General features: G+C 58.7%; 46 protein-coding genes and 1 pseudogene (1 of these 47 only partly in view). 29 read left to right on the forward strand and 18 right to left on the reverse strand.

Features of this window, described 5'->3' with window-relative positions; all coding sequences use genetic code 11:
* Nucleotides 1-214, reverse strand: partial view of a 1,4-alpha-glucan branching protein GlgB gene (gene glgB, locus HMPREF3153_RS06825; protein ID WP_070420410.1) — the 5' portion only. Its footprint begins 1,907 nt before the window's first position; only the first 214 of its 2,121 coding nucleotides appear in the window; it begins with the start codon at nucleotides 212-214; the stop codon falls past the left edge of the window.
* Nucleotides 215-265: 51 nt separating this feature from the next.
* On the reverse strand, nucleotides 266-2,272 hold the full coding sequence (locus tag HMPREF3153_RS06830; protein ID WP_070420411.1) for a maltotransferase domain-containing protein: 2,007 nt from the start codon (nucleotides 2,270-2,272) through the stop codon (nucleotides 266-268).
* A gap of 94 nt (nucleotides 2,273-2,366) precedes the next feature.
* On the opposite strand from HMPREF3153_RS06830, the gene HMPREF3153_RS06835 reads away from it, so the two are divergent.
* The 8 genes from HMPREF3153_RS06835 (at nucleotide 2,367) to HMPREF3153_RS06870 (ending at nucleotide 11,662) form a co-directional block, all read left to right on the forward strand.
* Nucleotides 2,367-3,182, forward strand: coding sequence for an ABC transporter ATP-binding protein (locus HMPREF3153_RS06835; protein WP_110301916.1), 816 nt, complete (start codon nucleotides 2,367-2,369; stop codon nucleotides 3,180-3,182).
* 12 nt (nucleotides 3,183-3,194) lie between these two features.
* The gene (locus tag HMPREF3153_RS06840; protein ID WP_046645549.1) at nucleotides 3,195-4,022 is read left to right on the forward strand and encodes an NUDIX hydrolase; all 828 of its coding nucleotides are present in this window, start codon (nucleotides 3,195-3,197) and stop codon (nucleotides 4,020-4,022) included.
* Nucleotides 4,019-5,221, forward strand: coding sequence for a THUMP-like domain-containing protein (locus tag HMPREF3153_RS06845; RefSeq protein ID WP_070420412.1), 1,203 nt, complete (start codon nucleotides 4,019-4,021; stop codon nucleotides 5,219-5,221). Before HMPREF3153_RS06840 ends, HMPREF3153_RS06845 begins: the two co-directional genes overlap by 4 nt.
* Nucleotides 5,222-5,245: 24 nt before the next feature.
* Nucleotides 5,246-6,022, forward strand: a complete 777-nt coding sequence (locus tag HMPREF3153_RS06850; RefSeq protein WP_070420413.1) for an electron transfer flavoprotein subunit beta/FixA family protein — start codon at nucleotides 5,246-5,248, stop codon at nucleotides 6,020-6,022.
* Between the two features lie 8 nt (nucleotides 6,023-6,030).
* Entirely contained in the window at nucleotides 6,031-6,972 is a 942-nt protein-coding gene (locus HMPREF3153_RS06855) for an electron transfer flavoprotein subunit alpha/FixB family protein (RefSeq protein ID WP_070420414.1), read from the forward strand.
* Complete coding sequence (locus tag HMPREF3153_RS06860) at nucleotides 6,972-8,081, forward strand: cysteine desulfurase family protein (protein WP_046645553.1); 1,110 nt, start codon at nucleotides 6,972-6,974, stop codon at nucleotides 8,079-8,081. Before HMPREF3153_RS06855 ends, HMPREF3153_RS06860 begins: the two co-directional genes overlap by 1 nt.
* 70 nt (nucleotides 8,082-8,151) lie before the next feature.
* Nucleotides 8,152-9,360, forward strand: a complete 1,209-nt coding sequence (locus HMPREF3153_RS06865; RefSeq protein ID WP_070420415.1) for an alpha/beta hydrolase — start codon at nucleotides 8,152-8,154, stop codon at nucleotides 9,358-9,360.
* Complete coding sequence (locus tag HMPREF3153_RS06870; RefSeq protein ID WP_070420416.1) at nucleotides 9,347-11,662, forward strand: bifunctional lysylphosphatidylglycerol flippase/synthetase MprF; 2,316 nt, start codon at nucleotides 9,347-9,349, stop codon at nucleotides 11,660-11,662. The genes HMPREF3153_RS06865 and HMPREF3153_RS06870 overlap by 14 nt, the downstream gene beginning before the upstream one ends.
* On the opposite strand, the gene HMPREF3153_RS06875 is transcribed toward HMPREF3153_RS06870, so the two are convergent.
* A complete protein-coding gene (locus tag HMPREF3153_RS06875) occupies nucleotides 11,634-12,818 on the reverse strand; it encodes an HNH endonuclease signature motif containing protein (protein WP_070420417.1) in 1,185 nt (394 codons plus the stop codon). The genes HMPREF3153_RS06870 and HMPREF3153_RS06875 overlap by 29 nt on opposite strands.
* Before the next feature lie 193 nt (nucleotides 12,819-13,011).
* Here HMPREF3153_RS06875 and HMPREF3153_RS06880 point away from each other — a divergent pair, with 193 nt between their 5' ends.
* Entirely contained in the window at nucleotides 13,012-14,112 is a 1,101-nt protein-coding gene (locus tag HMPREF3153_RS06880; RefSeq protein WP_046645556.1) for a glycoside hydrolase family 25 protein, read from the forward strand.
* On the opposite strand, the gene HMPREF3153_RS06885 is transcribed toward HMPREF3153_RS06880, so the two are convergent.
* Nucleotides 14,093-14,914, reverse strand: coding sequence for a spermidine synthase (locus tag HMPREF3153_RS06885; protein ID WP_070420418.1), 822 nt, complete (start codon nucleotides 14,912-14,914; stop codon nucleotides 14,093-14,095). The genes HMPREF3153_RS06880 and HMPREF3153_RS06885 overlap by 20 nt on opposite strands.
* A gap of 93 nt (nucleotides 14,915-15,007) precedes the next feature.
* Here HMPREF3153_RS06885 and mnmA point away from each other — a divergent pair, with 93 nt between their 5' ends.
* Nucleotides 15,008-16,093: a tRNA 2-thiouridine(34) synthase MnmA gene (gene mnmA / locus HMPREF3153_RS06890; RefSeq protein ID WP_070420419.1), complete on the forward strand. Its 1,086-nt coding sequence runs from the start codon at nucleotides 15,008-15,010 to the stop codon at nucleotides 16,091-16,093.
* Nucleotides 16,093-17,004 carry a uroporphyrinogen decarboxylase/cobalamine-independent methonine synthase family protein gene (locus HMPREF3153_RS06895; RefSeq protein WP_070420420.1) on the forward strand — a complete coding sequence of 304 codons (912 nt, stop codon included), beginning with the start codon at nucleotides 16,093-16,095 and terminating at the stop codon, nucleotides 17,002-17,004. Before mnmA ends, HMPREF3153_RS06895 begins: the two co-directional genes overlap by 1 nt.
* Here HMPREF3153_RS06895 and HMPREF3153_RS06900 read toward each other — a convergent pair whose 3' ends face one another.
* The 5 genes from HMPREF3153_RS06900 to HMPREF3153_RS06920 form a co-directional block, all read right to left on the reverse strand.
* Entirely contained in the window at nucleotides 17,005-18,042 is a 1,038-nt protein-coding gene (locus tag HMPREF3153_RS06900) for an AAA family ATPase (RefSeq protein ID WP_070420421.1), read from the reverse strand.
* A 278-nt stretch (nucleotides 18,043-18,320) separates the two neighbouring features.
* Nucleotides 18,321-18,632: a hypothetical protein gene (locus HMPREF3153_RS06905; RefSeq protein WP_049063734.1), complete on the reverse strand. Its 312-nt coding sequence runs from the start codon at nucleotides 18,630-18,632 to the stop codon at nucleotides 18,321-18,323.
* Nucleotides 18,629-19,639: a serine hydrolase domain-containing protein gene (locus tag HMPREF3153_RS06910; protein ID WP_188311450.1), complete on the reverse strand. Its 1,011-nt coding sequence runs from the start codon at nucleotides 19,637-19,639 to the stop codon at nucleotides 18,629-18,631. Before HMPREF3153_RS06910 ends, HMPREF3153_RS06905 begins: the two co-directional genes overlap by 4 nt.
* A complete protein-coding gene (locus HMPREF3153_RS06915) occupies nucleotides 19,639-20,160 on the reverse strand; it encodes an ArsR/SmtB family transcription factor (protein WP_046645559.1) in 522 nt (173 codons plus the stop codon). The genes HMPREF3153_RS06910 and HMPREF3153_RS06915 overlap by 1 nt, the downstream gene beginning before the upstream one ends.
* 38 nt (nucleotides 20,161-20,198) lie before the next feature.
* Nucleotides 20,199-20,870 carry a 3'-5' exonuclease gene (locus HMPREF3153_RS06920; protein ID WP_046645560.1) on the reverse strand — a complete coding sequence of 224 codons (672 nt, stop codon included), beginning with the start codon at nucleotides 20,868-20,870 and terminating at the stop codon, nucleotides 20,199-20,201.
* Nucleotides 20,871-20,946: 76 nt separating this feature from the next.
* On the opposite strand from HMPREF3153_RS06920, the gene ligA reads away from it, so the two are divergent.
* Nucleotides 20,947-22,983 carry an NAD-dependent DNA ligase LigA gene (ligA, locus tag HMPREF3153_RS06925; RefSeq protein WP_165033284.1) on the forward strand — a complete coding sequence of 679 codons (2,037 nt, stop codon included), beginning with the start codon at nucleotides 20,947-20,949 and terminating at the stop codon, nucleotides 22,981-22,983.
* A 3-nt stretch (nucleotides 22,984-22,986) separates the two neighbouring features.
* A complete protein-coding gene (locus tag HMPREF3153_RS06930; RefSeq protein WP_049063727.1) occupies nucleotides 22,987-23,748 on the forward strand; it encodes an HAD family hydrolase in 762 nt (253 codons plus the stop codon).
* Between the two features lie 17 nt (nucleotides 23,749-23,765).
* Here the strand turns inward: HMPREF3153_RS06930 and HMPREF3153_RS06935 are convergent, their stop codons facing one another.
* Complete coding sequence (locus tag HMPREF3153_RS06935) at nucleotides 23,766-24,425, reverse strand: ACT domain-containing protein (protein ID WP_046645562.1); 660 nt, start codon at nucleotides 24,423-24,425, stop codon at nucleotides 23,766-23,768.
* Between the two features lie 198 nt (nucleotides 24,426-24,623).
* Here HMPREF3153_RS06935 and gatC point away from each other — a divergent pair, with 198 nt between their 5' ends.
* Genes gatC through HMPREF3153_RS06950 form a run of 3 tightly spaced genes read left to right on the forward strand, consistent with a single transcriptional unit; the run spans nucleotide 24,624 to nucleotide 27,225 of the window.
* The gene (gene gatC / locus HMPREF3153_RS06940; RefSeq protein WP_005532113.1) at nucleotides 24,624-24,926 is read left to right on the forward strand and encodes an Asp-tRNA(Asn)/Glu-tRNA(Gln) amidotransferase subunit GatC; all 303 of its coding nucleotides are present in this window, start codon (nucleotides 24,624-24,626) and stop codon (nucleotides 24,924-24,926) included.
* On the forward strand, nucleotides 24,926-26,410 hold the full coding sequence (gene gatA / locus HMPREF3153_RS06945; RefSeq protein WP_070420422.1) for an Asp-tRNA(Asn)/Glu-tRNA(Gln) amidotransferase subunit GatA: 1,485 nt from the start codon (nucleotides 24,926-24,928) through the stop codon (nucleotides 26,408-26,410). The genes gatC and gatA overlap by 1 nt, the downstream gene beginning before the upstream one ends.
* A gap of 5 nt (nucleotides 26,411-26,415) precedes the next feature.
* Nucleotides 26,416-27,225, forward strand: a complete 810-nt coding sequence (locus HMPREF3153_RS06950) for a siderophore-interacting protein (protein ID WP_070420423.1) — start codon at nucleotides 26,416-26,418, stop codon at nucleotides 27,223-27,225.
* Between the two features lie 144 nt (nucleotides 27,226-27,369).
* On the opposite strand, the gene HMPREF3153_RS06955 is transcribed toward HMPREF3153_RS06950, so the two are convergent.
* Complete coding sequence (locus tag HMPREF3153_RS06955) at nucleotides 27,370-27,693, reverse strand: hypothetical protein (protein ID WP_005532119.1); 324 nt, start codon at nucleotides 27,691-27,693, stop codon at nucleotides 27,370-27,372.
* Between the two features lie 47 nt (nucleotides 27,694-27,740).
* On the opposite strand from HMPREF3153_RS06955, the gene HMPREF3153_RS06960 reads away from it, so the two are divergent.
* The 5 genes from HMPREF3153_RS06960 (at nucleotide 27,741) to HMPREF3153_RS06980 (ending at nucleotide 34,554) form a co-directional block, all read left to right on the forward strand.
* Nucleotides 27,741-29,141, forward strand: a complete 1,401-nt coding sequence (locus HMPREF3153_RS06960; RefSeq protein ID WP_049063761.1) for a DHA2 family efflux MFS transporter permease subunit — start codon at nucleotides 27,741-27,743, stop codon at nucleotides 29,139-29,141.
* Nucleotides 29,142-29,151: 10 nt separating this feature from the next.
* Nucleotides 29,152-30,183, forward strand: a complete 1,032-nt coding sequence (locus HMPREF3153_RS06965; protein WP_034657607.1) for an ATP-dependent 6-phosphofructokinase — start codon at nucleotides 29,152-29,154, stop codon at nucleotides 30,181-30,183.
* Between the two features lie 144 nt (nucleotides 30,184-30,327).
* Nucleotides 30,328-31,833 carry an Asp-tRNA(Asn)/Glu-tRNA(Gln) amidotransferase subunit GatB gene (gene gatB / locus HMPREF3153_RS06970; RefSeq protein ID WP_070420424.1) on the forward strand — a complete coding sequence of 502 codons (1,506 nt, stop codon included), beginning with the start codon at nucleotides 30,328-30,330 and terminating at the stop codon, nucleotides 31,831-31,833.
* An 84-nt stretch (nucleotides 31,834-31,917) separates the two neighbouring features.
* The gene (locus tag HMPREF3153_RS06975) at nucleotides 31,918-32,970 is read left to right on the forward strand and encodes an NAD(P)-dependent alcohol dehydrogenase (RefSeq protein ID WP_070420425.1); all 1,053 of its coding nucleotides are present in this window, start codon (nucleotides 31,918-31,920) and stop codon (nucleotides 32,968-32,970) included.
* Between the two features lie 153 nt (nucleotides 32,971-33,123).
* A complete protein-coding gene (locus tag HMPREF3153_RS06980) occupies nucleotides 33,124-34,554 on the forward strand; it encodes a YkvI family membrane protein (protein ID WP_070420426.1) in 1,431 nt (476 codons plus the stop codon).
* A 5-nt stretch (nucleotides 34,555-34,559) separates the two neighbouring features.
* On the opposite strand, the gene HMPREF3153_RS06985 is transcribed toward HMPREF3153_RS06980, so the two are convergent.
* Both HMPREF3153_RS06985 and HMPREF3153_RS06990 read right to left on the reverse strand, forming a co-directional pair.
* Nucleotides 34,560-35,834, reverse strand: a complete 1,275-nt coding sequence (locus tag HMPREF3153_RS06985) for an Nramp family divalent metal transporter (protein WP_070420427.1) — start codon at nucleotides 35,832-35,834, stop codon at nucleotides 34,560-34,562.
* A 151-nt stretch (nucleotides 35,835-35,985) separates the two neighbouring features.
* Nucleotides 35,986-36,654, reverse strand: coding sequence for a LysE/ArgO family amino acid transporter (locus HMPREF3153_RS06990; RefSeq protein WP_049160196.1), 669 nt, complete (start codon nucleotides 36,652-36,654; stop codon nucleotides 35,986-35,988).
* Between the two features lie 69 nt (nucleotides 36,655-36,723).
* Here HMPREF3153_RS06990 and HMPREF3153_RS06995 point away from each other — a divergent pair, with 69 nt between their 5' ends.
* Complete coding sequence (locus tag HMPREF3153_RS06995) at nucleotides 36,724-37,584, forward strand: LysR family transcriptional regulator ArgP (protein ID WP_005532133.1); 861 nt, start codon at nucleotides 36,724-36,726, stop codon at nucleotides 37,582-37,584.
* A gap of 13 nt (nucleotides 37,585-37,597) precedes the next feature.
* Here the strand turns inward: HMPREF3153_RS06995 and HMPREF3153_RS07000 are convergent, their stop codons facing one another.
* Entirely contained in the window at nucleotides 37,598-38,689 is a 1,092-nt protein-coding gene (locus HMPREF3153_RS07000; RefSeq protein ID WP_070420428.1) for a glutathione S-transferase C-terminal domain-containing protein, read from the reverse strand.
* A 238-nt stretch (nucleotides 38,690-38,927) separates the two neighbouring features.
* On the opposite strand from HMPREF3153_RS07000, the gene HMPREF3153_RS07005 reads away from it, so the two are divergent.
* The 3 genes from HMPREF3153_RS07005 (at nucleotide 38,928) to HMPREF3153_RS07015 (ending at nucleotide 41,024) form a co-directional block, all read left to right on the forward strand.
* Nucleotides 38,928-40,136 carry a DoxX family protein gene (locus tag HMPREF3153_RS07005; RefSeq protein WP_070420429.1) on the forward strand — a complete coding sequence of 403 codons (1,209 nt, stop codon included), beginning with the start codon at nucleotides 38,928-38,930 and terminating at the stop codon, nucleotides 40,134-40,136.
* Nucleotides 40,137-40,258: 122 nt separating this feature from the next.
* Nucleotides 40,259-40,699: a hypothetical protein gene (locus HMPREF3153_RS07010; RefSeq protein ID WP_070420430.1), complete on the forward strand. Its 441-nt coding sequence runs from the start codon at nucleotides 40,259-40,261 to the stop codon at nucleotides 40,697-40,699.
* The gene (locus HMPREF3153_RS07015) at nucleotides 40,692-41,024 is read left to right on the forward strand and encodes a transcriptional regulator (protein ID WP_049192183.1); all 333 of its coding nucleotides are present in this window, start codon (nucleotides 40,692-40,694) and stop codon (nucleotides 41,022-41,024) included. Before HMPREF3153_RS07010 ends, HMPREF3153_RS07015 begins: the two co-directional genes overlap by 8 nt.
* Here HMPREF3153_RS07015 and HMPREF3153_RS07020 read toward each other — a convergent pair.
* From HMPREF3153_RS07020 to HMPREF3153_RS07030, 3 genes are all read right to left on the reverse strand, one after another.
* Nucleotides 40,979-42,235, reverse strand: a complete 1,257-nt coding sequence (locus tag HMPREF3153_RS07020) for a glycosyltransferase family 87 protein (protein ID WP_049192185.1) — start codon at nucleotides 42,233-42,235, stop codon at nucleotides 40,979-40,981. The two genes, HMPREF3153_RS07015 and HMPREF3153_RS07020, sit on opposite strands and share 46 nt — an antisense overlap.
* Before the next feature lie 87 nt (nucleotides 42,236-42,322).
* Nucleotides 42,323-44,176, reverse strand: coding sequence for a dihydroxy-acid dehydratase (gene ilvD / locus HMPREF3153_RS07025; protein ID WP_070420431.1), 1,854 nt, complete (start codon nucleotides 44,174-44,176; stop codon nucleotides 42,323-42,325).
* Between the two features lie 64 nt (nucleotides 44,177-44,240).
* A complete protein-coding gene (locus HMPREF3153_RS07030) occupies nucleotides 44,241-44,804 on the reverse strand; it encodes a PH domain-containing protein (RefSeq protein WP_005532144.1) in 564 nt (187 codons plus the stop codon).
* 398 nt (nucleotides 44,805-45,202) lie between these two features.
* Between HMPREF3153_RS07030 and HMPREF3153_RS07035 the strand changes: the two genes are divergently transcribed.
* The 4 genes from HMPREF3153_RS07035 (at nucleotide 45,203) to HMPREF3153_RS12625 (ending at nucleotide 49,898) form a co-directional block, all read left to right on the forward strand.
* Nucleotides 45,203-47,050: an acetolactate synthase large subunit gene (locus HMPREF3153_RS07035; protein ID WP_046645576.1), complete on the forward strand. Its 1,848-nt coding sequence runs from the start codon at nucleotides 45,203-45,205 to the stop codon at nucleotides 47,048-47,050.
* A gap of 5 nt (nucleotides 47,051-47,055) precedes the next feature.
* Nucleotides 47,056-47,571 (forward strand): acetolactate synthase small subunit, encoded by a 516-nt coding sequence (gene ilvN / locus HMPREF3153_RS07040; RefSeq protein WP_070420432.1) that lies wholly within the window; start codon nucleotides 47,056-47,058, stop codon nucleotides 47,569-47,571.
* An 89-nt stretch (nucleotides 47,572-47,660) separates the two neighbouring features.
* Nucleotides 47,661-48,674 (forward strand): ketol-acid reductoisomerase, encoded by a 1,014-nt coding sequence (ilvC, locus tag HMPREF3153_RS07045; RefSeq protein ID WP_005532148.1) that lies wholly within the window; start codon nucleotides 47,661-47,663, stop codon nucleotides 48,672-48,674.
* A gap of 597 nt (nucleotides 48,675-49,271) precedes the next feature.
* A complete protein-coding gene (locus tag HMPREF3153_RS12625) occupies nucleotides 49,272-49,898 on the forward strand; it encodes a DUF2335 domain-containing protein (RefSeq protein ID WP_052953141.1) in 627 nt (208 codons plus the stop codon).
* A gap of 89 nt (nucleotides 49,899-49,987) precedes the next feature.
* Here HMPREF3153_RS12625 and HMPREF3153_RS12450 read toward each other — a convergent pair.
* Nucleotides 49,988-50,760 (reverse strand): annotated as a pseudogene (locus tag HMPREF3153_RS12450) (IS256 family transposase); the annotation flags it as partial.

The following is a 50,760-nucleotide window of genomic DNA, read 5'->3' on the forward strand; positions in this document are numbered from 1 at the left end:
GCAGGCGGTAGTCCTGTTCCTGAGGCAGGGTTGCCTCCCACAAGTCGTGGCCCACCGGGGACATGTCTACAGCGCCAGCCGCGGTAACCAACTGGACTGCCTCAGCGCCAGGGCGGCGGGTGCGGACGAGACCTTCATGCCAGCCATAAAAGGCATGCGGCGCGTGGTGACGGCAATTATTAAGGCGGGAAAGGTCTGGTTCCGGAATGGTCATGTGTCCAAGTTACCTAACTGTGTGCGGGTGCGGGGCTGGTTATGAAAGGCGTTATGCGCGGTAATCGTCAACGTCACGCCAGGCAAGGCGGTTCAACGAATGGGAGTCTGCCTGTGGAAGGACGAACACGTGGGCCACATCGCGCATCGGTTCGAGGCGCACGAAGTTGCGGTTGGACCAGTTATAAGCCGCGCCAGTGATCGCATCGTGCACGGTGTAGACGTCGCCGTCTGCGCGGCCGATGGCCTCCATGTCCACGGTCACGGTGGCCTCCTGGGCATTGCGCGGGTCTAGGTTCACCACGGCGAGAACCACGTTGCCGGTGGCTGGGTCCGCCTTTGAGTAGGCGATGATGTTCTCGTTATCCGCATTGTGGAACTTGAGGTTGCGCAGCTGCTGCAGGGCCGGGTTCTCGCGGCGAATCAGATTCAGCAGGCGGATGTAAGCCTCAAGCGACGCCCCCTTCTTCAGCGCTGCCTGGAAGTCGCGCGGGCGCAGCTCGTACTTTTCGGAATCCAAGTACTCTTCACTACCCGGCGCAACAGCCTCGTGCTCGTAGAGCTCATAGCCGGAGTAGACGCCCCACAGCGGCGACAAGGTGGCCGCGAGAACCGCGCGGATGGCGAACATTGCGCGGCCGCCGGTCTGTAGGGACTCGTGCAGGATGTCCGGGGTATTCACGAACAAGTTCGGGCGGCAGATATCAGCCTGTTCGACGTGCATCTTGGCAAACTCCGTCAACTCGTACTTGGAGGTCTGCCAGGTGAAGTAGGTATAAGACTGGGTAAAGCCCGCCTTGGCCAGCCCAAACAGGCGCGGTGCGCGGGTGAAGGCCTCAGCCAAGAAGATGACCTCAGGATGGGTTACGTGGACCTTGGAGATGAGCCAGTTCCAGAAGTTTGCTGGCTTCGTGTGCGGGTTATCTACGCGGAAGGTGGTCACACCCGCATCGACCCACAGCATGATCACGCGGAAAATCTCGTTGTAGATGCCGTCAGGATCATTATCGAAGTTGAGTGGGTAGATGTCCTGGTACTTCTTTGGCGGGTTTTCCGCGTAGGCGATGGTGCCGTCCGGCAGCACCGTGAAAAACTCTGGATTGGTTTGCGCCCATGGGTGATCCGGCGAAGCCTGAAGGGCCAAGTCCAAGGCCACCTCGAGACCCAGCTCCTTTGCGCGGGCCACCAGCTCCTTGAAGTCTTCCATCGTGCCCAGTTGCGGGTGCGTGGCGGAGTGGTCTTGAATAGCCCACGGGGAGCCGACGTCGTCTGGCTCTGCTACCACGGAGTTGTTCTTGCCCTTGCGGTGTACCTCGCCAATCGGGTGAATCGGCGGGAAGTAGACGGTATCGAAGCCCATATCCGCGACGCGTTCCAAAGCCTTCTGCGTGGTTTTGAACGTGCCATGCACCGGCTGGCCGTTCTCGTCCCAACCGCCCGTGGAGCGAGGGAACAACTCGTACCAAGAGTTGAATAACGCTTCGCGACGCTCAACTAATACCTCGTGGATTTCGCCCTCTACGAGGAGATCACGCAGCGGGTGGGTGTGCAAAAGCTTCGTAGTCTCTTCAGACAGCGCCAGTTGCACTCGCTCGGCGGGGTCCAAGGATTCGTCGCTCAGCGCACGGGCGGCGTCGATAAGCAGCGCTGCCTTATCCGTTGGGGACTGAAGGGATGCACGCTCGAAGAGCTCCGTGCCGTGGAGCAAGTCATTGGACAGTTCCTGCGCTGACTGGCCGGCCTCCATCTTCTTGGTAATGGCGTTACGCCACGTCGCCATCGGATCTGACCACGCGTCCACACGGAAGAACCAGCGGCCGGGGGTCGCCGGAGTAAACACGCCATGCACTCGGTCGGGATTGACGGCATCGAAGTCCATCGTCACGGAAGAAACCGCGGGGGAGTCCGAGTTCCACACCGACAACGTTGCGGCGACTGCGTCGTGGCCCTCCCGCCACACCAGCGCAGTTACTGGAATTACCTCGTCCACCACTGCTTTAGAAGGGACAGAACCGGACAAGCTTGGGCGAACGTCATCGATAGCAAGGCGTGTAGTCATGCCCTTAAGATTAATGCAGCTGTGTCACTTTCACCGGCCAACAGAAATATCCGCCACAATAGAACCTGTGAATCAAACAAACCCAGTGAATCCAATGAACCCAGCTCCCCAGCCAGAGACTGACGAAGACTGGCTCATCGACTTCCGCGGCGTCGAACTTCGACGTGGCGGCCAGACCCTGGTGGGCCCAGTTGACTGGCAAGTAGAACTCGACGAGCGATGGGTCATCATCGGCCCCAACGGCGCCGGCAAGACCAGCCTCGTGCGCATGGCCTCCGCGGAAGAGTTCCCCTCCAGCGGTACCGCCTTCCTCATGGGCGAGCGCATTGGCAAGACCGACATGCGCGATCTCCGCGCCGCCATCGGCATCTCCTCAGCTGCCGTGCAACATCGCATCCCCGATAACGAGCGCGTCGATGACCTCGTTATCTCCGCAGGCTACGCAGTGCTCGGCCGCTGGCGCGAGGAATATCAAGACATGGACTTCTCTCGCGCTTATGAAATTCTCGAACAAGTGGGCGCTAGCCGCCTTGCGGAGCGCACTTGGGGCACCCTGTCGGAAGGGGAGAAGAAACGCGTCATCTTGGCGCGTGCCTTGATGTCGAACCCCGAATTACTCATCCTCGACGAGCCCTCCGCAGGCATGGACTTAGGAGGTCGGGAAGACCTAGTGGGATATCTGGGAGGCTTAGCTCTCGACCCTGATGCGCCTGCAATCGTCATGATTACTCACCACGTAGAAGAAATCCCTTTCGGATTTACGCATGCGATGATCCTCGATGAGGGTAAGGTCGTGGCCAAGGGCCTCATTAACTCGGTCCTCACCTCCGCGAACCTCACGCAGGCATTCCACCAGCCGATCCAAGTGGATCGCATCGGTGATCGGTACTTCGCCCGCCGCCTACGCTAAACGGAAAGATGCATGACCCAGCCCATCCATGACCGCCTTGACGCGATCGACCATAACGAAACCACCGGGTTCAATGGTGGACGCTTGGCGGCGACTGTCTTGCTTCTTAGAGACGGCGGAGAAGGGCTCGAGGTATGGATTCAGGAGCGCGTGTCCACCATGCGCAACTATCCAGGGCACGCGGTGTTCCCGGGCGGGGGAGTCGACCCACGTGACTTCCCGCCCCGTATGTGGGACTCAGGCGATCTGTGGACAGGCCGCTCCGTTATCTCCCTGGCACGGCGCATGGGAGTAACCAAGTACAAAGCACATGCCTTGGTGTTTGCAGCGATCCGCGAACTGTTCGAGGAATCCGGCACGCTGCTCGCCATTCGCGACGACGGCATTGTCTCCGACGCATCGCGTTATCACCGCGAGCGCGTCCTCCTCGAATCCCATGACATCTCTTTTACCGAGTTTCTCAGCAACAACGGCATGCGCGCCGATTCCGACATGCTCCGCCCGTGGTCCCGTTGGGCAGGCGAAGACGGGGGACAGTGGTTCGACACCTTCTTTTTCATTGGGGTACTGCCCGAGGGCCAGGAGCCGGACGGTCACACCATGGAGGCCGACGACGCCGGTTGGTTTCCACCGCAGCTCGTCCTCGACGGTTGGCGCGCCGGGCTGGTGCGCCTTGCGCTGCCCACGTGGGCACAGATGCTGCGGCTATCCAGCTATTCCACGGTGCAAGAAGCGCTTGACGACGCCTCCTTCTCCGACCTTCGCCCCATCATCGGCGATCCCAAAGACGACCCGCGCTACCGCGAGTACTTTACGACTTTCCCAGTAGACAGAATATGAGTTATACCCTCGCTGAGGTCGATTTCCTCACCCAGTATCTGCCCGAAATCGCGGGCCTAAACCTTGAGTTCAGCAAAGCCTCGCAGCTGAGCGACGTCGCCAAGCTCCAGCAGCTCTACGGTGAGAACTATCGCTGCGTGGCCGAACTGATCAAAGCCCGGCGCAGCGGCAAGCTACCAGCCGACTGGCTCATGGATTCCGACTCTGCGCAGCAGGCCACGCCTTTGGTGCTGGCGCAGTACCGACGCCGCTTTCTGCAAGGCCTGGGCGTGGAACTTGTCCACGATGTCACCTGTTCCATCGGCACCGAAGGGCACGCCTGGAACAAGGGCACCTACATCGGCTCCGACCTGGACGCTTCCCGCATCAAAATGGCCCAGCACAACGTGGCCCACCCCTTCTTCCGCGCCGATGCGCTGACCCAAACCTCCACTGCACGGGTACTCATCGCTGACCCCGCGCGCCGCAAGGACGGCAAGCGGATCACCGATCCCGCCAAGCTTTTGCCGCCTCTGCCGGACCTAGTTGCTGCGCACAGTGCTGACAGTTCGCGCATTGCGCACAGTGCCGAGCTGGCCGTGAAGTGCGCGCCCGGCCTCGACTTCTCGCAGTGGCCGGGACTGGTCTCTGTGGCCAGCGTGAACGGCAACGTCAAGGAAGCGTGTCTCTATACCCCGGGCTTGGCCACCGGCCGCCAGGCTGTGTTGCTCAAAGACGGCACGGAAGACACTGAAGGCGCTGAAGGTACTGAAGGCGCCGCAGACATCCTCGACAGCAACGACTTTGACGAGGACAACCTGCCCGAGGCCGGCGACATCGGCAGCTACATCATCGACCCCGATGGCGCCGTGGTCCGCGCGGGTCTGGTGCGCCACTACGCGGCCCGGGAGGGCCTGCACCAGCTCGATCCGCGTATCGCGTACCTCACCGGGGAACGCATCCCGGCAGGCACGTCCGGATTTCCATTCATTGAGGCCGTGCCCGTCAAGCGGCTTAAGGCTGCGCTGCAGGCACACGGCGCGGGCTCGCTCGAAATACTGGTCCGCGGTCTAAACGTCGATCCGGATCAGCTGCGCAAGAAGCTCAAGCTCAAGGGCAAACGTTCCATGGCGATTGTGATGACACGCATTGGCACGCAGGGAATCGCGTTGCTGTGCGGAGCGCGAGTAGTATCGTCCGAGGATAATTACGCAACATAAATCTATCGGAAAGGGAAGTGTCCAATGCCCGCAATCGTGGCTCTGGTCAAACACGTACCGGATACCTGGTCCACCAAGTCCCTCGAGGAAGACCACACCCTCGACCGCACCAGCGTCGACAACGTCATCGACGAGATTAACGAGTACTCCGTTGAGCAGGCCCTGCGCCTGAAGGAGGCTAACCCCGAGTTCAAGGTCGTAGCACTAACCATGGGTCCAGCCGCCGCCGATGAGGCGCTGCGCAAGGCTCTTGCCATGGGCGCGGACGAGGCAGTGCACGTGCTTGATGACGCCCTCTCCGGCGCCGACGCGCTGTCCACCGCATGGACCCTGAACGCGGCCATCAACACTATTGAGGACGTGCAGGTTATTACCCTCGGCAACTCCTCTTCGGACGCATCCACCGGCCTGCTCGCAGGTCTGCTCGCCGAGTACCGCCAGCTGCCTGCGCTTACCGATCTGAAGTCCCTGAGCCTAGATGGCGGCGTCCTGCGCGGCGTCCGCGAGGACGCCCACGGTCACTGGAAGCTCGAGGCGCCTGTGCCTGCGATCGTCTCCTTCACCGACAAGGCCGACAAACCGCGTTTCCCCAACTTCAAGGGCCTCATGGCCGCGAAGAAGGCAGAGGTTAGCACCCTCGACGTCGCCAAGCTCGGCATCGATGCCGTGGCTCCGACCACCACCGTTACGGCCTCTGCTCAGCGCCCAGCCCGTACCGCCGGCGAGGTCATTACCGAGCCGAACCCACAAGAAGCCGCCAAGCAGATCGCTGACTTCCTCGCCGCGAAGAACCTTATCTAGGAGAATAAATGTCTCACGTATACGTACTTGTAGAACACGAAGATAACGTCCTGAGCCCTGTCACCGGCGAGCTCATTACCGCCGCTCGTGCCCTGGGCACCGTTTCTGCGGTCGTCGTCGGCAAGCAAGCCGATGCCTTCGATTCCGAGCTCGCAGCACTGGGTGCCGCCCAGATCGTCCAGGCGACCGCCGAGGACTACGACAAGCGCATCATTCTGCCCGAGGTCGATGCCCTGCACGCCCTCGCCGCCGCGAACCCAGCCCCAATCGTGCTGGCAGCCACCCCGACCAACAACGAGATCGCCGGCCGCCTTTCTGCGCGTTTGGCGTCTGGCGCCTTGGTCAACGTCGACGGCATCAACGCCGATGGTTCCGCACACCTGACCATCTTCGGCGGCTCCTACGAGACCACCGCCACCGCAGCCGGGGCCACCCCGATTTACACTCTGCGCCCAGGCGCCGTGACCGTTGATCCGCAGCCGGCTGCCGTCGCTCCCGCACCGATGCCGCTGTCCGCCGCCACCGCGAAGGACGTCACCGTTGCTTCCTTCACCCCGCACGAGAAGTCGGCTCGCCCAGAGCTGACCGCAGCGAAGGTTGTCGTCTCCGGCGGCCGCGGCGTTGAAGACAACTTCTCCACCATCGTGGAGCCGCTGGCTGACGCCCTCGGCGGCGCCGTCGGCGCCACCCGCGATGCAGTTGACCAGGGCTTCTACGACCCAGCACACCAAGTGGGCCAGACTGGCGTCACCGTGTCACCCGATCTCTACATCGCCCTCGGAATCTCCGGCGCCATCCAGCACACTTCCGGTATGCAGACCTCCGGCACCATCGTCGTGGTCAACCAGGACCAGGACGAGCCCTTTTTCCAGATCGCCGACCTCGGCGTCGTGGGCGACGTGCACGAGATCGCCCCGGCACTCGTTGCTGAGTTGGAGTCCCGCAAGTAATGTCTCGCTACTTCGACTATGCGGCCACCCAACCCATGCGCCAGGTGGCCATCGATGCTTGGGTTGCCGCCTCCGGGGCCGTTAACTCGGGAGCCCAGTATGCCTCTGGCAGGCGCGCTCGCTCCGTGCTTGACGACGCCCGCGAGAAAGTCGCCGAGCTCCTTGGCTGCGAACCCATCGAAGTGATCTTCACTTCTTCTGGAACTGAAGCAGACAACATCGCTATCCAGGGCCTTTACAAGGCTGGCAACACAAACCGCGTCATTTCGACGCCCATCGAGCATCCCGCTGTCCGCGACACCGTCGCACAGTTGAAGGGCGCGCAGGTGGATCTGCTGCCTGTCGACAGACACTCCCACGTCAGCGACCTCTCGCTCCTCGATACCCCGGCCGACGTCGCCACCTGCATGTGGGCCAACAACGAGACCGGTGCTATCCAGCCCATCGCCGAGTTCGCGGCGCGCGCGCAAGCTGCCGGTACGCCCGTTCACGTGGATGCGGTCCAGGTAGCAGGTAAGTTGCCCATTAACTTTCACGAGCTGGGGCTGACCACTCTGGCTGCGAGCGCCCACAAGTTCGGCGGCCCGCGCGGCATCGGACTCCTGCTGGCCAAGCGCAGCCCGGCACCGCAGCCCATCGCCTATGGCGGCGGCCAGGAACGTGGAATCCGCCCTGGCACAGTCGACGTCGCCAGTGCCTCGGCTCTAGCCGCAGCTCTCGAGGAGTCCATCGCCGAGATTCCTTCCGAGTCCCAGCGCGTGGGCCAGCTTCGCGACGCCCTCCGCGCAGGCATCGTATCCAGCATTGACAACGTGGTGCTCAACTCCTCCGAGCCGATGCTTCCTTCGCACCTGCACGTTTCTTTCCCCGGAACTGATGGCGACAGCCTCATCATGCTGCTCGACTCGTTGGGCATCGAGGCGTCGACAGGCAGTGCATGCCATTCCGGCGTGAATCGCATGTCACACGTGCTGGAAGCAATGAATGTTTCCGAGGCCGATGGAATTGGTTCGCTACGCTTTACCCTCGGACGCAACACCACCCAAGAGGACGTTGACTTCGTGCTCCAGGAGCTGCCCGCAGTGGTAGCGCGTGCCCGCAGCGTTTAGGTAGCGATTCAGTACCAACCTCGCAGCCTTCTCACAGCGTATTCAGCCAGCGCAGGACTAGTGTTTAGGAGTGAATTTCTTCCTAGACCTTCCGCTGGCTGATCCTGTTAATGGCATCATTTACGTGGTCATCCTCGTGGGCGCAGTTGGCTTGATTGCATGGACCCGCAAGATAAAGCCGGTCTTGTTCGCCGTTGCTGCCGCGATCATCGCGTGGCTTTTCCTTCGGCACTGGGACGTTCCCGTCTACATTCTGATCGCGGGTGCCATTGCTATCGCTGCGTTGCTTCGCAAACCTAAGACTTCGACCGTGATCGCTGGGCTGTTGTCCTTGATCGCACTGGCCGGTTTGGTGAATTTGGAGTACCAAACGTACCCGACCGTCGGTTCCCTCGACCCTAGGCCCGTGGCCCAAGAGATCTCACCTTGGCAGTTGCCTACCTACAAGGGCCAAGGTGCTGCGACGGTGCACTTGAACCTGCAAGGGGAGAAGTCAGGCTTTCAGGCGCGGGAGGCCATCGCTTACCTGCCACCTGCTTATTTCCGCGGACAACGACTGCCAGTGATGGTGCTCCTCCACGGCAACCCGGGTGGACCTGAACAATGGTTTGGTTCGGGCGGCGCCGCGCAGACCGCGGACCAGTTCCAAGCAGCAAACGGAGGAGTCTCGCCAATCGTTATCGCGGTGGATGCGACTGGCTCGGAAACTGGAAATCCCGTATGCGCCGACTCTGCCCGTGCCAAGGTCATGACCTATCTCTCGCAGGACGTGCCCGCTGCAATCAAAAAGCAGCTGCGCGTAGACGAGGATCAGTCGCACTGGTCACTTGCAGGCTTGTCCTATGGCGGTACGTGTTCGCTGCAAGTGGCCACGAACCATCCCGCAAGTTACGGCAGTTACATGGACTTTTCCGGTCAAGCTGAGCCCACCCTGGGCAATCACTCGGACACCGTGACGAAGCTCTTCGAAGGCGACGAGCGCGCCTTCCAAGCACAAAATCCTGCGCACCTGCTTCAGAACAAGAAATATCCCAATCTTGCAGTGGCGTTCATTTCCGGCGATAAGGATAAAGATGCCCAGAGCGCGCAGAACGATCTCGCCGGGATGCTTCGGCAGGCAGGCGCGAAGAGCTACGTTGCCACGCTTCCCGGCGGCCATTCCTTCGGGGTTTGGCGGCCCGCGCTTAGACAAACCTTCGCGTGGGCTGCAGCCCGCGGAGGAATCCAAGTAGAACGAGACCCATTCGACGGAATTAAGGAATCCGATGTCCACGCTTAAGAAGCTCAAGTTCTTCCCAGTTACCGCAGCTCTTATCGCGGTGATGTGGGCTTTGCATCTGCTTGACTACGAATGGGTCGTCACCTCTGGGTTGAGTACCGTCACCATTGGTGGCTCGATAGTCGTGACCTTCTTTGCGCTCGTCTTTGGCATCCCCACAGAAAAGGTTTTGGGCAGCAAGAAATACTTCGTCGTTGGCCTTCTGGCACAAATGGTTTCGGCACCGCTCGCTCTTGTTATTGCCCGCGGAATTGAGATCACCGGCTTGAATCGATGGGGCGACGACTTGCTCCACAACTTCTTGTTTACGCCGGTTGGCTGGATCTTTGGCGCAGCCATGTATGCCTCAGCGATTATGCCCCGCCTGTGGAAGCGCCGCTTCCGAGTACTTATCATGGTGCTGGCCTTGACCAACGTCTTTTACGCCGGCTCTCTTGCAGATGTGCTTGGCCTTACCGCGGCCCTGCTTGGTCTTTTCTTGGGCATGTGGAGGCATCCTCAATCGCGTGCGACGCCCTCACTTCGCGAGCGGCGCGTCCTCGTTGCCCTGATTTTGGGCGCGGTTGCCATCAGCCCCGTTCTCGTGGCAATCAATCCCATCGCCGAAGGGCCTTTTTCTGACCTCACCCGACTCATGTGGGGGCCTGTGCTTTCCGACGTCTCCGTCGAAGTTCTGTGCACACTCGATTCCACGTCCGATGCGTGCATCTCGGCAGCTGACATTGCTCGCATGCATGGCTTTGGGCCCATGTTGGCCAACCTGATGCCGCTTCTTCTTCAGCTTGTATTGTGCTTTGGCTTGGTGCGCGGCCGGCGTGTTGCTTGGTCTCTTTCCTTGGTCGTTCAGCTCGCTTCCTTGGGCTTCCTCCTGATTCAGCTTTGGGATCTTGACCAAGATGGCTTCTTTTTGTATGGGGTTAATCTGTTTGAAGCGCTGCTTCCTTGGCTGTTCTGCATTGCTGTGTTGCTCTACTCGCACAAGCTTTTTAGCGTTCACGAATCCCCGCGCATGCTTAAGAAATACGCGGGCATCCTGGCCATTGTGGCTGCTTCCTGCTCGGCTGCGTGGCTGCTCGGAACGCTGCTGGTTAAGTCGGCGTTTGTAGGCGGGGCGTCGTTAAGCACTGCTCTTGCTGAGTGGCCGTTGCGGTTCCTTCCTGCAGTGATCACACTGGTCGCTCCACATGAGCTGATCCCGGCCAACGGTTTTGGCTGGTTCTTTTATGAATGGGTGGGCAACGTATGGTGGCTCGCAGTGATTTGGGCCTTGTGGCGCTGTTTTGCCGCCCCTTCGGATCCTCATCAGGAGGCCGACCGTGTCAAGGCGCGCGAAATCCTGGAACGACGTTCTGGCGACCACCTCTCTTTCATGACTTTGTGGCAGGGCAACCGATATTTCTTCGAGCGAGATTCCTACGTGGCCTACCGTGCTTCCAACGGAATTGCCCTGACTCTGGGCGGACCGGTCGGCGACGATATTTCGCGTGAGTTTGAAGACTTTGTCAGGACCGAAGGCATGACACCGGCGTGGTATTCCGTGAATGCTGACTTTGCTAATAACCACCCAGATTTTAAGCGTCTCGAGGTCGCCGAGGAAGCGGTGCTGAGCTGTGAGAACACCGAATTTAAGGGTAAGAAATTCCAGAACATCCGCACCGCGCGTAACAAGGCGGCGAAGGAAGGCGTCACAACTGTCTGGACCACTTGGGACGAACTCGACGTCGGTGTGGCATCCGCCCTCGTGGCACTGAGTGAGGAATGGGTGAGCGAGAAGGCGCTCCCAGAGATGGGGTTCACCTTGGGTGGTATCGAAGAAATGAAGGTGGCTGGCACGCGGCTCCTCCTAGCAATTGGTGATGATGGCATGATTCATGGCATGACCAGCTGGATGCCGGTCAGCCGTGATGGGCAACTTGTGGGGTATACGCTCGACGTGATGCGCCGCAATGATCAAGGTTTTAAGGGCGTGATGGAACTGCTCATCTCGGAGGCGCTTGTGATTGCGGCTGGAGAAGGCTGCGAGTGGATTTCGCTTTCTGGTGCGCCGTTGGCAGGAGCAGCCCAGAATCCATCCACACTTGATACTTTGCTCGCCAAAATAGGAGAGCAGATGGAACCTCTCTATGGATTCCGTTCGCTGGCTGCCAGCAAGAGGAAGTTTCAGCCTGAAGAGCACAAGTGGTTCCTTTGCTACGAGGACGAGCTATCGCTTCCTTCGATCGGTCTGGCAGTTGTTCACGCATACCTACCCAACTTGAAAGCATCCGAGGCGCTTAACGCTCTTCGTCTTTCAAACAGTTAGCTCGGGCCTCCCTTCTTCTTGCTGCCACGGCCTCCATGAAAGTTCGCAACCAGTTGCGCTTCTTCGGAGCGAGGGGGCCTTCGGCTCGGGAGAATTCGTAGTGGCCATCGTCGAAGAGCCAGATGATGTCATTGGTTTCTTCGTCCATGATGTACCAGACGCGGCCGTCGGTCTTGAGGTTGTGGTGAGGCTGGCATAGGCTCACCAAATTCGATGCTGTGGTTTGGCCTCCGTCTGCGAAGTTTATGCGGTGGTCCATCTGGCATTCCCAGGCTGGGCGGTCACAACCAGGGATGCGGCAGGTGAGGTCGCGCCCTTCGACGTACGCACGGATCGTGGCCGGTGTGGTGTAACTGCTGCTCACCGCGGTCTCGGCCTTTTCCATGTCACGAACGACAGTGGGTTCCAGTGTGTCCGCTACCTCAGCGGATACCCAGCCGACGTCTTGAATGAACGCAGGCGCATCCTTGAGGTCGCTAGCGCGGTACATGTTGAGGATGACTGTGGCTTGGGAATTAGCTTCTCCGCGAATGAGTTTTTCGAGGGCCGCGGCCGGAGTGATCTCTAGCTTTTCGGCGGTGTCTTTGATGTGTTTGTCTAGTTCGAATGCTGTGGCGGCGTCGTATTCGGCGCTGATGGCCTCTCGGCCGCCCGGTACTGGGTAGGTGGAGTAGGAATCATTTCGCTTTTCCTCTTCCTTTGATTCTGGCTCGATGTTGTCATCAAGCAGGCGGAGGAGGTCGTAGATGAATTTGGTGATGGCGCGGTTGGATGGAAGAACCTGCCGCGGCTTAGTGGGAGTGAAAAACTCGCACAACGCCGCGTCAATTTGCTCGAGAGCTTCCGGTGAAGGCGCGCCGAGTTTGTTGAGAGCGAGGTCGATGGCAGTGAGCCTGGATATGTCGAGGAAGTATGACTCATGTTGCAACGCAAGCAATTGAGGCAATTCGTGGATGCGGTATAGAGCGAAGAGAATCTTCTTTGTTTGGTAGGTACCGCGGCCTGTTGCGGTGGCTAGATTTTGGATAACTAGTTCGATATCTGCGTCGTGCTCTGGAATGCATTCGGCCCAGAGCTCGAACTCAAGCTTTCTTACTTCCCTGGCGGCAGTGGCTACAGGGCATGAGGTGTCATTGACCAGGTAGTATCCGTTCATTCCCCCAGGCCCCCGCCGTTAGAATATCTGTTTGTATGTTCATGCCCCTCATTCTAAACATGCACGGAGTTAAACTCAAGGGAAAATCGAAAATATGTACGAGAGAAATGAAAGAGGTAAAAGTGGAAAATATTATAAAAGATACGCGTGTTACTAAAGGGATAATTGGGTTTGTCTCGGTACAGTTACGCGCATGACTTCAAATAAGGGAATGCGCAAGGCCATCGTTGCTGTTGTTGGATCCGTTGCTCTAGCTATCGCAGGAACGATGACCGCCGGCGCTTGGACCTCGAGTGCCCCTTCGGGAATTGACATCGCAGCACACCAGCATCCAGGTGGAGCGCTGATTAATTGGAGTGACGTCAAGACTGACGGTCAGTCCTTCGCCTTCGTCAAGGCAAGTGAGGGCAGCGACTGGACAAACTCTTATTTTGTTGCTGATGCCAACGCAGCCTCTGCTGCGGGCCTCAAGGTTGGTGCCTATCACTACGCGCGCCCGGCGTCGTCAGCTTCAGCGCAGGCTGCCCACTTTGCGGCGCAGCTGGCGCTCGTGCCAGGTCAGACCCTGCCTCCTGTTCTTGACATTGAGGTAGACGAGGGCTTGTCACCGGTGCAACTAGCCAATTGGATTCGCCAATTCACCACCGAACTGCGCGCGCTTACCGGCCGTACCCCGATGATCTACACCTACAAGTACTTCTGGATGGGGCAGATGGGTAACACCAAGGAATTCTCCGATATGCCGCTCTGGCTCGCCGCATACCAGGATAAGGCCCCGGAACCAGTGGGTGGCTGGGACAAGATCTCCTTCTGGCAACGTTCCGGCTCCGGCCGCGTTAACGGCATTACCGGTCCGGTGGACATGAACCTGTTTAACGGTAGCGAGGGGCAGCTCGAGTCCTTCAGCAACGGCAACTACCTCGACATCGGCGGAATCCTTGAGGGCCTTGTGCTCGGCGACGACGCAGCAGACCTCAGCTCCAACAGTGGTCCGCTGATCGGAGCCATCCTCGCGTTGGCGGCAGGCATTATCGCGACGCCGCAGCTTGTCGACGCCGCCGAGCAGGCAGGTCTTGGCGGGAACGCTGCGGGCGTGTTCACGGACTTCGTCAAGCAGCTCACCCAGAATGGAACGCTGCCTATCGATGACCTCGTAGAAATGGCAACTGGCGACTTCACAGTCGGCGACTTGGCCATCCTTCTGGACAACGCGGGCCATATCGCTACGAAAAACGGCGTCAACCCAGACCAAGTAGAGCAGGCACAGGAAGCAGTTAATCAGCTCGCGCAGTAGCGCCCTGCATGTGCTTTTTGGTCCACTTCTCGTCTTTGTAATGGGCGGGGACAGCGCCACCTAACAGCAACTTTGACAGTTGTGCGGCTTCAACAGAGCCCGCAGCTGGCATTTCGCGATCAGAGCCCAAGAGGATGATGTTGCCGTAACGCCTGCCTTTGAGCATTGGTGGATCGGCAATAACGGAGATGTGTTCAAAGACCTGCGACATTCCCTGCAGCTCAGCTTTGGCGATAGACAAGTCGTGGTGATCACCGCAGTTAGCTACGTAGAGGCCTCCGGGAGCGAGGGCGTCGTGAGCCGCACGGAAGAATTCAACCGTGGTGAGGAGATATGGCGTCGTATCGCCTGCAAAGACGTCGCGAATGATGACGTCGCGGCTGGCAGGGACGAAACTGTCTGTAACCGCGCGGGCCTCGCCGGCGCGAATCTTGACGGTGGGCGAGCGGGGGACGTCGAAAAGCGTACGCACAAGCTCGCCCAGCTTTGCATCGAGCTCGACCACTGTGTGCCGTGATTTGGGCCAGATACTGGCGAAATAGCGGGGAAGGGAGCAGCCCGCGCCGCCCAAGTGGGTCATGCGCAGCGAAGCTGGATCGACTGGCAGAAGCGTTTCTACCGCCGCGGCAATCCACCGCATGTACTCGAATTCGAGGACTTCCGGGGAACCAATCACGATGTGGCTCGATGGCACACCATTGACCATGAGGATGTAACCATTGTCGTGATATTCGTCTGCGAGTACCTCAGCCGTGCCTGTGGAAATCTCGTAAGTGCCAACCAACTCATCCGTTTTGCGCATGTCTTTAAGCCTAGGGAATGTAGGAGCTGCGATTGTCGTTGGGCCTAAAAGGAGAAAAAGAGTAACGTATTCGGCCGAAGTAAAGGAGTATGTGTGCGAGTTCTCGTTGCGATGTCAGGTGGCGTCGATTCCTCGGTGGCTGCAGCCCGAGCGGTGGAGGCAGGCCACGACGTCGTGGGCGTGCACTTGGCCCTACATAAGGATGCTCAGCAGACCCGTGAGAAGGCGCGAGGCTGCTGCTCCTTGGAGGACTCTGCAGACGCGCGTCGCATCTGTGACAAGCTGGGCATTCCTTTCTACGTGTGGGATTTTTCCGAGCAGTTTAAAGAGGAGGTCATCGGGGACTTCGTGGATTCTTATGCCCGCGGCGAGACGCCGAATCCTTGTCTGCGGTGCAACGAGAAGATCAAGTTCCGGGCGCTGCTCCAAAAGGGCATGGCGCTCGGCTTCGATGCCGTAGCCACGGGCCATTACGCCACGCTTGACGACGCCGGCTACATGCGCCGTTCCAAGGACGAGAACAAGGATCAGTCCTATGTTCTCGGCGTGATTTCCGCAGAAGAGCTCGAGCATTGCTACTTCCCGATTGGTGATACCCCAAAGCCGCAGATTCGCGAGGAAGCGGCGCGGCATGGCTTTTCCACAGCGAAGAAGCCCGATTCCTACGACATTTGCTTTATTCCGGATGGCAATACGCAGGTATTTTTGGGCTCCCGAATCGGTTTGCGTCCGGGCATGATCGTGGACCAGGAGGGCCAGGAGCTCAAGCAACATGATGGTGCGTGGAACTACACCATCGGTCAGCGCAAGGGCCTTGACATTAAGGAGCCCACGGCGGACGGGCGCCCGCGCTATGTCACGGATATCGACGCTGCAACAGGAACGGTGACGGTAGGCGCGCGCGAGGATTTGGCGGTTTCAACGATTCAGGCAGATCGCCTGAAGTATCTGCACCCGGCCATGGACGGCGAGCTGGAGTGCGAGGTTCAGGTTCGCGCGCACGGGTCGGTTGTGCCTTGCAAGGCATACGTGGATCGTGAAGGCGACAAGATGACGCTGGAGCTGAAGCAACCCCTCTCGGGTGTCGCACGCGGCCAAGCTGCAGTGCTGTACCTGCCAAGCCCCGATGAGCTGGGCGACATCGTCTTGGGTTCCGGAACCATCTGCGGGACGGCATAGTGACGGGCTTTTCGTTGGGTCCGATGCGTGGGGTTTCCATGACGGAGGCTGCCGACATCGTGATGGGCGAGTCTGGGCATCTGCCGGCGATTCCGCAGCTTCCCGAGCGCGGGCTTGGTGCGGATGCCGTGGGCTCTACGGCCGCGCTTTTAGAAGCGGTCAACGTTGACCGCGGCCCACGCGCGTGGCAGATGACCCAGTGCCCACAGCTGATGATGCGACGCACCTGGGATCTGTGGGAGCGTGATTTGGACGCCATCCAAGAGGTATGGGGCGAGTCTGTTCCCGCTTTAAAGATGCAGGTTATGGGGCCGTGGAGCTTAGCAGCGGCGGTAGAACTTGCGAATGGACACCGTGTGCTTTCCGACGCCGGTGCTACCCGCGATCTGCATGAAGCCCTGCAGATGGGCATCGCCGATCACGTGGCTAAGTTGCAGCGGCGTTTTCACGGTCAGGTGCGGGTGCAGGTGGATGAGCCATTAATTGGCGACGTCCTTACTGGAAAGGTCCCCGGTACCACCGACTTTGACGAGATTCGCGCGATCCCAGCGGAAGTTGCTCGGGAGAAGCTCAAGGAGTTGGGTGCGGACTATCTCGTTTCGGGGACGCATTGGGAAATCGTCGATGCCGCGGAAACATTCGTGACTGACTTCGTTGGGCTCGACACGGCAAAGAACATCGATGGCCTTGGCGAGTTCTTAAGCGAAGGCAAGCGAATCGGTTTCGCAATCGCGGGTGTCGATGCGCGGGCAGAAGCAGTGGCTGTGGCCCGGCACTTTGACCGCATGGGTATGCCACGGCAGCTGCTGGTGGATGCGGTGGACGTGGTGCCAAGGGAGGCGTCGGCAAGCACGCTGCGCTCGGTCGTGGAGACGGCGGGCATGTTGGTGCGCGACGCCGGTGATCTCTAGCTAGTCGACCCTGCCGAGTTTGTCGGTGGAGTTGAAGAAGCGCTCCATGTAGGGGATGACGAATTGCAGCTCGCCGTGGGCGGCGGGCTCGATGAGGTCGGCGTCGATAAGCCTTTGGCGCGTTGCCGAAAGCGAGCGGACCGTGCGGCCTTGGCTTTCTGCAATCTCCGTAATCGTGGCGATGCCATCAACGGAAGCACTAGACATCGAGTCAAGGAACTGGCGCTGAGCAGGAGGCAGCGAAGACGCGGCGGGCAAGTGCACTTGAGTGCACAGGATGGAAATGGCTTCGTCGGCAATGCTGTCTACGTCTGAAGCTTCAATCTGGGTCTCGTCGCGGGCGTATGCGCGCTCCCAAGCCAAGGAACCCACCAGCTGAACGAGGTATGGGTAGCCCTTCGACAGCTCGACGGCCTTGCTGATTGCCTCCGATGAGAAATTAAGGCCCGAGTCAGCTGCGGTGGCAGTAAAGGCTTCGGAGGCGTTGCCTGCAGAAAGCGGACCCAGAACGAATCTTTGGGCGCGGCGTAAGAAAGTAACGCCTGGGAGATCGAGCAGGCGGTTGACGCCTTGCGGCAATCCGGCGGCGACAAAGGAAATGTCGAGCTCATCGCGCAGGAGATCCTGGTAGGCCACTGCGATAGAAGTGAGGTCTTCTACTGAGGCGTCTTGAACTTCGTCGATGCTGAGCAGAATTCCGACCCCGCCGATTCCGATGCGGTTGATTTTCCGCTTATCTCGGGACGCGAGTTGCTCGATCAACCGCGGAATGGTGGTCTCGACGAGCTCCTCGACCATGTTGGTGCGCCCAGAAGCTCGAATGCATATCCAGCCTTGTGCTTTCGCAGAATCCTCCAGTTCATTGAGCAGAACTGTCTTTCCGATACCGCGCGCACCGCTGACGATCATCGTGCGAGCGGAGACGCCGGCTGGGGACTGCAGGGCATTGCGGAATGCATCGAGCACAGCAGTGCGGCCCACCCAATAAAGAGGCGGGACTCCGAAGGTGGGGCGGAAAGGATTACTGCGGGTGCCCATAGACGGCAAGGCTACCTCAAGATGGGAGATTCTGGAGATTTGGGAGACTTCTCGAGGGTCGGAGATTTGGGAGACTTTCTGTGAAAGGCCACTTTCCAGCATAAAGTGCCGTCATGACTACCAACCGGCTGAAGTGGCCTTCGATACGCTCGAATCTTTTGGTGCTGACTATCTCCACGCTGAACCTTTGTGGGAGATGGCAGCCGCGGCAGGTACTTTCATCACCTTGTTCAAGGGGTTGGAGACTGGGCAGAACATCGACGGCTTGGGCGAACATCTCAGCGAGGGACGCCGCATTGGTTTTGCGATTGCTGGTGAAGATGCTCGTGCGCGACGCGGGGGATCTGTAGGCGTAGCGCGACTGCGCCCGCATAAAGCGCGGTCAGCGCCACGAGCGCATACCACCACCAGATGCTCAGCGAGCTGTTCCAGCCGAGTACACCTCCGAGAAAAGCGACGACGAGCCAGGTTATCACGGCATCGAAAATGCGGTAGCTCGTGATTTTCGGAGCGGTCCAGGACTTCCATATGGACCAGACGATGTTGCAGAGGAAAAATGCGGTGACCAGCAGGGGTAAATAGTCCATCATGGCAGCTCCTTGAAGATGGTTCGCGTGATGTTTTCGGTCCCGGCAGGGGAATCGTTGTTGACGAAGGCTGCGTGGCGAGTGCGTGGGTCAATGATGAGCATCGAGGAATAGCCGTAGGTGCCGCCGTTGTGCCAGAAGCCGCCGCCGTCCTCGACTGGGTTTTCTTGCCAGCCATGGGTGAAGTCGCCGTACGCGAGCATCCACTCGGCAAACTTAGTCATGTCGTGTGCAGTCGAACGGATAGCGCCGGCTGGACCTGTGCCGGGCATCTCCCAGGGTTCGGCGCTTCTGCCGCGATTGGTCAGCCCGCGCGAGGCGTTGTCAGGCACTGCCCCTAGGCTCATGAGGTAAGTCTCCTCCATGCCGGCGGGCTCGAGGATGTTGGATCGTAGGAGCTGCTCGTAGGATTTGCCGGAGGACTCTTCTAGCACCAAGCCCAACAAGGCGTATCCGAGGTTGGAATAGGACTCGGTGCCGCGGCCCGTTAATTTCGCGTCCTTGGCGGCGGAGAGGATGTCTGCCTTGGTCTCGTTGGCGTAGGGATTCTTGCCGCTAAAAGCCGAGGTTAAGCTAAGAAAGCTGGTGCCTTGGGCGAGGCGGGGAAGTCCCGAGGTGTGCTCGGTGAGCTCGGTGAGGGTGACGTCGCTAATGGGGGAGTCGCCGGTGTCGAGGACCTCGCCCACCTTGGTTTCGTAGGTCAGATGCTGGCTCTCAACCTCCTGGCGCAGCAGTTCAGCGGTGAACATCTTGGTTACGGAGCCGATTTCGACCTCGGTATGTTCGTCGGCGCCAAGGCCTGCGAAGGAGACCTTGCCGTTCGACAGCGTAAAGGCCGTCAGATTGTGGTGTCCGCGCTGTGCATTGTCACGCAGCTTCTGGGCTAGGTCGGTCGAGCCAGTGGCCTCGGTTGCCAGGGCGATGCGGTGAGGGCCTACCAGGACAAGGCCGGCTGCTACGAGAGCAGCGACCAGGAATCCGATTGCGAGTTTGCCAATGGAAAAGTTCATTAGTGTGCCTCCACCGCCGTGATGATTGTCATGAGGGGGATGACGCGGGCCGGCCGGATTTCGAAGGCGCCGGACTTGGATTTGGCGATCCACCCGGCGCTGCTGAGTTCGTTGAGGTGGTGATATGCGGTTCCTGTCGAGCTAGCCAGCCCCTCCTGCACAAGGTCGCTGACGCTGGCGGGCGCACACAGGAGGCGACGCAGGATCTCCGCGCGGGTGGGATGTGCGATGGCGCTAAGACGCTTGATGCTTTCTTCCCAAGACTCGTCGGTGACGAATTGGGTGGGGCGCTGCCATTGGTATTTGTACTCGCGATTGCCGATGGTGACGTCGCCGCCAAAGATGACGGAGCCGTCGGGAATGTCGGGCCCTTCTTCGAGGGCCTCGACGAGCCAGTAGCGGGAATCGGAGGTGGGTGCTGGGGGCGGAGTGACCGAGTGCTGCCCTTCGAGAGCCTCGACACGGGCCTCGAGGGCGGCGAGGCGGGCTTCGAGTTGAGGTGCGGAAGTTCTGGAATTCATATTTATAGAATTCCAGAATTTTAAAAATGTCGCAATATTTAGCCAATCATTGGCCAAGCGGTGGAGATGTCGCTTGCGTCCTTACCTTGGCCTTCCAAGTACTTCTTGAAGGACTCGCGGTCCTTGTACCACTCGACGGCCTGGTACTCCATGAGCTCGGTGGTGTCCATTTGGGCCAGTTCTGGGAAGTGCTGACGCACCTGCATCCAGGCGATGCGAGCTGCGGCGAGTGCGTCCGAGGTTGCTTCGTGAGCGTTTTCGAGGGTGACGCCGTAGTGTGCAGAAACGTCGCCAAGCGTGCGCTTGCCCTTGCGCCACTTGTCCTTGACTCGGTCGATGACGAAGGGATCGAAAACCGGACCGTCAACCGTGAAATCGCCCGTGAGTGCGCGCAAAACGGAGAGGTCATAGGCGGCGTTGTAGACGATGAGCGTCAGACCGTCGTCCCACGCCTGACGGATGGAGCGGAGCGTCTCGGCTAGGACTTCGTCGTGTGGCTGGCCCTCCGCGCGTGCCTTTTCAGTGGTGATGCCATGGATCTTGGCGGCTGCCTCGGGGATTTCCACGCCGGGGTCTGCGAGCATTTCGCGTTTGTCGACGTCGCGTCCATCAATGCGCACCAACGCAGAGGTGACGATGCGCGCTTCTTTGGGGTTGACGGAGGTGGTTTCGAGGTCGAAGGAGAGCATGCGGGTGGCGTCGAAGTTCATGTGAAACACTCTAGCGCTTGGATCGGACACGGACTGTGGCACTCGGTGTCGGAGGTGATGACTAGACTGGTTGACCGTGACTAACTCTGCAGAAAACTCCGTAGATATCCAACGAAAGTGGTCCGAGCTTGCGCAAGAAGTGCGTAAGCACCGCGAGCTCTATTACAACGGTGAGCCTTCGATCCCTGATGCTGACTTTGACGAACTGTTTCAGCGCCTGCTCAAGCTTGAGGCAGAGCATCCTGAGTTGGCTGTTCCTGATTCGCCCACCCAACAGGTTGGCGCGGCGCCGGAGGGCGCTGCGGATATTGAGCACTTGGAGCGCCTCTACAGCTTGGACAATGTATTCAATGAATCGGAGATGCAGGATTGGCTCGACCGAACGCCGGCGCAGACGTACCTGACTGAGCTGAAGATTGATGGCCTGTCCATCGACTTGGTCTATCGGGATGGCAAGCTGACCACGGCGGCAACCCGTGGCGACGGCCGCGTGGGAGAGGACATAACCGCCAATGCCAAGGTGATTACGGATATCCCGCACGAGCTAAGCGGCACCGATGAGTATCCTGTGCCGGCGCTGATTGAGGTTCGCGGCGAGGTCTACATGCGCCCTGACGAGTTTGCGGAGATCAACGCGGCGCGCCGCGAGGATGGCAAGCCGACGTTTGCCAACCCGCGTAATGCTGCGGCAGGTGGCCTGCGCATGAAGGACCCCAACGAGGTGAAGAAGCGCCGCCTACACATGGTGTGCCACGGTATTGGCGCACGTGATGGCTTCCAACCAAGCTCCCAACATGATGCCTACCAGGCCTTGGAGGCCTGGGGATTCCCAGTCTCGCCGTACACCAAGCAGGTTAAATCAGCGGCCGCAGTGCAAAAGGAAATCAATCACTGGGCGGAACACCGCCATGACGCCTATTTTGAAATGGACGGCCTCGTGGTCAAGGTCGACGACTTGGCTTCGCAGCGTGCGTTGGGTGCGACGTCCCGCGCGCCGCGTTGGGCCATCGCTTATAAATACCCGCCTGAGGAGGTGACCACCAAGCTGCTGGACATTGAGGTAGGAGTGGGTCGCACGGGCAGGATCACGCCATTCGCGGTGATGGAGCCGGTGTTTGTCTCAGGCTCCACGGTGTCGAAGGCGACCCTCCACAATCAGTTCGAGGTAAAGAACAAGGGCGTGATGATTGGCGATACCATTGTCATCCGCAAGGCCGGCGAGATTATCCCTGAGGTGCTGGGACCGGTTCTGGAGCTGCGGGATGACTCCGTGCACGAGTGGGTATTTCCGGAGAATTGTCCTTCCTGCGGCACCAAGCTGGCACCGCAAAAAGACGGCGACCAAGACTGGCGTTGCCCGAATACACGTAGCTGCCCAGCTCAGCTTTCCGCGCGCCTTGAGTACTTGGCCTCCCGCAAGGGTATGGACATTGAGGCATTGGGGGAGAAGGCCGCGGTAGATCTCATTGAGTCGGGCGTGCTTGTTGACGAAGCGGATCTTTTCGACCTCGACGAAGAAAAGCTTCTGAAGTCCTCTGCCTATACGACAAAAGCAGGCAAGCTCAACGCGCAAGGCAAGAAGCTGTTGAAGAACTTGGAAAGCGCGCGGCAGACTGATTTTTGGCGAGTGCTTGTCAGCCTGTCCATTCGCCACGTTGGCCCGATTGCAGCGCGTGCACTGGCCACTAGGTATCGCTCGATGGAGGCGCTGCGGGCAGCGTCGGAAAGCGACCTCGCGGATACCGACGGCGTAGGCGGGATCATCGCGGCGTCGTTTAAAGCGTGGTTCGAGGAAGATTGGCATCGCAACATCGTCGAGAAGTGGGCTGCCGCAGGCGTGACCATGGAGGATACCGCTACGGAGCAACACGAGCAGACCCTGGAAGGCTTGACCATCGTGGTGACGGGCACGCTGGAGAACTTCTCTCGCGACTCGGCCAAGGAGGCCATCATTACGCGCGGCGGCAAGGCGTCGGGCTCGGTGTCCAAGAAAACGGACTACGTGGTGGTCGGTGAGAACGCTGGTTCTAAGGAAACCAAGGCGCGTGAGCTGGGTCTTACCATCCTGGATGAAGCCGGATTCCAGCGCTTGTTGGAGACGGGTGAAGCTTAGGCGATGAAGCTGGCGGCCTTTGACCTGGACGGCACCGTCTACTTCGACGGAAGTGTGCCTGATGGCATTGCGGAGGAAATCGCCGCTTGGCGTGCCGCCGGCAACTTAGCGGTGGTGACCACGGGCAAGTCTGCATTCTCTGCGCGCCGCGACTTGCGTGGCTCGGGGCTCGAATTTGATTACTACCTGCTGTGTAACGGGACCGTCATCATGGACGGCGAGTGGAACCTGCTCTATGAAAGCCACGTGCCACCGGCGGTGGTCGAAGCGGTTTATACCAAGCTTCACGACGTCCCGGCTATCGACCTGTATTGCACGCGGCTGCGTGAGCGTGACGGGGCGCTGCTGCGCAAGGTAGAAGGGTTGCACAACCCGATTATTAAAGACCCAGTTCCGGTTGAGCTTAACGCTGGTGTCTTTCCGTTGGTGGCGGTGTGGACGCCGGGGCAGAAGAACCTGCAGCTGGAGATCGCCTCGTGGGTGCGGCAGCGCTTCGACGTTGGTACGGCGATGAACCGGAATTTCTTCGATATCACGCCGCCGGGCCATGACAAGGGGTTCGCTATCAACTGGTTGCTCGAGTACCTGCACCGCCCCCGTGCCGAGATGCAGGTGATCACCTTTGGCGATGGACACAACGACCTGCCCATGCATGCGCTTGCCGACGTCTCGGTAACCTTTCCGTGGGCCGCGCCTGAGGTGCAGGCGGCATGCGATGTTGTTGCCGAAGACGTGATCACGGCCTTGAGGGGCCTAGAAAACTAATGCGGCTCTTTGCGCAACTAGCGCAGGAATGCCCCCAAGATAGTTCCCAAGTGTCCAAGGTGCTCGACCTCTGATGCGAGGTAGTCAGGTCCACCGACGCGGCCCATTACGATGACGTAGTCGGTGCCAACGAGGGGGGCAGCGGCTAGTGCAGAATCAAGGAGTGCCCAGGACTCAGGGATCCAGTCCTCGCGCTCAGGGTGAAGGACTCGGGCGGTGTCTACGGCGATGCTAGTGGGGATGGAGCCGTCATCTTCTGGTGCGGCATCGGAGCCAGCCACGCGGCTGATGGGGGCATTGATGTTGATTACGATGGCCCAGTTAGAGGTAAGTGCCTTCGGGATTGCAGCGCATACTTCCTGCATAGCGGCGGTGACGTTGTTCTTGGAAGCGACGTCGGCAAGCAAGCTAATCTGGCCGCGGCGGTCGACGCGGCCACTAAATGGTCGGATGGAGTCGATCTCTACGCCGTCGACGCCTTGCGCGGCTGTAATAATCTCATCCGCCATGGTCCCTTGCGGAAGTTCGATGACAATGTCATCCATGACAGTTCCGTCGGGGAAGTTTTCCACGATGTCTACCGATTGAATATTGGCATTGACGTTGCCTAACGCGTCCGCCAGCAAGCCTAAACTGCCAGGTGTGTCTGGAATGAGGACGCGTACGAGGAAGGACATGACTAACTTTCGGTAGGAGGAATAGTTTTTACCATCGTACAAGCCGCAATTGACGCTGTTCAATAAAGACGCGGGTGTATCCATATCGTTACCTGCAGGTGGGACTGGTGCTGTGGTGTCCGGTTGGGTGCAGTAACATGGTGCGATAGCTACAAGCATGTAACCAATCACGTCTGTGAATAAAAGGATGGAGAACGCGTGTCTGAGATTTCGCGTGAAGAGGTCGCGCACCTGGCTAAGCTGTCGCGCCTCGCGCTGAGCGACGAAGAGCTGGAGCAGTTTGCGACGCAGATCGACAAGATTGTCGATTCCGTGTCTGCCGTGGGCAAGGTCGATGCCGAGGGTGTTGAGCCGATGTCCCACCCGCACTCCGTTGTTGCCCCGATGCGTGAGGACGTCATTGTTCGCACGCTGACCGCCGAGCAGGCTTTGGACCAGGCTCCGGCTGCAGAGGATGAGCGTTTCGTAGTACCGCAGATTCTGGGTGGAGGAGACGAATAATGGCTACTTTTATCGCTCCAACCGAGGGAGTTCTGTCCATGACCGCTGCGGAGCTGGCGGAGAAGATTCACTCCCGCGAGCTGACGTCGCGCGAGGTTACCCAGGCTTTCTTGGACCGCATCGCGGAGACCGATGGCGAGCTCAACGCGTTCCTGTACGTCGGTGCAGAGCAGGCGCTCGCTACCGCCGACGCTGTCGATAAGGCACTCGACGCGGGGGAGAAGCCGGCGTCAGCTCTAGCTGGCGTGCCATTGGCACTTAAGGACCTTCTGGTTACCACCGACGCACCGACCACCGCAGCATCCAAGATGCTCGAAGGCTGGATGTCTCCTTATGACGCCACACTGGTCACCAAGCTGCGCGAGGCAGGCATCCCGATCCTGGGCAAGACGAACCTGGACGAGTTCGCCATGGGTTCTTCCAATGAGAACTCCGCTTATGGCCCAGTCCATAACCCGTACGATACTGACCGCACCCCGGGCGGTTCTGGCGGCGGCACCGCCGCTGCACTGGCTGCGGGCCAGGCACCGCTGGGCATTGGTACCGATACCGGTGGATCCATTCGTCAGCCGGCCGCCCTGACCAACACCGTTGGCGTGAAGCCGACCTACGGCACCGTGTCCCGTTACGGCCTGATCGCCGCCGCATCTTCGCTGGACCAGGCTGGTCCGACCGCTCGCACGGTTCTGGATACTGCACTGCTGCACGAGATCATCGCGGGCCACGATTCCTTCGATGCCACCTCGGTGGACAAGCCGGTTGCTCCGGTTGTCGCTGCTGCCCGCGAGGGTGCTAACGGCGACCTCTCGGGCGTGAAGGTTGGCCTCATCAAGCAGTTCGAGCGCGATGGCTGGCAGCCGGGCGTCATGGAGGCCTACCACGCCGCGGTAGAGCAGCTCAAGGCGCAGGGCGCGGAGATTGTCGAGGTGGACTGCCCACACTTTGATGATGCGCTGGCCGCTTACTACCTGATCATGCCGTGCGAAGTTTCCTCGAACCTCGCTCGCTTCGATGGCATGCGTTACGGCCTGCGTGAAGGCGACGACGGCACGCACTCTGCTGAAGAGGTCATGTCCCTCTCGCGTGCTAAGGGCTTTGGTCCCGAGGTCAAGCGCCGCATCATGCTGGGCACCTACGCGCTGTCCGTGGGTTACTACGACGCGTACTACCTGCAGGCACAGCGCGTGCGTACCCTCATTGCGCAGGACTTTGCCAAGGCATTTGAGCAGGTTGACGTCCTAGTTTCCCCAACCACTCCGACCACGGCCTTCAAGCTGGGCGAGAAGGTTGAGGATCCGATGGCGATGTACAACTTCGACCTGTGCACCCTGCCACTGAACCTGGCTGGCGTGTGCGGCATGTCCGTTCCTTCCGGCTTGGCGTCGGACACGAACCTGCCCACCGGTCTGCAGATCATGGCGCCAGCGTTTGCCGACGATCGCCTCTACAAGGTTGGCGCGGCATACGAGGCTGGCCGAAAGTAGCGGCGATGCCTGAGCAAGACTGGACCGAGGGCTTCCGGGCAGGTTATGCCGCCGGATTCTCTGATGGGTTCCGTGCGGCACGTGAGGCTCTCTCTTCTGGCGAGCTCGCACCCGCTGCGGTGCCACACAAGCATGTTGCTAAGAAGCGGTATGGCACCGCCACCGTGACAGGCAAGCAGCAGCTTTCAGTCGATATGATTCGGGTCTTTGCTCAGGCGCCCGATATGGTCGGTCTTTCCTTAGACAAGACGGATCACTACATCAAGATTTTCTTCGGTGAGCAGACGCGTTCGTACACGTTGCGCAAGGTGGACACCGCCGCCGGAGAGATCGCGATCGACTTCTTCTTCCACGGTGATGTTGGGGTGGCAGGACCATGGGCGCGTGATGTGCACGTGGGAGAAACGTTTTCTTATAAGGGGCCAGGCGGCAAGTGGTCACCGACGACACCGCTGCCCGGGGTTCAAGAGTTTGTGTTTGCTGGCGACGAGTCGGCGGCACCAGCGATTGCTTGTGGCCTGGAGAGGATTCCGGCTGGGGCGAGCGCAACTGCCTACGTGGAGGTCGCAGCACCGGGCCACGAGATTCCGATGCCGGAGGGCTCGTCGGTGGTGTGGCTGTACCGGGAGGGTGGGCCGGCAGGGCAGGCGCTTGTCGACGCCCTGCGTGAACACAACGTAAAGCACGCGCGTACGGCCTGGTTCGTGCGTGGGCCGTCGAGCATCGTGAAGGATGTGCGGCGCTACCTGTTCCGGGAGAGGGGCGTCGCTAAGCAGGATGCGTCGATCTCTGGATACTGGAAGAACCGGCGATAGGGTTTTGAGCGCACGCGTTGTTTGAGGGTGGGACACACTGTACGAGAGATGAATAAGGCGCCCTCGGCCGCCCTCCCTACTTTAAGGGTGGCTGACAGGGCGCCTTATTTGGTTTGCTACTTAACTCCTAGGCTGTCGCCGAAGTTACTTTGCATCTGAAAGGAAGTATGCAGCGCCCGCAGAGGCTGCAGTCACGGTAAGGACAGACGGCCACGCTCCGATCTTCTTAGCGAGGGGGTGGGAAGCGCCGAATGCGCCGAGGTAGAGCGCAGACAGAGCGGCAGTGGTGGCAGGATTGGTCTTGTCGAGCCAGGAACGGCCGGCCCAGATGCCCGCCGCGCCGAGGATTACGCCACCGAGAGGGCGGATACCCGTTTCTTTGGCGGTTACCCAGCCGCCGATGAGGCCAAGGGCAACGGTGGTTGCGGTGGATACTTGCTTTGGTTTCTTTACATCAATCATGGACATGGGGTCAGTTTAGGCTTCCTTTTGGGGAGATGGCTAGACTTCCCGGCATGACAGTGCCCACTTTTGCAGCCGTCTCAGAGGTGCCACCGGAACGCGATGCGTGGCGCGCGATGTTCGCGCTTTCCCTGGGATTTTTCGTCTCCCTGTTGGATCAATCGATGATTGCGGTGGCCCTCCCTCGCATTCAGGCTGATTTGTCAGCCAACGTCAATGAGGTTCTGTGGGTCTCAGCCATTTACTTGCTAGCGGTGGTCGTGCCACTGTTGTTCACGGGTCGCTTGGGAGACGTCTTCGGACAAAAGAAGATGTTCCAGTGTGGAGTGAGTTTGTTTGGTATCGGCGCGCTGATGTGCGCGCTGGCGCCAAATATTCAGATATTGATTGCAGCCCGTGCGGTGCAGGGTATTGGTGCTTCGTTGCAGATGCCGCAGACGATGGCGGTTATTAATCGCGTGTTCGCGCGTGAACGCCGCGGCCGCGCGCTGGGCGCCTGGGGTGTTATTGGTTCGGTTGCTTCGCTGACTGGACCATTGCTGGGTGGCTTTTTGGTCGGTGCATTCGGCTGGCAAGCGGTCTTTTGGGTGCACATGCCTTTCGTTATCGCTGCCGTGGTGCTTTCGGCAATTTGGGTACCCGTGCTCCAGACGACGTCTCGCAAGATCGATGTGCTGTCGGTATTTGTTTCCTTCCTCGCCCTGACGGCGCTGGTGTTTGGAATACAGCAGGGTCCGGCAACGGGATGGCCGGTGTGGATTTGGGCGCTGTTAGCGTTTGGGTGCCTCGCGTTGGCGGGGTTCATGTGCTTGCAGGCAACAGCAGCTGCGCGAGGAACAGAGCCGCTAGTGCCATTGCAGCTCTTTGCAGATAGGAATTACTCGGTAGGCAGCGTGGCCATCGTGACAATGGGCTTTATGGCGGCCTCGATGATGTTGCCCATCATGCTCTGGCTGCAGAACGAAAAGGGTATGCCGGCGGGGACAGCGGGAATCATCGTCGCTCCAATGGCGATTGTTTCGCTGGTGGTCTCGCCATTGGCGGGCATCTTGGCTGACCGCTTGGACCCGCGGCGCTTGGCGATGACCGGATTTAGCATCCTGGTGGCATCGTTTGGCGCGGCGTTTGCGGTCATCATCAGTGACGTTTCTGCGTGGTGGATGTGTGCTCCTATCGCCTTGCTTGGTTTCGGGCAGTCCTTCATCTGGGGCTCGAATGCTGCGACGACCATGCGCGACGTTGCGCCGGAACTCATGGGCGCTGCTTCGGGCGTGTACAACACCTCGCGCCAAGTGGGGTCGGTGCTCGGCGTTGCTGGGGTGTCTGCGGCGCTGCAAGCGGCGGGGATTGCCACATCGTTATGGGTGATTGTCGCGGTGCTTGCCGTGGGACTATGCGCCTCGCTCTTCTTCAGAGACACCCTGCACGGTGCGGGCGCGGCCCATCAGGGGTAAGTTGGAGAATATGCGCCTTGCTGTACTTACCTCCGGCGGCGACTGCCCCGGACTGAATGCTGTTATCCGCGCGGTCGTTCGCACCGCTTCCAACGAATTTGGCTCCACCGTCGTGGGCTACGAGGACGGATGGGTAGGCCTCATGGAGGACCGCCGTCGCGATCTTTACGACGATGCCGAGATCGACCGTATCCTCCTGCGAGGCGGTACCATCCTCGGCACGGGTCGCCTGCACCCAGACAAGTTCAAGGCTGGGCTGGACACCATCAAGACCAACATGGCGGATGCGGGTGTTGACGCATTGGTCGCCATCGGTGGCGAGGGAACGCTCAAGGGCGCCAAGTGGCTGTCCGACAACGGAATCCCGGTTATCGGCGTTCCGAAGACCATTGATAACGACGTTAACGCTACGGACTACACCTTTGGTTTCGATACCGCAGTATCCGTGGCTACTGACGCTATCGACCGCCTGCACACCACTGCTGAGTCCCATGACCGTATCCTCATCGTCGAGGTCATGGGCCGTCACGTGGGTTGGATCGCATTGCATGCCGGCATGGCTGGTGGCGCTCATTACACGGTTATCCCAGAGGTTCCATTTGACATCGCTGAGATCACCAAAGCTATGGAGCGCCGCTTCCAGATGGGCGAGAAGTACGGAATCATCTGCGTGGCTGAGGGTGCGCTGCCGAAGGAAGGCACCATGGAGTTCGAGGAAGGCGGGGTAGACCAGTTCGGTCACCAGACCTTCAACGGCATTGGCCAAGTCATCGGCGATGAAATCAAGAAGCGTACGGGCTACGACGTTCGTACCACCGTTCTTGGCCACATCCAGCGTGGCGGTACGCCGACTGCCTACGACCGCGTTCTGGCTACCCGTTACGGCGTGCACGCCGCTCGTGCCGCTCACGAGGGCAAGTCCGGTATGTGTGTCGCTTTGCATGGCGAGAACATCGATCTTGTTCCGCTCGAAGAGGCAGTGGGCAAGCTTAAGACGGTTCCGCCAAAGCGTTATGCCAACGCCCAAGCGTTGTTTGGCTAAATAGGACATATATAAAAATGTCACCGCGCCTGTGCGGTGACATTTTTCGTTTTGCCTAGAAGTGGATGCGAGGTAGTGCGCAACCGTATCGGCCATCCTAGGGGAATGCATGCGCGTTCGTGGCTTCATACTAAGATGGCACCCATGACTGCTGCGATGTATGACCTGATGGACTACGACGAGGTCCTTGAAAAGTTTGAACCCGTGATGGGTATGGAAGTTCACGTGGAGCTCAACACGGAGACCAAGATGTTTTCGACATCGCCGACGAACTTCAATGCGGCTCCTAACTCCAACGTAGACCCAGTTTCCTTGGGTCTGCCGGGCGCACTGCCGGTTGTGAACTCTAAGGGCGTCGAAGGCGCTATCAAGATTGGTCTCGCGCTCAACTGCAAGATTGCTGAATCTTCACGCTTTGCTCGCAAGAACTACTTCTACCCAGACCAGCCAAAGAACTACCAGATTTCCCAGTACGATGAGCCTATCGCGTACGACGGTTACCTAGACGTCGTGCTGGAGGATGGCACCGAGTGGCGTGTGGAGATCGAGCGCGCACACATGGAGGAAGATACCGGCAAGCTAACCCACATCGGTGGCGCTACCGGCCGTATCCATGGTGCGACGAGCTCCCTGGTTGACTGCAACCGTGCAGGCATCCCGCTTATTGAGATCGTCACCAAGCCGATCATTGGTGCGGGTGAGCGCGCCCCAGAGGTAGCTAAGGCATATGTTTCTGCACTTCGCGAGCTCGTCGCAGCGCTCGGCGTTTCTGACGCGCGCATGGACCAGGGCTCGATGCGTGTGGACTCCAACCTTTCCCTGCGCCCGATTGGCCAGGAGGAGTTTGGTACCCGTACCGAGACCAAGAACATCAACTCGCTGAAATCCGTCGAGCAGGCAGTGCGCTACGAGATGCAGCGCCAGGCTCAGGTCATCACCGACGGCGGCGAAATCGTGCAGGAGACCCGCCACTACCAAGAAGCTGACGGATCCACCTCTAAGGGCCGTCCGAAGGAGACCGCTGAGGACTACCGCTACTTCAACGATCCGGACCTTCCGCCGGTTATCGTCTCCCGTGACTGGGTCGAAGAGATCCGCAAGACCCTTCCAGAGATGCCGTGGATTCGCCGCGCCCGCATCCAAGAGGAGTGGGGCCTTAAGGATGAGGAGATGCGCGACCTGGTAAACGCCGATGCGCTTGACCTTATCGTCGCTACTGCCGAAGCCGGTGCAAAGCCGGACGAGGCTCGTTCTTGGTGGGTTTCTTACCTGACTGGTAAGGCGAACGAGGCCGGTATCGAGCTGGCCGAGCTCGCAATCACCCCGGAGCAGGTCGCACGGGTTGTGGCTTTGGTTAACGAGGGCAAGCTGACGAATAAGCTTGCTCGCCAGGCTGTCGACGGCGTCTTGGCAGGCGAGGGTGACGTTGATGAGGTCGTCGCAAAGCGCGGGCTCGAGGTTGTGCGTGACGACGGTGCCATTGAGGCAGCCGTGGACGAGGCACTTGCCGCTAACCCAGACATCGTTGAGAAGTACAAGGCCGGCAACACCAAGGTCACCGGCGCAATCGTGGGTGCAGTCATGAAGGCCACCCGCGGTAAGGCTGACCCGGCACAGGTCAACAAGCTGATTGCGGAGAAGCTTAAGTAATTAACTGGGTGCCTTTGCACCTTCGCTACATGGGGACGATTTCCATTAAACGCCGATAATGAAAATTGGCGTAGGATCGTCCCCATGCCCATTAAGACAAAAGCTCTGCAAAAGACCGCGCCCGATGCGCCTTTCAAGGTAGTAGATATCGAGCGCCGCGATCCTCGTGAAGACGACGTTGTCATCGATATTAAGGCCGCTGGCATCTGTCACTCCGATATCCACACCATTCGCAACGAGTGGGGAGAGGCCCACTTTCCGCTGACGGTGGGCCATGAAATCGCGGGCGTAGTTTCCGCAGTCGGAGATAAGGTCACCAAGTTTAAGGTCGGCGACCGTGTGGGCGTTGGCTGCCTCGTGAACTCCTGCGGCGAGTGCGAGCAGTGCCAGGCCGGAATGGAACAAAACTGCCTTAATGGTGGCGTCGGAACGTATAACTCTAAGGACGTGGACGGCACCATCACTCAAGGTGGTTACGCCCAGAAAGTCGTGGTTAATGAGAACTTCGTCCTGAACATCCCTGACTCCCTTAACTTCGACGTCGCGGCACCTTTGCTGTGCGCAGGTATTACTACGTATTCGCCGCTGGCTCGCTGGAACGTGCAGGAAGGCGACAAGGTCGCGATTGTGGGCCTTGGTGGTTTGGGCCACATGGGCGTCCAGATTGCTGTAGCCAAGGGTGCTGACGTAACTGTTCTTTCTCGTACCTCCCGAAAGGAGAAGGAAGCAAAGGAACTTGGTGCGGCTCGCATTCTTGCGACGAATGAAGAGGAAGACTTCTTCAAGAACCATCGCGGCGAGTTCGACTTCATCCTGTCTACGATTTCTGCCCAATACGACCTAGAGGCTTATCTGGGGTTGCTGAAGCCACGCGGCATCATGTCCGTTGTTGGCTTGCCGCCAGAGGCGCTGTCGCTGCGTATGAACCGCATCATTGGCGGCGGCAAGGTGCTCACCGGTAACAACATCGGCGGCATTGCGGAAACCCAGGAGATGCTGGATTTCTGTGCCGAACACGGCTTTGGCGCAGTGATTGAAAAGGTCAGCGTCGACGAGGTCGATGCGGCGTATGACCGCGTGGTCGCGGGTGGTGTGAAGTTCCGGTTCGTTATCGATACGGAGACCTTCCCGGCCTAGGAGCCGGGCCTTGGTGCATTCCCCACGGGATGAGGTACGTCACGCTTTTTATGGAAGCGGCGTAATCTCACCCCGTTCTTTAACCTCATAACGTGCGGCTTTCCGTATCGTGGAAAGGGACTATCGTCTATCAAGTAAGGCAATGAGACACCCGTGTCTTTGAAAAATATCCTGTCCATTTCTTTGTCCTTTGTTGGCCTCCTCGTCGGTGCTGGTTTTGCCACTGGCCAGGAAGTCGTGCAGTACTTCACGTCCTTCGGCCTGTCCGGCGTGTGGGGAATTATTGTCGCCGGCATCGTTATGACGCTTGCGGGCACCGTGTTCCTTCAGCTGGGAAGCTACTTCCATGCTTCTGAGCACAATCAGGTCTTCCGCGAGGTAACTCACCCATTCATCTCGCGAGTCTTGGACGTGGCTGTCATTTTGACGCTCTTTGCCGTGGGCTTCGTGATGCTCGCCGGCGCGGGTTCCAACATGGAACAACAATTCGGCTGGCCTGCTTGGGTTGGTTCTTTGCTGATGCTGGTCATGGTGATTGCCGTGGGCATGATGGACGTCAGTAAGGTTTCCCAGGTGATTGGCTTGCTGACTCCGACCATCATCATCGCGGTCATCGGTGTTGGTATCTATACTGCGCTGAATATGCCGGCAGACCCGAGCGCGGCCATCGCAGCATCCGCAGAAATCGAGTCACCAATCTCTAACTGGCTGGTATCCGCGCTCAACTACAACGGTCTGGCTCTGATTCTGGCCGTGTCCATGTCCCTTGTTATTGGCGGCGACAACATTAGCCCGCGTGAGGCTGGCTGGGGCGGCGTCGTCGGCGGCGCTCTCTATTCGGTACTCATGGGCGTTGCCGGGTTTGCATTGCTCATGAACTCCGAGATGCTCGGGGACTCTGATATTCCGATGTTGACCTTGGTGGATTCCATTCACCCAGTGCTCGGCGTGATCATGGCGGTCATCATTTATCTGATGATCTTTAATACCGCGATCGGAATGTTCTACGCCCTGGGTAAGCGTCTTTCCTCCGGGCATGAAGCCCGCTACCGCATCATCTTTATTGTTGGTTGTGTTGCTGGTTTCGCGGTGTCCTTCGCCGGCTTTAAGACGCTGATGCAATACGTGTACCCGGTTCTTGGTTACATGGGCATTGTCCTAGTCTTCATCTTGGCGGTGGCGTGGCTCAAGTCGCTCGGCCAGATTAAGGATGAGGGCATACGTCGTGAGCGAATCCGCGCACTGCTGCACCTGAAGCTGCACCCGGACAAGGAATATGATGCGGAGCGCTTTGACGACGAGCTCGGCCAGCACATCGTTGACTCCAACATGGAGGATGAGGCGCTTTTCGACGACCTTGCTTACGAGGTCGCCGAGTCTCTCGACAGCGATGACGACGTTGATTTCGATAAGGAAGTGTGGGAGGAAAACCGCAATGATGCTTCCTTCTATACCGAGCGTGACGCTGTAGAAACAGATCGCACGGAGGAAGAGATCAAGGCCTGGATCGAAGAAACGGGCGCATCCGGAGACCCGGAGGAACCCGTTGAAGAAGCTACCGAAGGGGAAGAAGCCGCGAAATAGCTTAACTAGCCGCCAACGAAGATCTTGATGAGCTCGTTGACGCAGATATATACAAACGCCGCCGAGATAATGGCCATCAACGTGTTGACGAACCAACCGTTGCGCCACTCGCGCGGCGTGTGCCTTGTGTTGAGCAAGATCAATAGGGTGAGGCCGAGGAATGGCATGAAGAATGCGCCGAGGACACCGTAGGCAATAACGAGTGCCGTGGGCTTGCCCAGGAAGAGCAGCAGCATCGGTGGGAAGGTAAGCCACAAGACGAACCAGCGGTAGTACTTGCCACCCATCTGCGTATCGGGGTGTTCCTGGGGCAGCTTTTTGATGTGCCCGACGTAGTCGGCGAACATCATGGAAACGCCGTTCCACACGCCAAGAACGGAAGACAGCGCGGCGGCCCAGAATCCAATCAAGAAGACCGGTGCCATGAAGCTGCCATAGCGGTCACGGAGGACGTCAGCCAGATCAATCAGTCCCTTATCGCCCTTGGAAACAGCGATGTTGGCAGAGTAGAGCAAGTCGCCGCCGATGATGAGCATTGCAGCAACAAAGATGCCGGTGACCACGTAAGCCACGGTGTTGTCGAGGCGCATGACGCGCATCCACGGAGGGGAGTCCCAGCCTTTCTCATGCAGCCAGTAGCCATAAGCTGCAAGTGTGATTGTGCCACCCACACCACCGGCAAGAGAGAGCACATAAACGAATGAGCCCTCTGGCAGCGTTGGTACCAAGCCCTTGAGGATTTCTCCGATGTTGCTTAGCGATAGGCAGGCGATTCCCACCACGGTGAGGAACATGATGCCCACCAAGACGGCGATGGTCTTCTCGAACATTCGGTATTGGCCGGCCCAGGTTAATCCGAAGCCGATGAGGCCGGAGATGACGGCCCAGGCTACGAGTGGGACTTGCGGGATGAGCGCGTGGAGAGCCATGCCGGTGGCGCTCATGGCGGCGGCACCGTACACAAATCCCCAGATGATGATGTAAGGGGCGAAGTACCAGGAGGTCCATTTACCGAGGGATGACCAACCATGGAACATGGTGTTGCCGGTGGCCAGGGTGTAGCGCCCGACGCCCTCGACCAAGACGATCTTCATGATGGTGCCCGCGATGCAGGCCCAGAGAAGCGCGAAGCCGTACTTCTGACCGGCGATGAGCGTGGCGACCAAGTCACCAGAACCAACGCCGGTAGCGGCGGCGACGAGGCCAGGTCCGATTACTTTCCACTTCGGTACGTCCATATGCCCACTAGCGGGAGATGATGAGGATGCGGGGGTGCTCATGGGTGCGCCTTCCTGTAAATCAAAATGTTTTACAGGTCACAATAGAGTAGGGCCCGGCGCTCTGGTGTGGTTTTGGACACTCGACTTTGTGGCAGGGCGGCCTCGGCGCCGCTGAGTGCGACTAGTGAAGGTACGACTGGTGAAGGCGCGATTAGTGGAGCAGGAGCTTGGCTGTCAGCAGCATCATGACGCAGCCGATGGCGAAGTTGACGTAGCGCCAGGTAGTGGGCTTTGCCAGGACGTGGGACAGTTTGAAGGCGCCATAACCCACGGTGGGGAACCAGACTGCGCTCGCCATGATTGCGCCTGCAGCGAAGACCCAGCGTTGATCGCCGTAATGCTGGGCGATACCGCCGAGCATCACCAGGACGTCGACGTAGGCGAGTGGGTTGAGCCAGGTTAGAGCCATGGCGCCCATGACTGGCTTGACCCAGGTGCGCGACTTGGTGCGCTGCTTGGTCATGACGGTGGTGCCGCCGCCAAGCTCTGTTTCATTAGGTGCAGACGGGGGCGTGCTTGAAACGACGAGTGCTTCCTGTTCCTTTTTGAATGCATCCCGGAAACAGGTAAAGCCAAAGTAAATCAGGTAAGCCGCGCCGAGGTACTTCATGATGATCAGGCCGGTTGGGAACTTCTCAACGAGCACGCCCATGCCGCCTACGCCGGCGTTGATGAGGATGACGTCGCTAAGCAAGCAGGCAAGGATTATGGCACCGATGTGGTCGCGTTTGACGCCCATCTTGATGATGTAGGCATTTTGGGGGCCGATAGCGACGATGAGGGAGAGGCCAAGAAGGAAGCCTGCGAGCAAAACTGACATGCTTTTAGTGTGCCCACGCTGCAAACTGAAGTCCAGTTAAAGAAACTAAACCTGGATTAGAATAGCTTCATGAACCCAGTCCATTTGGAAACTTTGCTGGCCATTGTTGAGGAAGGCAGTTTTGAGGATGCCGCCGCTGTGTTAGGAATCACTCCTTCGGCGGTGAGCCAGCGTATCAAGGCACTCGAGCACAACACCGGTCGCGTGCTCTTGCATCGCGCCACCCCGGTCACTGCCACGGAGGCAGGAGAGATTCTTGTGCAATCTGCCCGGCGCATGGCGCTGGTGCAGGCGGAGACCGATGCACGCTTGCAGACGAGGCTTTCCCGTGTGCCCTTGACGGTTGCAGTGAACTCGGACTCCCTGGCCACCTGGTTCAAGGAGGTGGTGCGTGATGTCGCGACGCGCGGCGAGGTGGCCCTGCGTATCCGTATTGAGGACGAAGCTCGTACGTTGGCGATGCTGCGTAGGGGAGACGTGCTTGGTGCGATTACGCGCGAGCACACTCCCGTTTCAGGCTGTGAGTCGACGTACCTCGGCACCATGCGCTATTTCGCGGTGGCGGCGCCCTGGCTGGCGGAAGGCTTTGATAGTTGGGAGACGCTGCCGCTGGTGGGCTATGGTCCCAATGATCAGATTCTGGACGACGCCATGCGCGAGCGCTTTATCGATTCGCACGTCATTCGTGCCCGGGTTTCCCAGGTGCCCTCGTCGGAGGGCTACTTGGACGCGGTGCGCTACGGGCTGGGCTGGGGCTTGATCGCCGAACTCCAAGCGCGGCCGCTGTTGGACAACGGGGAACTGGTGCTTCTCGACGATAAGCCAATGGACGTTGAGCTCTATTGGCAGCGGTGGCGCTTGGAGTCGGAGGTTTTGGAGGAGTTAACGCAATCCGTGGTGGCTGCGTCGAGCGTCCTCCGCGGGCAGTAAGGAGACTCGCCTTTTAGTAGGTTGCAAACAGTGCCTGCTGGAAGCTCTCCGGGTTCTTGACCTCTTCACCTTTAGGCACTGGGCCAGGAAGGACGGTGCCTGCGGCGAAAGGCTGACTGCCGAAACGGTCACGGTCGTGGTCTTCCATGAGCCATTCCATGTTCGGGCCGACAGGAACGATCTTCGTCGGGTTAATCTCGGTGTGGACGATGAAGTAGTGTTCCTTGATTTCGGTGAAATCGGTGGTGTCTCCGAAACCTGGGATCTGGAAAAGCTCCTGCAGATAGCCACGGATATTTGGCATCTCAGCCATCTTGGTCCGTGAGCATTTGAAGTGGGAATAGTAGACCGGATCAAAGCGTATGAGGGTAACGAAGAGGCGGATGTCAGTTTCCGTGATGTGATTTCCGACCATGTAGCGCTGTTTGCCTAGGCGTTCCTCGACCCAATCAAGTGCCTCCCACAATTGGACGTAGGCAGCCTCGTAAGCCTCTTGGGAGCCGGCAAAGCCACAGCGGTATACGCCGTTGTTGATGTTGTGGAAGATGTAGTCGTTTATCTCTTCCATTTCAGACGCGTGCTCCTCGGGGTAGAGGTTTGGCGCACCTGGGGTTTGGAACTGGGACCATTCCTTGATGAAGTCACGGACGATGGAAGGGTAGTCGTTAGTGACAACGCGCTTGGAAGATTCCTCCACGATTGCTGGAACAGTGATGCCGCGTGGGTACTCGGGGAAGCGGTTGAAATAGGCATCCTGGAGACGAGGAATGCCCAGTACTGGATCCACCCCGCCCTCATCGAGGTCGAAAGTCCAGGAACGAATGTCGTGGGTTGGGCCGGCGAGGCCGAGTGAAATTGAGTTTTCCAAACCCATGAGGCGGCGGGTGATGACAGCACGGTGCGCCCATGGGCAAGCGCGGGCGGCAATGAGGCGGTAGCGATCTGCTTCCATTGGCCAAAGGAAGGTGCCGTCTTTTTGGGCGGTTACCTCGGAAACCTCGGAAGAGATGCGGTCCTCGATGTAGTTGGTGTCGCGGATGAACTCGCCGTCGGGCGAGGCATTCTTTGCGTCGCCCGCCCAGTCCTTATCGTTTGTGGCTGCCACAGTTCATTCCTTATGGGTTGATGCTTTGATTCTTAGAGCATTGAAAAATGCGGGTAGGTAGGTAAACCACCGATTTTGTTAACGTGTCAACAAAATATATTTTTGATGATACATACTCAAAGTTGCGATGGCAATATGGTTCCGGCCGCGCCCATTTCGGGGACTTAAAACACTTTGCGGCCGCGCCGCGCCGTGTGATGTGCACCATTAGCGCTGCGTGCTGCCCTAAGTTGGAAGTATGAGCGATAAGAATGTACCCGATAAAGCGACGAGCTTCGACGACGATCTCGATCTCCCGACCTATAGCCGCGACAAGGCCGCCGCAGATGCGGCTGCGGACAATGCCGACGCCGCTACCGAGGTCACTCCCGCGGCTGCACCAACGCGGTCCCGGCTATTCCAACGTTCGGGCCGAGCGGAGCCGCAGGAAATCAAGCCCAAAGAACCTAAAGTCCATGACTCGGAACCTGCTGAGACTGCATCTGTTGAGTCCGAGCCCACCGAGGTCTTCGCGTCTGCCTCAGAGGCTGACTCTACAGTGGCATCTCAGGCTGTTCAGGCTCCGGAGAACGGGCACAAGGAAGGCGAGGGGCTGTCCTTTGACTCTTCTCGCAAGCATTCGCAGGCCGCTCCAGTCGCCGCCCCTGCAGGTGAGCCTATAGCTGAAGATGCTGAACCGGCTGCGGAAACAAAACAGTTCGTTGCCCCGCGCGATGAGGAGCCCGCTGTTGCCGAGGATCGGGCAGAAGATTCCTCTTATGACGATGCTGACTTTGCTCCCACGGCTGTTGCCGCTGCGGCGCCAGCGGCAGCGACTACCGTTATGCCGGCCAGCGCCTCGGATGTTGACCTAGAGGCAGAGATAGAGGCAGAAAATTCGGATCGCCTCAAAGCGGAACAAGCCGAGCGTGAGGGATACCGCGAGTACGGCCGCCGCGGCACGATTGACTTCGGTCTTCTCTTTGTTCGTATTGCGTTGAGCGCTTATCTGCTTCTGGCTGGCGCAACGACCTTCTTTAAACTGGGCGGCGGCGAGGGGCTATCCGGCCTCGAGTCTGAGTTTGCCAACTATGCATTTGCGTCGCCGTTGGCCATTGCTGTGCCGGCTATGCAGCTGATCGCGGGTGCATTCCTCCTGCTGGGCCTAGTCACGCCGCTGGCTGCGATGGTCGGCCTTGTCGTCACCGGCTTTATGGCTCTTCATGAGCTGGCAGCTTCGGGCGCGGGACTCGATGTCTTTACTTGGCCAGAGTCTGTATGGCTGTCTTTGGTGCTTTTTGTCATCGCTATCGCGCTTCAGTTTACCGGCCCTGGCTTTATTTCTTTCGATGTCAAGCGCTCGTGGACCCGCCGTCCGCTGGCCACCTCTTGGATCTTCGTCATCATCGGTATCGCCGTGCTTGTCGCACTGTGGTGGTTCGGTGCGGGAGTTAATCCAATCGCTTAATCGCTCTGAATCCGCCTGCCAGAAAAATGGTGGGCGGATTCTCTTTCCCCCTTGCTTTCCAAGATGGAAAATAATATGTTTTCGAGTAGGGAAAGCAAGCGAATCATCGAGGAGTCATCGCCATGGACCAGAACATTCAAGAGTCTCTGAAGTTCAACGAGGAGGTAACGCATCGTGCAGAAAAGCCCCAAACTCTCGCCAACGCAGTTCTTTCCTTTGTCTTTCCCCTATGCTTGCTGGCGGTGGGGGTAGCGCCAGAGCAATGGGGATGGCCTGTATTTGCGGTGGTCATGGTCGTGGCTGTTGCCGCGTGCATTTTTTCTTGGAAGAAACGCTCCAAGACCCGCATGTCTTATCGCCAAGACCCACGCAAGGAACCTAAGCCGGACAAGAAATACTATGCCGGGATGGCAGTGCTGTTTGCGCCTGCTCTGCTTATGTGGGCTTTTGATGAAAAGATATGGCTTGGGATCGCCGCAGCTTTCATCTGGGGCTGCGCGATGTTTTGGGCGCTGCAAAGCGATGCGCTGGATCTAAACAAGAGGGCGAGCCGCAATGCGTGAGTCACTATCTGCTCTAAACCCCATCATCCAGCCACTTAACCGATTCAAGATCTGTGCGGCGCTCAGGGCTTTCGGGGCAGTCGAGGGCCAGCAGCGGAAGGAGATGCGTTTCGGTGCGCTGCGCGATGGAACGGGACTCACAGATGCGATGCTGTCGAAGCAGCTGAAAGTCTTGGAGGAGGCAGGCTTTGTTACCCGCTTCCGCGAGTACGGCTCAACGCGCGCCAAAGACACCGTCTGGGTCATGCTGACCGCAGAAGGAAAAAACGCGTTTGATTCTCACTTAGCGGCGCTGCGGGAAATCGCGGGCGACGCTGGTACATAGCGCAGGCAGTAGGCAAAAAGTGCTACTGCGATGAAGGTCAACCACACAAAGTCGTCCACGAGGAACTTCTGATAGAAGGGCTGGCCGTGCACGTCAATGGAGTCACCGAACCACCACTTTGGTGGCACCGTAATGACCATCGCGCCCCACGCTGCCATAACCGCTAGGAAGGAGCCTGCGACCCACGTGTTGTTGCGCCATGTCCATGCACGGTAGGTGAAGACCGGGATAACGAGTGCGAGCCAGACCCAGTGGTGAGACCAAGAGACTGGGGAAATCAGCAGCATGACTAGTGCGGTGACCAGCTGGGCGTCGATAAGCATGTTGCGTTTGAGCAATGCCAAGATGAGCAGCGAGCCTACGGCGACCACCGCAAGCGCCAGCACCAGCCAGATGATGTTGATGAGGGTTCCGTTGGCCTCCATCGACTCCGTGGAGGGGAACAGGCGCTGCACGACCGCCTTGAGTGAGCTGTTGGACTGGTAATCGGTGGCCACGCCGAAGTCGGCGCCCGAGCCCATGTCGAGCAGCTTTGAGGTAAAGAACTCTACGAATGCCTGCCAGCGAACCGCGGCGGCTGCCAGCGTAGCCGCGGCTGCAGTGCCGATAGCAATCAGGATCGGCTTAAGCTCCTTGCGCAGCAAGAAGTAGAGCAGCATTGCCAGGGGAGTGATCTTGATGGCTGCAGCGAGACCGATGAGGATGCCCTGCGGTAGCCAGCGCTTGCGCGGAACGAGATCTAAGATGACCAGGGCCATGATGACGATGTTGACCTGCGCAAAGCCGTTGTTGAGGCGAATTGGTTCGAAGGCCATCGTCAGAGCCCAAACCAGGGAAACCACCGGCAAGAGCCATGTGCGGTCCTTGAGCAATGCACGGAAAATGAAATAAAGGCAGGCGAGCACAAGCAGGTCCGACAACACGTTCATGATGTTGCCGGCCATGTCGTGGGTAATCCAGTCAGGCGCCGTGAGTGGCACCATCGCGAGCGCGCCGAATGGCGGGTAGATGAAGGGTAGCGCTATGTCGCCGGCCATCATGGGCTCCGAATACATGGAGCGGCCCTCGAGATAAGCCTTCACGCCTTCCCGGTAGATGACCATGTCGATGGGGAAGTCTGTCATGCGCACATGCAGGATCATTCCCACAGTTCCGCCAATGAGGCCGAACAGCGTTAGTGCCCATTTCAAAGTTGTATTCGCGGGTTTCATCGGATTCAACAATAGGACACTTTCGCCCATGCGCTGCGTAGGACGTGGCGCATGGGCGAAGTTAGTTCGAATAAGCAGCGGGAACGCTTAGTTCACGTGGCCATCTACCACGCGGACGGCACCGCGGTCAGCGGAGGTTGCCATGTTGGCATAAGCGCGCAGAGCCTTGGAGACAGGGCGGTTGCGCTCAACCGGGGTCCATGGCTTTTCGCGCTGCTCTTGCGCTTGGCGACGTCGCTTCAGCTCCGTCTCATCAACGTCCAAGGAGAGCTTGCGCTCGTGGATGTCAATGGAGATGGTGTCGCCGTTTTCAACCAAACCGATGAGGCCGCCGTGGGCTGCCTCAGGGGAGATGTGGCCGATGGATAGGCCGGAGGTGCCGCCGGAGAAGCGGCCGTCCGTGATGAGCGCGCAGGCCTTGCCCAGGCCCGAGCCTTTGAGGAAGGACGTCGGGTGGAGCATCTCCTGCATGCCTGGGCCGCCGGCCGGGCCCTCGTAACGGATGACGATGACATCGCCCGCCTGCACCTCGCGCTTCAAGATGATGGAGACGGCCTCTTCCTGGGACTCGACCACGCGGGCCGGGCCGGAGAACTTCCACAGCTCTTCCTCGACACCAGCAGCCTTGACGATGGCGCCGTTCGGTGCGAGGTTGCCGCGCAAGACCACGAGGCCGCCGTCGGAGGAGAAAGCGTGTTCTGCATCGTGGATGCAGCCATTGGCTTGGTCGGTATCCAGCGACTCCCAGCGGTTGGACTGGGAGAAAGGCTCGGTGGTGCGCACGCCGCCCGGTGCGGCGTAGAAGAGCTCGCGGGCCTTGTCTAGAGCCTTGTCGTTACGGATGTCCCAGTCGTCCAACCACTGTTCAGCGTTGTCGTAGAGCGCGGTGTGCACCTTCAGGTTGAGGTGGCCAGCGCGACGTAGCTCGCCAAGGATGGCGGGGATGCCGCCGGCACGGTGGACGTCCTCGATGTGGTAGGTGCCGTTAGGCGCGACCTTGGACAGGCACGGTACGCGGTAGGAGATCTCGTTGATGTCCTCCAAAGTGAAGTCCACCTCGCCCTCCTGCGCAGCGGCCAAGGTGTGGAGGATGGTGTTGGTGGAACCGCCCATGGCCATGTCGAGCGCCATGGCGTTGGTGAAGGCTTCCTTAGTGGCGATGCTGCGCGGGAGGACGGATTCGTGTTCCTCGCCGTAGTAGCGGCGGCACATGTCCACGATGGTGGAGCCGGCCTCTTCAAACAGCGCCTTGCGGGCTGTGTGCGTGGCCAGGGTGGTGCCGTTGCCCGGCAGTGCCAAGCCGAGTGCCTCGGTCAGGCAGTTCATGGAGTTGGCGGTGAACATGCCGGAGCATGAACCGCAGGTAGGGCAGGCAGACTGCTCGAGGGTGAGCAGATCCTCGTCAGAGACGTCGTCGCTTGCCGACGCCGTGATAGCGGTGATGAGGTCGGTCGGGGCCTTGGCGACGCCGTCGACTACGACGACCTTGCCTGCCTCCATGGGGCCGCCGGAGACGAAGATGGTGGGGATGTTCAGGCGCAGTGCTGCATTGAGCATGCCCGGGGTTATCTTGTCACAGTTGGAGATACACACCAGTGCGTCCGCGGTGTGGGCATTGACCATGTACTCGATGGAATCAGAGATGATTTCACGTGAAGGCAGGGAGTACAGCATGCCCTGGTGGCCCATGGCGATTCCGTCGTCGACAGCGATGGTGTTGAACTCCTTTGGGACGCCACCGGCTGCGCGGACCGCATCGGCCACGATGTCGCCCACATTTTTGAGGTGAACGTGGCCTGGCACAAACTGGGTGTAGGAGTTAGCAATCGCCACGATTGGCTTGCCGAATTCGTGCTCCTGGGTGCCGGTTGCGCGCCATAGGGCACGCGCACCAGATGCCTGGCGGCCAACGGTGGTTACTTTCGAGCGCAGCGGAAACATGGGGTGATAATCCTTTATCTCTATGGCGTGCTACTAGACGCTTACTGGTGGGCTGAGAAGGTCGTTAATGCTCAGCTTTGGGGGCTCGCTCGGGGTGTTTTTCGAGGTATTGGCTGTATTCTTCCTTGGACATGAGAACCTGCTGACCATCGCGGTGCACGATCACCACTTTCTCGTCGGCGGCGTCACGCCCGGCGGTTAGCGCATCGGGGATGCGGCCGCGGGAGGCGTCGGAAAGCCTTGGCAACGAATTGAAGGTGACGCCCGGAAGCGTGAACTGCTTTCCGGACTTCGTGCGGGCGAATGCTTTGGCACGCTGGAAACCAATGCCTGCGAAGTTGTCCCAAGAGATGTTTTGGGAACCCTTGAATGCGTAGCTGATTGCAATGCCCTTTTCGGAGACACGAGTGCGGGACTTCAATACCCACCAGATGCACAACACTGGAACGATGAGCAGCCAAGCCAGATACTTGGGAGCCCAACCGATGCTGAGCAGTGCGATGGCGGATAAAAGAATGATGCCCAAAATGTGGTCTCGAGCGGGCTTGAATTCCTCTGCCTGGGCGTGGGTGGCCCGGGCCTCCGAGGCGGGAGCGGAGTCGGCGTTCTGTGGGTGAGATGACGTCATAGGTGCTTATGCTAATTGACTTTGCCCCCTCCGTGTTAACCGCCCCACCTGTGCTATCTCGCAAAATGGAACGTCGCTCCCAAAAGTGGGGGTATTTCCAGTAGGCCGATATCTATATGTGTATAGTAATTCCCATGATCATTATTCGACTTCAGCTAGTAGTACCGGCGCGGCGTTTGCCGTAACGGGTTGCCGAATCAAACTTCAGCGACGTCGAAAAGCAAGCGCCCTCGCCAACTTCTTAGCGGAAGTTGAGACGGGGGCGTTGGCATTTTCTGGTCAGTTCAGCAAATGTGGCACCGCACCCAGGGTGTTTCATTAGCAAACGGACATCCCACCATCCCCGGGTTGTCACCCAAAGTAGATACAGCAATTCATCAACAAGGAGCTCATTCCCCGTGGCAGCTACACATCCGCCCACCCCGGCATCGGTGGCCTCTGCTAAGAAGCAGGGGGCCGAGATTATCACCGGCGCGCAAGCGATCGTCCGCACCCTAGAAGACCTAGGCACTGACCTAGTATTCGGCATTCCGGGCGGCGCAGTGCTGCCGCTCTATGATGCATTGCACCATTCCACCAAGCTGCGCCACGTGCTTACCCGCCACGAGCAGGGTGCGGGTCACGCCGCAGAAGGTTATGCCCAAGCCTCCGGCAAGGTGGGTGTGATGATTGCGACCTCCGGTCCAGGTGCAACCAACTTGGTTACGCCGCTTGCCGACGCCAACCTGGACTCCGTTCCTGTTGTGGCCATCACCGGCCAGGTGGGCACCAGCTTGCTGGGGACGGACGCCTTCCAGGAAGCGGACATCCGCGGCGTGACGATGCCGATTACCAAGCACAACTTCATCGTTACTGATCCGCAGGATATTCCCACCGCTATCGCCGCAGCCTTCCACCTGGCTTCGACTGGGCGCCCTGGTCCGGTGCTAGTCGATATCCCGAAGGACGTGCAGAACGCCACGCTCGAGTACGTATATCCGCCGCAGATTGACCTGCCAGGTTATAAGCCCACCACTACGCCGCACCCGCGTCAGATCACGCAGGCTGCAAAGTTGATAGCGGAGGCTGAGGCGCCTGTTCTCTACATTGGCGGCGGCGTCATCAAAGCGAATGCCTCTCGCGAGCTGGTGGAGTTTGCCGAGCTTTCTGGGATCCCGGTTGTCACCACCTTGATGGCGCTGGGTTCCTTCCCCGATTCGCACCCGCAGCACATGGGTATGCCGGGCATGCACGGTACGGTTCCGGCGGTGGCTGCGATGCAGCGCGCGGATCTGCTTATCGCCATTGGTGCACGTTTCGACGACCGTGTTACGGGCGATACCGAAACCTTCGCACCGAACGCACAGGTTATCCACGCGGACGTGGACCCGGCCGAAATTGGCAAGATCCGGGAGGTGGCCGTTCCAATCGTCGGTGATGCCTGCGAGGTGCTGCTGCAGTTGACCAAGGCTTTCCAGAATGATGCGAAGCTCAACCCACCGGCGATCGGGGAGTGGATGGCCTACCTGGAGGATCTAAAGAAGCGTTTCCCGCGGGGCTATGAGCCCACGCCGGACGGTTTGCTCAATCCGCAGTTCGTATTGGAAAAGCTCAGCTCCATCGTCGGTGCTGAGGCAATCTATTGTGCCGGTGTGGGCCAGCATCAGATGTGGTCTGCTCAGTTTATTGATTTTGAAAAGCCGCGGACCTGGATTAACTCCGGTGGTGCGGGCACGATGGGCTACGCGGTCCCCGCTGCGCTGGGTGCTAAGGCTGCTTGCCCGGATAGGGAAGTGTGGGCTATCGACGGCGATGGCTGCTTCCAGATGACCAACCAGGAGCTGACCACCGCGGCGGTGGAAGGCTTTCCATTCAAGGTGGCTGTTATTAATAACGGCAATTTGGGCATGGTGCGTCAGTGGCAGACACTTTTCTACGACCAGAACTACTCCAACACCAAGCTGCGTGAGCACGATGAGTATCTCCCGGACTTTGTGAAGCTCGCGGAGGCGCTGGGCTGTGAGTCGATTCGCGTCACCAAGGAAGAGGAAGTCGAGCCGGCCATCAAGCGGGCGCGCGAAATCAACGACCGTCCAGTGGTCATCGACTTCATCGTGGGGCAGGATGCTCAGGTATGGCCGATGATTGGTGGTGGCGCTTCCAATGAGGAGATCCAGTATGCATTGGGACTGCGACCACTATTTGATGAGAACGAGTCCGCTGCTGAGGATCCCGCAGAAATCCACGAGATGGTCGAGGAGGCCTAAGAATAATGGCAACGAATGAAATCACCCGCCACACCCTGTCCGTCTTGGTGCAAGACATCGAGGGCATCATCTCTCGCGTTGCGGGTATGTTTACCCGCCGCGGCTACAACCTGGTCTCGTTAGTTTCTGCGCGTACGGAAACGGAAGGCATCAACCGTCTTACCATCGTGGTCGATGCTTCCGATGTCGTCATTGAGCAAGTTACCAAACAGCTCAACAAGATCATTCCGGTTCTCAAAGTTGTGGAACTGAAAGAGGAATCCATCATCGCCCGCGCCATTATGCTGGTGAAGGTCTCTGCAGACAACACCAATCGTCCGCAGGTGGTTGATGCGGTCAACATCTTCCGCGCGCGCATTGTCGACGTCGCGCAAGAGTCCGTAGTTATTGAAGCCACTGGTACACCCGGCAAACTGCGGGCGCTGCTTGATGTCTTGGAGCCTTTTGGTATCCGTGAACTCGCCCAATCGGGGCACGTGGCGCTGGGGCGCGGACCAAAGACGATGGCTCCTTCGAAATAAATATCTCACATCGTGAACAAACCATCCCATTGTGTGGTACAACTATAGGTAGTTCACCGCACAGTAATATCTATGTAAGGAATACTGACATGGCAATCGAGACTTTCTACGACGCTGACGCAGACCTCTCCATCATTCAGGGCCGCAAGGTCGCCATCATTGGTTATGGCTCCCAAGGCCACGCACACGCACAGAACCTGCGCGATTCTGGTGTTGAGGTTGCAATTGGTCTGCGTGAGGGCTCCAAATCCCGCCCAAAGGCTGAGGAGGCCGGCTTTAAGGTTCTCACCAACGCTGAGGCGGCTAAGTGGGCAGACGTCATCATGTTGCTGGCTCCGGATACCTCCCAGGCACAGATCTTCTCCGAGGACATTGAGCCGAACCTGGAGGACGGCAACGCCCTGTTCTTCGGCCACGGCCTGAACATCCACTTCGGTCTCATCAAACCAGCAGAGAACATCACCATCGGTATGGTTGCTCCGAAGGGCCCAGGCCACCTGGTTCGCCGTCAGTTTGTTGACGGTAAGGGCGTTCCTTGTCTTATCGCTACCGAGCAGGACCCGAAGGGTGAGGGGCACGACCTTTCGCTGTCCTACGCTGCAGCAATCGGTGGCGCTCGTGCGGGTGTTATTCCGACCACCTTCAAGGACGAGACCGAGACCGACCTCTTCGGTGAGCAAGCTGTGCTCTGTGGTGGCCTCGAGTACCTGATGATGGCGGGATTTGAGACCCTGACCGAGGCTGGCTACGAGCCGGAGATGGCCTACTTTGAGGTGCTTCACGAGATGAAGCTCATCGTCGACCTCATCTGGGAGGGCGGCCTGGCCAACATGAACTACTCCATCTCTGATACCGCTGAGTTCGGCGGCTACGTTGCTGGCCCGCGCATTATTGACGATTCCGTTAAGGCTCGCATGAAGGACGTTCTCACTGACATTCAGGATGGCACCTTCGTCAAGCGCCTGGTTGCCAACGTTGAGGGCGGCAACAAGGAACTCGAGGATATGCGCGCTAAGGTTAACGCACACCCAATCGAGGACACCGGTGCCAAGCTGCGTGACCTCATGAGCTGGGTCAAAAACCCTTTGGACGCTACCGCCTAAGAATTCGCAGGTGAAAGCGTTAGACACCCTTTTTCAATAGGCGGGGATCCCGCAAAAATCCCGCAATAGATACGAAAGCGCCCCGGCGATTTGATTAGATTCAAGAGCCGGGGGCGCTACTGCTGTTCTGCTACTCGCCGACCGCCTGCAAAGCCGGACGGCCTGGCGATAGGTCTTTGCCCACATGGGCGCTAATCGCCGCCGTGATACGGTCCTGCGAACCTGAAAGCACATGCGCATACGTAGACAACAAAACATTGGGAGAATGCCCCATCACGTGGGCCACGTCCTGAAGGGGATGCGGACGAAATCTTGGAGGATTTCCCGTATGATTAATGTGCGATACACGGATGCCCAGCGGCTCAAGGCTTAGAGGTATTTGATAGAACATAATCTGCTACCGATTAAACCAGCAGGGGTTTCACATCAAACCTGAGCGCTTCAGAAAGTGGGTGGAAAGAGGAGCGTTAGCGACGCGAAAACAAGCGGATGGGGTTAACTTATATGAAGTAAACGAGGTTCACGATGTCTTGCGCATCAGAAACGGCTACAATCAAAAGCCCATAGAACCGTGACCGTCTAGCGAAAGGAGTAGTGATGTCAGATGGCACGCCGGAAGATGAACTTCCAGACGCGGAGTCGGAAGCTACTAGCGACGACGAACAGCGGGGAAAAGATTTACGGAGTGAGAACTCCGAGGCCCGAGACCCTGGTCGTGGAGGGCTGGAAAGACACCGGTCGAGCATTGACGAGTGCAATGCAACAGATCCCGATCTCGAGGTAATAACTCCAGACGAAGAACGCCAAATCACTTCGGCTGAGTTCCAAACGATGATAGCGACTCACACAGGGCCGCTACCATCAGTAAACGATTTCGCTGGGTATGACGATGTTCTTCCCGGTGCTGCGGATCGTATTGTCCAGATGGCCGAGAAATCAATTGATGCCTACCATCAAACTGCTTTGGCTGATGCAGAAATTCAAAAAGCAACTGCTCGTTCGATTGACAATCGAGGTTTAATTGAACGACGTCAGCAAGGGTTGTTTTCAGCGGTTGCCATCATCGCTCTTCTTGGCACGCTTATTATGGCTTGGTTCGACAAACCGGTCCCCAGCGTAGTGGCGCTAATTGTTACTGCTGCAAGTGCATACATGGCGTATCGCACGGGCAAAGAAGGTCTGCAGGTGAATCCAGTGCGACACGATGGGGAGAATGACGACTGAGTTTTGTCACGCTGTGTGATATAATCGACGCGACTATTTATATCCTGCCACCGGCGAGGGTGTCTGTCCGTTTGTGTACGGGGGTTGATTTACAAGTATGCGGCGAACCTGTTGGGGTAGGCCACGGATAGCTGATTGATTGCCTGCTTCCAGTTGCTGGTCTTGCTGCCTTCGATAGGTTGCTTGGCTGCAGCAGAAGCTTTGGCTCCTTCTTTAGCGCGGCGGGCAGGACGACGGTTCTCGATGTTACAGATCATCAACCACAGCGTCTTCACTGCCGCTGAATCCGACGGGAACTGAACTCGGTTTCGTGTTGTTTTTCGCAGCTGACTGTTCATCGATTCGATGGAATTGGTGGTGTAGATAACCTTCCTTGCCGCTGGCGGGAACTGCAGGAACGGAATGAACCTGTCCTACGCGTCGCGCCAGACTTTCACTGATTACGGATACTTCTGGCCAAGCTCGCTGGTCTCAAACTCATCGAGTGCACGTCGAGCTTCATTCTCGTTGACAGCGGTATAGATGCCTCGTAGTTGCTTCGAGATCTCTTTCCGGTCGCCGGAGGCTACCCACCTGTTAGCGGCACGAATCAGATGCACCACTCAGGTTTGGACCATGGAGTCCGGCCAGGTTGCCTGGATTGCTTCGGGAAAACCTTTCAGTCCGTCACAACAGACAATAAAAACATCGTTGACACCGCGGTTGGCGATTTCTGCGCATACCTGCGACCAGAATGCTGCACCTTCATTGGCAGCTACCCACAAGCCCAAGATGTGCTTGATGCCTTCCATGTCCACACCGACAGCCATGTAGACCGCCTTGTTGACGACGCGTCCGTTGTCACGGATTTTTACACGTAGGG

The sequence above is a fragment of the Corynebacterium sp. HMSC06C06 genome (genome assembly GCF_001807295.1).
GTDB lineage: Bacteria > Actinomycetota > Actinomycetes > Mycobacteriales > Mycobacteriaceae > Corynebacterium > Corynebacterium striatum.

Coding starts and splice junctions, on each gene's coding strand:
- HMPREF3153_RS06830 (WP_070420411.1), bottom strand. CDS start 2,272: ATGACTACACGCCTTGCTATCGATGACGTTCGCCCAAGCTTGTCCGGT.
- HMPREF3153_RS06835 (WP_110301916.1), top strand. CDS start 2,367: ATGAACCCAGCTCCCCAGCCAGAGACTGACGAAGACTGGCTCATCGAC.
- HMPREF3153_RS06840 (WP_046645549.1), top strand. CDS start 3,195: ATGACCCAGCCCATCCATGACCGCCTTGACGCGATCGACCATAACGAA.
- HMPREF3153_RS06845 (WP_070420412.1), top strand. CDS start 4,019: ATGAGTTATACCCTCGCTGAGGTCGATTTCCTCACCCAGTATCTGCCC.
- HMPREF3153_RS06850 (WP_070420413.1), top strand. CDS start 5,246: ATGCCCGCAATCGTGGCTCTGGTCAAACACGTACCGGATACCTGGTCC.
- HMPREF3153_RS06855 (WP_070420414.1), top strand. CDS start 6,031: ATGTCTCACGTATACGTACTTGTAGAACACGAAGATAACGTCCTGAGC.
- HMPREF3153_RS06860 (WP_046645553.1), top strand. CDS start 6,972: ATGTCTCGCTACTTCGACTATGCGGCCACCCAACCCATGCGCCAGGTG.
- HMPREF3153_RS06870 (WP_070420416.1), top strand. CDS start 9,347: ATGTCCACGCTTAAGAAGCTCAAGTTCTTCCCAGTTACCGCAGCTCTT.
- HMPREF3153_RS06875 (WP_070420417.1), bottom strand. CDS start 12,818: ATGAACGGATACTACCTGGTCAATGACACCTCATGCCCTGTAGCCACT.
- HMPREF3153_RS06880 (WP_046645556.1), top strand. CDS start 13,012: ATGACTTCAAATAAGGGAATGCGCAAGGCCATCGTTGCTGTTGTTGGA.
- HMPREF3153_RS06885 (WP_070420418.1), bottom strand. CDS start 14,914: ATGCGCAAAACGGATGAGTTGGTTGGCACTTACGAGATTTCCACAGGC.
- HMPREF3153_RS06900 (WP_070420421.1), bottom strand. CDS start 18,042: ATGGGCACCCGCAGTAATCCTTTCCGCCCCACCTTCGGAGTCCCGCCT.
- HMPREF3153_RS06905 (WP_049063734.1), bottom strand. CDS start 18,632: ATGATGGACTATTTACCCCTGCTGGTCACCGCATTTTTCCTCTGCAAC.
- HMPREF3153_RS06910 (WP_188311450.1), bottom strand. CDS start 19,639: ATGAACTTTTCCATTGGCAAACTCGCAATCGGATTCCTGGTCGCTGCT.
- HMPREF3153_RS06915 (WP_046645559.1), bottom strand. CDS start 20,160: ATGAATTCCAGAACTTCCGCACCTCAACTCGAAGCCCGCCTCGCCGCC.
- HMPREF3153_RS06920 (WP_046645560.1), bottom strand. CDS start 20,870: ATGAACTTCGACGCCACCCGCATGCTCTCCTTCGACCTCGAAACCACC.
- HMPREF3153_RS06930 (WP_049063727.1), top strand. CDS start 22,987: ATGAAGCTGGCGGCCTTTGACCTGGACGGCACCGTCTACTTCGACGGA.
- HMPREF3153_RS06935 (WP_046645562.1), bottom strand. CDS start 24,425: ATGTCCTTCCTCGTACGCGTCCTCATTCCAGACACACCTGGCAGTTTA.
- gatA (WP_070420422.1), top strand. CDS start 24,926: ATGGCTACTTTTATCGCTCCAACCGAGGGAGTTCTGTCCATGACCGCT.
- HMPREF3153_RS06950 (WP_070420423.1), top strand. CDS start 26,416: ATGCCTGAGCAAGACTGGACCGAGGGCTTCCGGGCAGGTTATGCCGCC.
- HMPREF3153_RS06955 (WP_005532119.1), bottom strand. CDS start 27,693: ATGTCCATGATTGATGTAAAGAAACCAAAGCAAGTATCCACCGCAACC.
- HMPREF3153_RS06960 (WP_049063761.1), top strand. CDS start 27,741: ATGACAGTGCCCACTTTTGCAGCCGTCTCAGAGGTGCCACCGGAACGC.
- HMPREF3153_RS06965 (WP_034657607.1), top strand. CDS start 29,152: ATGCGCCTTGCTGTACTTACCTCCGGCGGCGACTGCCCCGGACTGAAT.
- gatB (WP_070420424.1), top strand. CDS start 30,328: ATGACTGCTGCGATGTATGACCTGATGGACTACGACGAGGTCCTTGAA.
- HMPREF3153_RS06975 (WP_070420425.1), top strand. CDS start 31,918: ATGCCCATTAAGACAAAAGCTCTGCAAAAGACCGCGCCCGATGCGCCT.
- HMPREF3153_RS06985 (WP_070420427.1), bottom strand. CDS start 35,834: ATGAGCACCCCCGCATCCTCATCATCTCCCGCTAGTGGGCATATGGAC.
- HMPREF3153_RS06990 (WP_049160196.1), bottom strand. CDS start 36,654: ATGTCAGTTTTGCTCGCAGGCTTCCTTCTTGGCCTCTCCCTCATCGTC.
- HMPREF3153_RS06995 (WP_005532133.1), top strand. CDS start 36,724: ATGAACCCAGTCCATTTGGAAACTTTGCTGGCCATTGTTGAGGAAGGC.
- HMPREF3153_RS07005 (WP_070420429.1), top strand. CDS start 38,928: ATGAGCGATAAGAATGTACCCGATAAAGCGACGAGCTTCGACGACGAT.
- HMPREF3153_RS07010 (WP_070420430.1), top strand. CDS start 40,259: ATGGACCAGAACATTCAAGAGTCTCTGAAGTTCAACGAGGAGGTAACG.
- HMPREF3153_RS07015 (WP_049192183.1), top strand. CDS start 40,692: ATGCGTGAGTCACTATCTGCTCTAAACCCCATCATCCAGCCACTTAAC.
- HMPREF3153_RS07020 (WP_049192185.1), bottom strand. CDS start 42,235: ATGAAACCCGCGAATACAACTTTGAAATGGGCACTAACGCTGTTCGGC.
- ilvD (WP_070420431.1), bottom strand. CDS start 44,176: ATGTTTCCGCTGCGCTCGAAAGTAACCACCGTTGGCCGCCAGGCATCT.
- HMPREF3153_RS07030 (WP_005532144.1), bottom strand. CDS start 44,804: ATGACGTCATCTCACCCACAGAACGCCGACTCCGCTCCCGCCTCGGAG.
- ilvN (WP_070420432.1), top strand. CDS start 47,056: ATGGCAACGAATGAAATCACCCGCCACACCCTGTCCGTCTTGGTGCAA.
- ilvC (WP_005532148.1), top strand. CDS start 47,661: ATGGCAATCGAGACTTTCTACGACGCTGACGCAGACCTCTCCATCATT.
- HMPREF3153_RS12625 (WP_052953141.1), top strand. CDS start 49,272: ATGTCAGATGGCACGCCGGAAGATGAACTTCCAGACGCGGAGTCGGAA.